General features: G+C 41.2%; 64 protein-coding genes and 2 other annotated features (2 of these 66 only partly in view). Of the genes, 6 read left to right on the top strand and 58 right to left on the bottom strand.

All coding sequences use genetic code 11. The features are described 5' to 3' along the window. The 31 genes from pheA to CSV64_RS04365 form a co-directional block, all read right to left on the bottom strand. Positions 1-821, bottom strand: the 5' portion of a protein-coding gene (pheA, locus tag CSV64_RS04515) for a prephenate dehydratase (RefSeq protein ID WP_099632994.1). Its footprint begins 64 nt before the window's first position; only the first 821 of its 885 coding nucleotides appear in the window; it begins with the start codon at positions 819-821; the stop codon falls past the left edge of the window. A gap of 31 nt (positions 822-852) precedes the next feature. Next, positions 853-1,308, bottom strand: coding sequence for an ACT domain-containing protein (locus tag CSV64_RS04510; protein ID WP_029053700.1), 456 nt, complete (start codon positions 1,306-1,308; stop codon positions 853-855). Positions 1,309-1,335: 27 nt separating this feature from the next. Continuing rightward, positions 1,336-2,631, bottom strand: coding sequence for a GTPase ObgE (gene obgE / locus CSV64_RS04505; RefSeq protein WP_099632993.1), 1,296 nt, complete (start codon positions 2,629-2,631; stop codon positions 1,336-1,338). 6 nt (positions 2,632-2,637) lie between these two features. Next, complete coding sequence (locus CSV64_RS04500) at positions 2,638-3,168, bottom strand: Spo0B domain-containing protein (protein WP_099632992.1); 531 nt, start codon at positions 3,166-3,168, stop codon at positions 2,638-2,640. Between the two features lie 329 nt (positions 3,169-3,497). Then, positions 3,498-3,791: a 50S ribosomal protein L27 gene (gene rpmA / locus CSV64_RS04495; protein ID WP_083031825.1), complete on the bottom strand. Its 294-nt coding sequence runs from the start codon at positions 3,789-3,791 to the stop codon at positions 3,498-3,500. 12 nt (positions 3,792-3,803) lie between these two features. Beyond that, positions 3,804-4,130 carry a ribosomal-processing cysteine protease Prp gene (locus CSV64_RS04490; RefSeq protein ID WP_085131021.1) on the bottom strand — a complete coding sequence of 109 codons (327 nt, stop codon included), beginning with the start codon at positions 4,128-4,130 and terminating at the stop codon, positions 3,804-3,806. Between the two features lie 6 nt (positions 4,131-4,136). After that, positions 4,137-4,445 carry a 50S ribosomal protein L21 gene (gene rplU / locus CSV64_RS04485; RefSeq protein WP_085131022.1) on the bottom strand — a complete coding sequence of 103 codons (309 nt, stop codon included), beginning with the start codon at positions 4,443-4,445 and terminating at the stop codon, positions 4,137-4,139. A gap of 13 nt (positions 4,446-4,458) precedes the next feature. Continuing rightward, positions 4,459-4,535: a sequence feature (ribosomal protein L21 leader region), on the bottom strand. 70 nt (positions 4,536-4,605) lie between these two features. Next, on the bottom strand, positions 4,606-5,223 hold the full coding sequence (locus CSV64_RS04480) for a metalloprotease (protein ID WP_099632991.1): 618 nt from the start codon (positions 5,221-5,223) through the stop codon (positions 4,606-4,608). Next, a complete protein-coding gene (locus CSV64_RS04475; RefSeq protein WP_099632990.1) occupies positions 5,220-5,762 on the bottom strand; it encodes a peptidoglycan DD-metalloendopeptidase family protein in 543 nt (180 codons plus the stop codon). Before CSV64_RS04475 ends, CSV64_RS04480 begins: the two co-directional genes overlap by 4 nt. Positions 5,763-5,862: 100 nt before the next feature. After that, complete coding sequence (gene minD / locus CSV64_RS04470) at positions 5,863-6,663, bottom strand: septum site-determining protein MinD (RefSeq protein WP_099632989.1); 801 nt, start codon at positions 6,661-6,663, stop codon at positions 5,863-5,865. A gap of 1 nt (position 6,664) precedes the next feature. Beyond that, the gene (gene minC, locus CSV64_RS04465) at positions 6,665-7,336 is read right to left on the bottom strand and encodes a septum site-determining protein MinC (RefSeq protein ID WP_099632988.1); all 672 of its coding nucleotides are present in this window, start codon (positions 7,334-7,336) and stop codon (positions 6,665-6,667) included. A 19-nt stretch (positions 7,337-7,355) separates the two neighbouring features. Then, positions 7,356-7,877 (bottom strand): rod shape-determining protein MreD, encoded by a 522-nt coding sequence (gene mreD, locus CSV64_RS04460; protein WP_099632987.1) that lies wholly within the window; start codon positions 7,875-7,877, stop codon positions 7,356-7,358. Beyond that, complete coding sequence (gene mreC, locus CSV64_RS04455) at positions 7,874-8,767, bottom strand: rod shape-determining protein MreC (protein ID WP_099632986.1); 894 nt, start codon at positions 8,765-8,767, stop codon at positions 7,874-7,876. The genes mreD and mreC overlap by 4 nt, the downstream gene beginning before the upstream one ends. A gap of 24 nt (positions 8,768-8,791) precedes the next feature. Then, positions 8,792-9,805 (bottom strand): rod shape-determining protein, encoded by a 1,014-nt coding sequence (locus CSV64_RS04450; RefSeq protein WP_099632985.1) that lies wholly within the window; start codon positions 9,803-9,805, stop codon positions 8,792-8,794. Positions 9,806-9,974: 169 nt separating this feature from the next. Beyond that, positions 9,975-10,673: a RadC family protein gene (gene radC / locus CSV64_RS04445; protein ID WP_029053688.1), complete on the bottom strand. Its 699-nt coding sequence runs from the start codon at positions 10,671-10,673 to the stop codon at positions 9,975-9,977. Further along, positions 10,673-11,272, bottom strand: coding sequence for a Maf family protein (locus tag CSV64_RS04440; protein ID WP_158232980.1), 600 nt, complete (start codon positions 11,270-11,272; stop codon positions 10,673-10,675). The genes radC and CSV64_RS04440 overlap by 1 nt, the downstream gene beginning before the upstream one ends. A gap of 84 nt (positions 11,273-11,356) precedes the next feature. Then, complete coding sequence (locus tag CSV64_RS04435) at positions 11,357-11,983, bottom strand: hypothetical protein (protein WP_099632983.1); 627 nt, start codon at positions 11,981-11,983, stop codon at positions 11,357-11,359. Positions 11,984-12,074: 91 nt separating this feature from the next. Further along, positions 12,075-12,830 (bottom strand): prepilin peptidase, encoded by a 756-nt coding sequence (locus CSV64_RS04430; protein WP_099632982.1) that lies wholly within the window; start codon positions 12,828-12,830, stop codon positions 12,075-12,077. Between the two features lie 11 nt (positions 12,831-12,841). Then, a complete protein-coding gene (locus CSV64_RS04425; protein ID WP_099632981.1) occupies positions 12,842-13,528 on the bottom strand; it encodes a pilus assembly protein PilO in 687 nt (228 codons plus the stop codon). Next, positions 13,521-14,228 (bottom strand): PilN domain-containing protein, encoded by a 708-nt coding sequence (locus CSV64_RS04420; RefSeq protein WP_099632980.1) that lies wholly within the window; start codon positions 14,226-14,228, stop codon positions 13,521-13,523. Before CSV64_RS04420 ends, CSV64_RS04425 begins: the two co-directional genes overlap by 8 nt. A gap of 7 nt (positions 14,229-14,235) precedes the next feature. Further along, positions 14,236-15,228: a type IV pilus biogenesis protein PilM gene (gene pilM, locus CSV64_RS04415; protein ID WP_099632979.1), complete on the bottom strand. Its 993-nt coding sequence runs from the start codon at positions 15,226-15,228 to the stop codon at positions 14,236-14,238. Positions 15,229-15,370: 142 nt separating this feature from the next. Then, on the bottom strand, positions 15,371-15,814 hold the full coding sequence (locus tag CSV64_RS04410; RefSeq protein ID WP_099632978.1) for a pilus assembly FimT family protein: 444 nt from the start codon (positions 15,812-15,814) through the stop codon (positions 15,371-15,373). 185 nt (positions 15,815-15,999) lie between these two features. Then, positions 16,000-16,452 carry a type II secretion system protein gene (locus tag CSV64_RS04405; protein WP_099632977.1) on the bottom strand — a complete coding sequence of 151 codons (453 nt, stop codon included), beginning with the start codon at positions 16,450-16,452 and terminating at the stop codon, positions 16,000-16,002. Between the two features lie 118 nt (positions 16,453-16,570). After that, complete coding sequence (locus CSV64_RS04400; RefSeq protein ID WP_099632976.1) at positions 16,571-17,782, bottom strand: type II secretion system F family protein; 1,212 nt, start codon at positions 17,780-17,782, stop codon at positions 16,571-16,573. A gap of 2 nt (positions 17,783-17,784) precedes the next feature. After that, complete coding sequence (locus CSV64_RS04395; protein ID WP_099632975.1) at positions 17,785-18,822, bottom strand: type IV pilus twitching motility protein PilT; 1,038 nt, start codon at positions 18,820-18,822, stop codon at positions 17,785-17,787. 11 nt (positions 18,823-18,833) lie between these two features. Beyond that, positions 18,834-20,501 carry a GspE/PulE family protein gene (locus CSV64_RS04390; protein ID WP_099632974.1) on the bottom strand — a complete coding sequence of 556 codons (1,668 nt, stop codon included), beginning with the start codon at positions 20,499-20,501 and terminating at the stop codon, positions 18,834-18,836. A 15-nt stretch (positions 20,502-20,516) separates the two neighbouring features. Beyond that, positions 20,517-22,019 (bottom strand): VanW family protein, encoded by a 1,503-nt coding sequence (locus CSV64_RS04385; RefSeq protein ID WP_099632973.1) that lies wholly within the window; start codon positions 22,017-22,019, stop codon positions 20,517-20,519. A 32-nt stretch (positions 22,020-22,051) separates the two neighbouring features. Beyond that, positions 22,052-23,614: a DUF7305 domain-containing protein gene (locus CSV64_RS04380; protein WP_099632972.1), complete on the bottom strand. Its 1,563-nt coding sequence runs from the start codon at positions 23,612-23,614 to the stop codon at positions 22,052-22,054. Further along, on the bottom strand, positions 23,611-24,069 hold the full coding sequence (locus CSV64_RS04375; RefSeq protein ID WP_158232979.1) for a prepilin-type N-terminal cleavage/methylation domain-containing protein: 459 nt from the start codon (positions 24,067-24,069) through the stop codon (positions 23,611-23,613). Before CSV64_RS04375 ends, CSV64_RS04380 begins: the two co-directional genes overlap by 4 nt. Beyond that, positions 24,069-24,545, bottom strand: coding sequence for a type IV pilus modification PilV family protein (locus CSV64_RS04370; RefSeq protein ID WP_099632970.1), 477 nt, complete (start codon positions 24,543-24,545; stop codon positions 24,069-24,071). Before CSV64_RS04370 ends, CSV64_RS04375 begins: the two co-directional genes overlap by 1 nt. 137 nt (positions 24,546-24,682) lie before the next feature. Further along, the gene (locus CSV64_RS04365) at positions 24,683-25,894 is read right to left on the bottom strand and encodes a bifunctional folylpolyglutamate synthase/dihydrofolate synthase (protein WP_099632969.1); all 1,212 of its coding nucleotides are present in this window, start codon (positions 25,892-25,894) and stop codon (positions 24,683-24,685) included. Between the two features lie 59 nt (positions 25,895-25,953). Between CSV64_RS04365 and CSV64_RS04360 the strand changes: the two genes are divergently transcribed. From CSV64_RS04360 to CSV64_RS04350, 3 genes are read left to right on the top strand one after another with little or no spacing between them, the layout of a single operon-like run. Beyond that, a complete protein-coding gene (locus tag CSV64_RS04360) occupies positions 25,954-26,820 on the top strand; it encodes an ATP-grasp domain-containing protein (RefSeq protein WP_099632968.1) in 867 nt (288 codons plus the stop codon). Then, a complete protein-coding gene (locus CSV64_RS04355) occupies positions 26,817-27,602 on the top strand; it encodes an ATP-grasp domain-containing protein (protein WP_099632967.1) in 786 nt (261 codons plus the stop codon). Before CSV64_RS04360 ends, CSV64_RS04355 begins: the two co-directional genes overlap by 4 nt. A gap of 2 nt (positions 27,603-27,604) precedes the next feature. Next, the gene (locus CSV64_RS04350; protein WP_099633024.1) at positions 27,605-28,519 is read left to right on the top strand and encodes an MBL fold metallo-hydrolase; all 915 of its coding nucleotides are present in this window, start codon (positions 27,605-27,607) and stop codon (positions 28,517-28,519) included. 79 nt (positions 28,520-28,598) lie between these two features. Here the strand turns inward: CSV64_RS04350 and CSV64_RS16605 are convergent, their stop codons facing one another. Then, complete coding sequence (locus tag CSV64_RS16605; protein WP_158232978.1) at positions 28,599-28,766, bottom strand: hypothetical protein; 168 nt, start codon at positions 28,764-28,766, stop codon at positions 28,599-28,601. 3 nt (positions 28,767-28,769) lie between these two features. Then, positions 28,770-28,976 carry a DUF6980 family protein gene (locus CSV64_RS04345; protein WP_099632966.1) on the bottom strand — a complete coding sequence of 69 codons (207 nt, stop codon included), beginning with the start codon at positions 28,974-28,976 and terminating at the stop codon, positions 28,770-28,772. A 158-nt stretch (positions 28,977-29,134) separates the two neighbouring features. Between CSV64_RS04345 and CSV64_RS04340 the strand changes: the two genes are divergently transcribed. Further along, positions 29,135-29,719 carry a helix-turn-helix domain-containing protein gene (locus tag CSV64_RS04340; protein ID WP_099632965.1) on the top strand — a complete coding sequence of 195 codons (585 nt, stop codon included), beginning with the start codon at positions 29,135-29,137 and terminating at the stop codon, positions 29,717-29,719. Positions 29,720-29,739: 20 nt separating this feature from the next. On the opposite strand, the gene CSV64_RS04335 is transcribed toward CSV64_RS04340, so the two are convergent. The 25 genes from CSV64_RS04335 to CSV64_RS04210 form a co-directional block, all read right to left on the bottom strand. Beyond that, complete coding sequence (locus tag CSV64_RS04335; RefSeq protein WP_099632964.1) at positions 29,740-30,363, bottom strand: dienelactone hydrolase family protein; 624 nt, start codon at positions 30,361-30,363, stop codon at positions 29,740-29,742. A 150-nt stretch (positions 30,364-30,513) separates the two neighbouring features. Next, a complete protein-coding gene (locus CSV64_RS04330) occupies positions 30,514-30,825 on the bottom strand; it encodes a hypothetical protein (RefSeq protein WP_099632963.1) in 312 nt (103 codons plus the stop codon). Positions 30,826-30,941: 116 nt separating this feature from the next. Then, positions 30,942-31,289: a hypothetical protein gene (locus CSV64_RS04325; protein WP_143565186.1), complete on the bottom strand. Its 348-nt coding sequence runs from the start codon at positions 31,287-31,289 to the stop codon at positions 30,942-30,944. A gap of 139 nt (positions 31,290-31,428) precedes the next feature. Further along, positions 31,429-31,947 carry a GrpB family protein gene (locus CSV64_RS04320; protein WP_099632961.1) on the bottom strand — a complete coding sequence of 173 codons (519 nt, stop codon included), beginning with the start codon at positions 31,945-31,947 and terminating at the stop codon, positions 31,429-31,431. 46 nt (positions 31,948-31,993) lie between these two features. Then, the gene (locus CSV64_RS04315) at positions 31,994-32,560 is read right to left on the bottom strand and encodes a hypothetical protein (protein WP_099632960.1); all 567 of its coding nucleotides are present in this window, start codon (positions 32,558-32,560) and stop codon (positions 31,994-31,996) included. Between the two features lie 50 nt (positions 32,561-32,610). After that, positions 32,611-33,642: a S66 family peptidase gene (locus tag CSV64_RS04310; RefSeq protein WP_099632959.1), complete on the bottom strand. Its 1,032-nt coding sequence runs from the start codon at positions 33,640-33,642 to the stop codon at positions 32,611-32,613. A 71-nt stretch (positions 33,643-33,713) separates the two neighbouring features. Next, positions 33,714-33,971 (bottom strand): hypothetical protein, encoded by a 258-nt coding sequence (locus tag CSV64_RS04305; protein ID WP_233190368.1) that lies wholly within the window; start codon positions 33,969-33,971, stop codon positions 33,714-33,716. A 120-nt stretch (positions 33,972-34,091) separates the two neighbouring features. Next, on the bottom strand, positions 34,092-34,346 hold the full coding sequence (locus CSV64_RS04300; RefSeq protein WP_099632957.1) for a hypothetical protein: 255 nt from the start codon (positions 34,344-34,346) through the stop codon (positions 34,092-34,094). A gap of 21 nt (positions 34,347-34,367) precedes the next feature. Continuing rightward, the gene (locus CSV64_RS04295; RefSeq protein ID WP_099632956.1) at positions 34,368-34,853 is read right to left on the bottom strand and encodes a GNAT family N-acetyltransferase; all 486 of its coding nucleotides are present in this window, start codon (positions 34,851-34,853) and stop codon (positions 34,368-34,370) included. Between the two features lie 238 nt (positions 34,854-35,091). Next, entirely contained in the window at positions 35,092-37,737 is a 2,646-nt protein-coding gene (locus tag CSV64_RS04290; protein WP_099632955.1) for a valine--tRNA ligase, read from the bottom strand. 53 nt (positions 37,738-37,790) lie between these two features. Further along, positions 37,791-38,009, bottom strand: a binding site (T-box leader). A gap of 227 nt (positions 38,010-38,236) precedes the next feature. Further along, the gene (locus CSV64_RS04280) at positions 38,237-38,860 is read right to left on the bottom strand and encodes a hypothetical protein (RefSeq protein WP_099632953.1); all 624 of its coding nucleotides are present in this window, start codon (positions 38,858-38,860) and stop codon (positions 38,237-38,239) included. A 168-nt stretch (positions 38,861-39,028) separates the two neighbouring features. Continuing rightward, positions 39,029-40,324: a glutamate-1-semialdehyde 2,1-aminomutase gene (gene hemL / locus CSV64_RS04275; protein ID WP_099632952.1), complete on the bottom strand. Its 1,296-nt coding sequence runs from the start codon at positions 40,322-40,324 to the stop codon at positions 39,029-39,031. A gap of 1 nt (position 40,325) precedes the next feature. After that, positions 40,326-41,306 carry a porphobilinogen synthase gene (hemB, locus tag CSV64_RS04270; RefSeq protein WP_099632951.1) on the bottom strand — a complete coding sequence of 327 codons (981 nt, stop codon included), beginning with the start codon at positions 41,304-41,306 and terminating at the stop codon, positions 40,326-40,328. Further along, positions 41,303-42,067 (bottom strand): uroporphyrinogen-III synthase, encoded by a 765-nt coding sequence (locus tag CSV64_RS04265; protein ID WP_099632950.1) that lies wholly within the window; start codon positions 42,065-42,067, stop codon positions 41,303-41,305. The genes hemB and CSV64_RS04265 overlap by 4 nt, the downstream gene beginning before the upstream one ends. Beyond that, a complete protein-coding gene (hemC, locus tag CSV64_RS04260) occupies positions 42,060-42,989 on the bottom strand; it encodes a hydroxymethylbilane synthase (protein WP_099632949.1) in 930 nt (309 codons plus the stop codon). Before hemC ends, CSV64_RS04265 begins: the two co-directional genes overlap by 8 nt. 15 nt (positions 42,990-43,004) lie before the next feature. Beyond that, positions 43,005-43,835: a cytochrome c biogenesis protein CcsA gene (gene ccsA / locus CSV64_RS04255; protein ID WP_099632948.1), complete on the bottom strand. Its 831-nt coding sequence runs from the start codon at positions 43,833-43,835 to the stop codon at positions 43,005-43,007. A 221-nt stretch (positions 43,836-44,056) separates the two neighbouring features. Further along, on the bottom strand, positions 44,057-45,433 hold the full coding sequence (gene hemA, locus CSV64_RS04250; RefSeq protein WP_099632947.1) for a glutamyl-tRNA reductase: 1,377 nt from the start codon (positions 45,431-45,433) through the stop codon (positions 44,057-44,059). A gap of 130 nt (positions 45,434-45,563) precedes the next feature. Further along, on the bottom strand, positions 45,564-46,145 hold the full coding sequence (gene yihA / locus CSV64_RS04245; RefSeq protein WP_085131065.1) for a ribosome biogenesis GTP-binding protein YihA/YsxC: 582 nt from the start codon (positions 46,143-46,145) through the stop codon (positions 45,564-45,566). Next, positions 46,142-48,463, bottom strand: coding sequence for an endopeptidase La (lon, locus tag CSV64_RS04240; protein ID WP_099632946.1), 2,322 nt, complete (start codon positions 48,461-48,463; stop codon positions 46,142-46,144). Before lon ends, yihA begins: the two co-directional genes overlap by 4 nt. A gap of 130 nt (positions 48,464-48,593) precedes the next feature. Then, a complete protein-coding gene (gene clpX / locus CSV64_RS04235; protein WP_099632945.1) occupies positions 48,594-49,862 on the bottom strand; it encodes an ATP-dependent protease ATP-binding subunit ClpX in 1,269 nt (422 codons plus the stop codon). 210 nt (positions 49,863-50,072) lie between these two features. After that, positions 50,073-51,359 (bottom strand): trigger factor, encoded by a 1,287-nt coding sequence (gene tig, locus CSV64_RS04230; RefSeq protein ID WP_099632944.1) that lies wholly within the window; start codon positions 51,357-51,359, stop codon positions 50,073-50,075. A 244-nt stretch (positions 51,360-51,603) separates the two neighbouring features. Next, on the bottom strand, positions 51,604-52,569 hold the full coding sequence (locus CSV64_RS04225) for a tetratricopeptide repeat protein (RefSeq protein ID WP_099632943.1): 966 nt from the start codon (positions 52,567-52,569) through the stop codon (positions 51,604-51,606). Positions 52,570-52,890: 321 nt separating this feature from the next. Then, positions 52,891-53,520, bottom strand: a complete 630-nt coding sequence (locus CSV64_RS04220; protein WP_099632942.1) for an SIMPL domain-containing protein — start codon at positions 53,518-53,520, stop codon at positions 52,891-52,893. A gap of 325 nt (positions 53,521-53,845) precedes the next feature. Beyond that, a complete protein-coding gene (locus CSV64_RS04215; protein ID WP_099632941.1) occupies positions 53,846-55,153 on the bottom strand; it encodes a sensor histidine kinase in 1,308 nt (435 codons plus the stop codon). Continuing rightward, positions 55,150-55,809, bottom strand: a complete 660-nt coding sequence (locus CSV64_RS04210) for a response regulator transcription factor (RefSeq protein ID WP_158232977.1) — start codon at positions 55,807-55,809, stop codon at positions 55,150-55,152. The genes CSV64_RS04215 and CSV64_RS04210 overlap by 4 nt, the downstream gene beginning before the upstream one ends. Before the next feature lie 220 nt (positions 55,810-56,029). Here CSV64_RS04210 and CSV64_RS04205 point away from each other — a divergent pair, with 220 nt between their 5' ends. Both CSV64_RS04205 and CSV64_RS04200 read left to right on the top strand, forming a co-directional pair. After that, a complete protein-coding gene (locus CSV64_RS04205; RefSeq protein ID WP_099632939.1) occupies positions 56,030-57,502 on the top strand; it encodes a YfcC family protein in 1,473 nt (490 codons plus the stop codon). 18 nt (positions 57,503-57,520) lie between these two features. Next, positions 57,521-57,671, top strand: partial view of an NAD/NADP-dependent octopine/nopaline dehydrogenase family protein gene (locus tag CSV64_RS04200; RefSeq protein ID WP_099632938.1) — the 5' portion only. Its footprint extends 950 nt past the window's final position; 151 of the gene's 1,101 nt are visible here — the first part of the coding sequence; its start codon is at positions 57,521-57,523; its stop codon lies off the right edge, out of view.

Here is a 57,671-nt window from a genome sequence, read left to right as displayed (position 1 = left end):
AGTGCGTCTAGTTCTTCCATCGCGCCCTTCATCATCGGATGTTCCTCCGACTCGTTAATATCAATAATAAAGAAATAATGACCAAGACCCGTCTTTAATGGACGTGATTCGATCTTACTCAAGTTCAACCGGCGCCACGAGAACACCGACAGAATCTGATGTAGCATCCCTGGACGGTCGTCTTCAGGCAACTTTACCATCAACGTCGTCTTCATCGAAGAAGCATGCTTCGAATGCTCTAACTTCTCCTTACGCAACGACAGCACGACGAAACGTGTGTGATTGAAGTGGAAGTCATGAATATTCTCTTCTGCTATATGTAAGCCGTACGTTTCTGCTGCCAAACGGTTGCCAATTGCCGCAACACGTAAGTCTGGCTGTTCAGAAATAGATTTCGCTGCAGCTGCCGTAGACGTCGTCTGAATCAATGGAACTCCGCGGAAACGATATTGCAAAAACTTATGACATTGTGCCAACGCATGCGGATGAGACTGAATCGAATCCAATTCATTCAAGTGATGGATCTGCGATTTATTCACTAGCATATGCTGCTCAATTGGCGTGGAAATTTCAGCTGTGATAAACAATTCTTCACTATTAAATAAATAATCAATCGTTAACGGTACGGAACCTTCAAGTGCATTTTCTAACGGAACGACTGCATAGGCAACATGGCCTTCTGTCACCGCTTCTATACAATCTGGAATCGTCGGACGTGGCGTTAAGCCTTCCATGCCGAATAAATCAGACGCTGCAATATGAGTGAATGATGCTTCAGGTCCCAAATACGCAACGGAAGGTATATACTTCTTTTCTGTCATGATTCTTTCATCTCCCCACTGATTTAAGAGGTCAGAAAACCCCTGAACTAATTAAGTCAACGGAATCAATAAATCGAGGTGCTTTAAGTCGCTGTAAAAATGCTTCTACTTTAATTTCCATTTCCGTCACATCTAGCGATAACGTAATATTAGCGCGGCCCTGGACAGGAATCGTCTGGTGGATCGTCAATACATTACATTTCGCCTCTGAGACGACTTCCAAAAGCACAGCTAAGGAACCTTTTAAATCTTCCAGTTGAATAAAAATCGTCAAGATCCGGTCCCGTGCGATCGATTCGAACGGGAACACGGCATCACGATATTTATAGAAGGCACTGCGTGACAGACCGACCCGTTTGGTTGCTTCTTGGATCGTCGTCACTTCGCCCCTTGCCATCATTCGTTTAGCTTCCAACATTTTCTGCATCGACTCAGTCAATACATCTTCACGCACTAAATAAAACTGACCTTCCCCGATTTGTTCCATTTTGCTCCCCCCAAAACGAGCCATTCCTTATTCCAAGAACTCGAATTCGTAGCTCATGATACGAACGATATCGCCGTTTTTCGCACCGCGTTCACGCAATGCTTCGTCGATTCCCATACCACGCATTTGACGTGAGAACTTGCGGACTGATTGATCGAAGTTGAAATCGGTCATTTGGAACAAACGCTCCAACGTATAACCCGACAACATAAACGCTCCATCATCGTCGCGTGAAATAACGAAATCAGGTCCAGTTGATTCGTGTTTATACAATACGGAGTTGCTCGCATCTTCTTCATCTGCATCAGTCAACATCGGGAATTCCGGTGTAGTTTCAAGCAGATCTAAAATCGCGTACAGCAATGGATCCAAACCAGTTCTCGTCAATGCTGAAATCGGGAACACTTGAATCTCTTCATCACCAAGCGCCTCTTTAAATATCTCCAGATTGTCTTGTGCATCCGGCATATCCATTTTATTCGCCACAATGATCTGTGGACGTTCAGTCAATCGCATATTGTACTGCTCAAGTTCTTTATTGATCGTCTGATAGTCGTCGAACGGCTCACGGCCTTCAAGTCCTGACATGTCGATGACGTGCACGATAACACGCGTACGTTCGATGTGACGCAGGAACTGATGTCCTAGTCCGATTCCTTCATGCGCACCTTCAATCAATCCAGGTAAATCTGCCATAACAAATGTACGGTGATCATCCGTTTCGATCATTCCAAGGTTCGGTACTAGTGTAGTAAAGTGATAATCCGCAATTTTCGGCTTCGCTGAAGAAACGACTGAAAGCAACGTTGATTTCCCAACACTCGGGAATCCAACAAGACCGACGTCTGCGAGAACTTTCAATTCAAGCACGATATCCTTACTAACACCTGGCTCTCCTTTTTCAGAAAGCTCTGGTGCCGTGTTCTGTGGCGTAACGAAACGGCTGTTACCGCGTCCTCCACGCCCACCACGCGCGATAACTGCTTGTTGGCCATGTTCAACCAAATCCGCGATAATCGTATCGGTTTCCGCATCTTTGACGACTGTGCCAGGCGGAACTTTAACGACCATATGCTTACCGCTACGACCGTGCATATTTTTACTTTGACCATGTTCTCCACGATCTGCTTTAAAATGACGCTGATAACGGAAATCCATTAACGTACGCAATCCTTCATCCACGATAAAGATGACGTCTGCGCCTTTCCCACCATCACCACCGGATGGTCCACCATTGGCTATATATTTTTCACGACGGAACGAAACCATACCATCGCCACCGTCGCCACCTTTTACAAATACTTTAACGTGATCCACAAACATAATTTATTATCCTCCTAATTGTCCACTGATGGTAAACGTCCATTGATTCGGTTCACCGAGGACTTCGACCGTAAGCTGAGATGAGTATTCTGGGATGTCTAGTTGCTTCGCGTACAGCTCAGTAAATGTCAATTGCATACTCCAAGAAGCAGTTTCTGTCGTGACTTCAATCGTCACGGGACAATCTGCATAGCGCTGGATTTTGGCTTCCACAGCCAGCACGACTTGTTCCAAGTATTCGACCAACGCTCGATCAATTTCACTTGAATTAATTTTTTCTGTAATATCACAATACAGTTGCACCTTCAGAACTGGATATCGCCACCCAAGTGTCGTAATCCATTCCTCAGTAAGAGGCATATCCAATCTCTGCAGCAATGCCTCTCGCTGCATGTCCCCCGTTTTCTCGAGAATGCAGTTACGTGCTTCTGAATATTTCCCCATATCAATATTCATGAGGATTAATTGCAGATCATTCATGTGATCGTGTCGACTAAATCTCACTGCCTGCGACACATTTAGCTCATTCTTCCCCATTTTTTCACCACCAGCTGTTTTCGTACTTCTTAGTATAGCATTTTCACGCGCAAATCACTAAAATAATCTTCATCGAGTGACAATTTACGTGAAATATATGGCCAATCAGAAATTTATATAGTCAAGCGCTCATTATTTCCCGGCAAGCGCTCAATAATTCTTGTATCCGCTCATAGAAACGTACAAGTGATCATACACACTCGCTATTCGCTCAATCAATCAACCTAAGCGCTCATACTTCCCTAATATCCGCTCATACCACGACAATCTTGACATAAGAAAAAGGACTGCAACAAGTGCAGTCCTTTTCACATCGTCACGCTATCCAATTAAGCTTCTTGCGTTGCTGCTGGGTAGACACTGACTTTCTTTTTGTCGCGGCCAAGACGTTCGAAACGAACGACGCCATCGATTTTTGCGAATAGAGTATCATCTCCACCGCGTCCAACGTTTTCACCTGGGTGAATTTTAGTTCCACGCTGGCGATAAAGGATTGATCCACCGGAAACGATTTGTCCATCTGCGCGCTTAGCACCAAGACGTTTCGAATGTGAATCACGACCGTTCTTAGTAGAACCTACACCTTTTTTCGATGCGAAAAACTGAAGATCTAAACGTAACATAGCTGCCACCTCCTACTTTTCAAAGGATAATTTTATATAATCTGCATAGTCTAATTCAATCGTTTGTAAAGAAATAATCATTGCTTGCAGGAGTAGCTGAACTTGCGCATCTTGTTCCGTTACCGGAAACGCCACACGTAAGTAACCACCGTCCGCACCTTGATCAACATCAGGCTCAATCGAAGTCAATTGCATAATAGCATTCACCGCTCCAAATGATACGGCAGAAGCACCAGCACAAACTAGATCTTGTCCGTGTTCTGCAAAGTTTGCATGACCATCCATCTCAAAAACTGAGATGCGCCCAGAAGGCTCTTTTATAATTCTGACATGTATCATGCCGGATTATAGATTGATTCCGTCAATAACGATTTTCGTGTATGGCTGACGGTGTCCTTGTTTTTTGCGATAGTTTTTCTTCGCCTTATATTTGAAAACAACAATTTTCTTTGCGCGGCCTTGCTTGACAACCTTACCTGTTACAGTTGCGCCTTCTACGAATGGAGCACCGACTTTAACGTCATCTCCGCCCACCATTAGCACCTTGTCAAAAGTCACCACTTCATCAGCTTCACCAGCAATCTTCTCAATGAAGATCTCTTGGCCTGCTTCAACTTTGATTTGTTTTCCACCAGTTTCAATAATTGCGTACATACTTGCACCTCCTCTAATTATACAGACTCGCCTTGACAGGTGATTCAACCTACGAATACTTGAACCTGTTTAGTGCGGTTGTAGCACGGGTGCTACAATCAATAACAGTAAAATATTATCACATAGAAAAGAGCAGGTCAAGCATTATTCCTATAATCTTTTAAAAGAAGGAAGTTTCTTTTTTTGTGAGCTGTTCAAATACCCGCTCGTACCTTCTAAATCGATAGGAAATAATGTTTTGCACTGCTAGAAATGATGTAATAATGACAAGAGGTAAACTGTCCGGTAAGTACACAATTAAATATGCACAAAGCGATGCTGACACGATGATAGAGTACAATAAGAAGTTCGAGCGCGTAGTGTATTTCGTTGCCTCCGTCTCCAGCAAAACAGACACCACTTGTCCACCGTCAAGTGGTAGAATCGGTAATAAATTCACACTTAATAAGATCAGTTGAATTTTTATAAACTGCGCATCACCCGGGAATGTCAAACACATGCCAAGCACTAACAAAACGGCTGTCGCGACAGGTCCACCGAGCGCCACGATCAGCCGTTGCTGTTTACTTGCCAGCTGCCGATTAACAAATTGCAATTCCCCTCCATACGGTAAGATAGTACAACTTCTAATTTTCATTCCGACGTGTCGCGCGGCCAATACGTGTCCTAGTTCATGAAAAAGTAATGAGAATAAGAGCATCGCGTACAATGACACACCACCGACAATCATGAAAAATAAAAAGATCGGTAACAATACCGGATGAATACGATACTTCATTGCTGACCGCCTGACATATACGTTGCCAGCACAGTAGGCTCCAGCGGTATCCCATTGCGTTTCACGCGGATATACACTGCTTCCTCGTCCATCATCGCAATCTCATCCCCAAGCCTTACAGCCGTATACGGAAGCGTCGAGAACGAGCCTACAAATCCATACGTTACCTCATCACCGTTATCATACTGAACAGTCACTGTCTTTCCTGACTGCCTTGTATAGCCTGTAAAGACGACTAGCCCGCTTCCTTGTGAAGTAATCGACATCGGTTGAGTATACGAGATAATAGCGCCGTCCTGATAGGGCTGGAACGATTCGTACGTCTCAAATGGATTAAATACGGAATCCCCGGACACCGTGATGACTTCATCATCTGCCATCCAGGAAGAAACCCACTTCTTCATCACCACAAAATCTTTCCCTGTCGTCACATATTGCGTAATGGGTATATTGACTAGCTGGCGTTCTTCCAGTTTGGATAAACCTACAACAGACACCATCAGCACAATTGCGATGATCCATTTTGTTTTCCACTTCATCACGTCCCCTCCCTTACCTGCAGTGTATGAAAAGACGGAGAATTAAATGACGAATGAAAAAAACTCAGTACCATAACAGGCACTGAGTTTTACGATTGTATTATTTGCCGAACATGTTCTTGATTTTGCCGAAGAATCCAGCTTTGCTTTTCTCCATCGTCATCAATGGCACAGACTCACCTAAGATTCGTCGTGCAATATTACGATAACCAATGGCAGCAGGGTTTGTCGGGTCCATCACGACAGGTTCCCCTTTATTTGAAGCAGAGATAACGTTTTGATCATCCATTACGATACCTAATAAATCAATCGACAAATGCGTCGTGATTTCATTGACATCTAATGTTTCGCCACTTTCCATCATACCGCTTCTAATGCGGTTGATGATTAATTTCGGTGGCTCTAATCCTTCTTCCGCTTCAAGCAGTCCGATAATACGGTCTGCGTCACGCACAGCGGAAATTTCTGGAGTCGTCACGACAATTGCGCGATCCGCACCAGAAATTGCGTTTTTAAATCCTTGCTCGATTCCTGCTGGGCAGTCAATCAAAACATAATCATAATCTTGTTTTAATTCTAAAACGAGTTTCTTCATCTGTTCCGGATTCACGGCACTCTTATCAGTCGTCTGTGCTGCTGGCAGCAAGAACAATCGATCCTCGAAACGCTTATCTTTCACAAGGGCCTGATGTACTTTACAACGCTCTTCCACCACATCGACCAAATCATAAATGATCCGGTTTTCCAAGCCTAGAATTACGTCCAAGTTACGCAGACCGATATCTGTATCGATTAAACACACTTTTTTCCCTTGTAACGCAAGAGCGGTGCCTAGATTGGCTGACGTTGTCGTTTTACCAACGCCACCTTTACCAGAAGTAATAACAATTGCTTCTCCCAAATTATATACCTCCCTTAAATGTAGCAAGGTCCGGACGTAAATATCGGAGCTCCTGAAGACGGTCTATCGCAATCTGCCCATTCTTTTGAAGATACGCACATTCCATTTCAGGTTGCTCAGAAAGAACCGTCAATTCGTCGGTCATGATCTCGATCTTATCCGCAATTTTCAGATGCGTCGCTTCCAACCAAGATGCAGCAATGACTGCATCTTTATTGCCTTGTGCTCCCGCATGTGCGATGCCTTTGACACGACCTAGTACATAAATACTACCGCCTGCGATGACTTGCGCACTCTGATTGACATCACCGATAATGACCAAATCGCCATCAGCCTTTACGACCTGACCCGATCGAACGATTCCTATATAGGTTTCGGACTGCTTCTCGATCAACTTTCTCTCACACTCTTTTAACGAAATGACGTCACTATGTACCTTCGAAACTCGTAAATGAGGGGAAGTATGAATGACCGATTGAATCTTGTTCATGTCTTTCTCGTCACAATAACGATGCCCCAGATGCAACTGTACTTCAGACACACCTTCAAGTACGCTGCTCTGCACTTTTTCTTTCAACTCACTTAGTAAATCGGAAAATGCGCAATGGTCATCCAATCGTAAAACTAAGCCGTCTTTTGTTCCTTTTATCGTTATCAACTGTGATTTCGTCACCTACATCACCTCACAATACTTAAAAACCTGCTTGTTTTTGAAAAAATCTTTTCTCTGTAATCTGTTTGAACATATAGCCGAACATCACGATAAATAGTGCATTCGCAATCATCGTCGGAACGAGTCGATTCGTGAAAAATTCGCCAAAATCAATAGACGTTAACGCAATCACACTAGCAAAAAAGTACGACAACAATTCCAGTAACACAATCATTACTACTGATAATACCATAACCGTCACGATATGACGCTCAATTTGTCGAATTACAAGCGCGGCAACATAACAAATCAGCGGATACATGAATGTGTATAATCCAATAATATCAATATGATACATATCATACAACAGTCCAAGGACAAATCCGTAAATAATCGCTCGCTTACTATTATAATACGTCGCAATGAAAATTAAATAGACAATGAGGAACCTAGGAACGGTAATATATAAATTATCGTTTATGTCAATCGGTGAAAACAGACTGAATATAGGTTCCAGGAAAAATAACAGGACAGCTATTAAAGGAATGATGAATCGAATCATGACTCATCGTCCCCTTTAGCATCTGCAGAGTTGCCTCCATCGGTCCCATCGACAACCGTCATCGTACGCTTCGCAATCATCACATGATCAAGTTGTGAGAAAGTAGCTGCTGGTTTTATATACGCTAGTTTCGTCAGACCGTAGTCATCCGTGGAAACTTCGGTTACCTCCCCTATTAAAATACCTTTCGGGAAGATTCCTCCTAGACCTGAAGATATGACTTGCATTCCTTTTTTCACATTGAAACTTGAATCTAGTCGCTTCATGATCAATTGACCAGAGGTTCGGTCGTATCCTTCGATCAAGCCAAACATTTCCTCTTCGCCAACTACCATCGCCGCCACACGGAAATCGCTATTTTCCGTTGAAATCAATTCGACTGTGGACGTGAATGGAGTCGACAAAATGACTTTCCCTATCAAGCCTTGCGCTGTCATGACCGCCATATTGACGTCCACTCCAGCTGTTGTTCCTTTGTCGATGATGATCTTCTCTTCCCATTGATCGGGATTACGGGAGATCACCGTGGAATGGATCGGCTCAAATGCGCGCAGATCCTCTTGCTTATCAATGATTCCCCGCAGCTTCACATTATTCGCTTTGACATCCACTAACTCCGCTTGCATGGCGGCATACGTTTCCAGACGCTCTTTTAATCGTTTGTTTTCTTCGTATGTATTAAGCATCGTATCAATATTTTCGATAAGTCCCGTCACAAAGTGGGCTGGTTTCGTAACGAGCGACTGCCCGAAACCTACGACATCCTTCACTGCTTGTTCCGGAACATTTGCATGATTTCGGTCGCGAAGTGAAAATGCAATTAATGCCACAAGGACGATTACTCCTACTAATAAAATGATTAATCGTTTATTGGAAAAAAAACGCGGCATTGCCTACATCTCCTCCAATTAATATTATGATTGAATTTTCTTAATGAGTTCTAAATTATCCAGTGCCTTACCTGTTCCGATTACTACACAGTCCAGCGTATTTTCCGCTACGAATGCAGGCATTTTCGTTTCTTCAGAAATAGCTTTATCGAGGTTACGAAGTAATGATCCGCCACCCGTTAAGACAATTCCACGCTCCATGACATCTGACGCCAATTCAGGTGGTGTCTGCTCAAGTGTCTTTCGCATACCTTCAATAATCAAATCCATCGGTTCACGCAATGCTTTCGTGATTTCTTGTGAATTAATTTCCATCGTTTTCGGCAGACCTGTTAATAAGTCGCGACCGTGGATGTCCATCTTTTCCGTTTTCTCCAAATCAAACGCCGAACCAATTTGCATTTTGATGTTTTCAGCAGTACGTTCACCGATCATCAATTTATATTCTTTACGGATATACGTTATGATTGCTGAGTCCATAGAATCTCCACCTACACGGATCGACGTACTCGTCACGATGCCGCCTAGTGAAATGATTGCCACTTCTGTCGTACCTCCACCTATATCGACGACCATACTGCCGGTTGGTTCCCATACTGGCAAATCCGCACCGATTGCAGCCGCAAAAGGTTCTTCAATCGTATACGCTTCTTTTGCACCCGCTTGACGTGCAGCATCGAGTACTGCGCGTTGCTCAACAGATGTAATACCATATGGCACACAAACCATAACAGTCGGCTTCGTCCATGAAGTTCCTGCTGATTTTAACGCTTCTTTTAAATAATGACGAATCATGGCAGTTGTTGTTTCAAAATCTGCAATAACTCCTTCTCGCATTGGGCGAATGGCCACGACTGAACTCGGTGTACGTCCAATCATCGCATGAGCTTCACTGCCTACCGCAACGATTTCACCAGTCGTCGTATTTTTCGCTACGACAGAAGGTTCTCTTAGCACAATACCTTTATCTTTAATGAAAACTAGAGTATTGGCTGTCCCCAAGTCAATTCCTACGTTTCTTGATCTGAAACCAAACAAGTCAATTCTCCCTTTCTATAAAACCTTCATCGGTGTTCTTAAAAGCATACACCACATTATAACGGAAAGGTAACTTAATTTACAGTGTCACCCGGCTAGTTTGCAAAAAACATCGAAAAAGAGACTGATTTCCCAGTCTCTCCACTTTTTCTCGACAAAATCCATGCTTTTAGATGTAGCCTTTGTCTTTTAAACTGATAAATTTCTGGTCACCGATGATGATATGATCGAGCACATCCACACCCATGATCTGACCCGCTTCCATAAGACGTTTCGTCACTTCGATATCTTCTCTTGAAGGTGTAGTATCACCACTCGGGTGATTATGCGAAATAATCATCGATGCTGCTGAACGTTTAAACGCTTCACGGAACACTTCACGTGGATGGACGATAGATGAATTCAAACTGCCAATGAAAATCGTCTGCTTATGTAACACTTCATTTTTTACATTCAAAAATAACACCACGAAATGTTCTTGGTTCAACGACGACATATCCGTCATCAAATAGTTCGCGGCATCTTCAGGTGACCGGATCTTATACCGTTCATGTGGTGCCGTCCGATACAATCGCTTGCCGAGTTCTGCTGCAGCTAATAACTGCACCGCCTTCGCTTCACCGATCCCTTTAATCTTCGTCATCTCGTCTACCGTCAGCTCTTTCAAATCTTGCAACCGGTCAATGGTCGACAAGACACGGTTAGCGAGTACGAGAACAGACTCTGAGCGGGAGCCAGTACGCAACAGGATCGCCATGAGCTCCTGATTAGATAAACTGCTTGCCCCTTCCCGTATCAAACGCTCACGGGGCCTGTCGGCGATATGCACATCGCGGATCATCATTTGCGGTGCCAGATCAAGAGGCATTATGCGCCACCGCTTTCTAAAATCAGCAACCCTTCTTGACGCATGCGGTTGACTACATCACTGATCGGTAACCCTACGATGTTTTGATAATCACCTACCATATTTTCTACAAACAACATTCCTTGCGTTTGAATGCCGTAAGCTCCTGCTTTATCTGAAGCATCTCCTGATTTTACATAGGCACGAACAAGCTCTTCGTCGAGTTGCCTAAACTTCACTTGAGACAAACCAGCAAACTGTATCGTCTTTCCGTTCGCAAGGATCGTCACACCTGTAATCACTTCATGCAACTCACCAGAGAGCTCCATCAAGAAATCAATGGCTTGCGCATCATCTTTCGGCTTCGGGAATACTCTGCCGTCTTTCACAACGATCGTATCTGCCGCAATGACGATCTCTTCTTCTGATTCAAATACCGCAAGCGCCTTTCGCTCAGATAATCGAACCGCATACTCATATGGCTCTTCCGGTGTAAATGGCATATCTTCATCTACATCACTCGGTCTCACCGTGAAATCAATTCCTGCAAGCTGTAATAGTTCTTTACGTCTCGGCGAAGAAGATGCGAGGACGATAGGTTTTAGACTGATAAATTTCATTGGAACAACCTCCTTTTTCATAGTGTACGCTATTCCACACGATTTGAAAAAAGGGCAAAATTCAATTCTTCCCCGTATATTGGATCAAAATTGAATTTTGAAGCATGGGTCTTGGTTCGAATAGTGTGCCAACAGATGCAATCTCGCGACAGAAGAATCCTTTGTAAACGCAGTGATGGCAGTCACTTTCTTCGTAAAGTCTCCGTCTTTTTTCGCAGCTTTTCCATCCTTGGACAATTCAATTTTCGATAGATCCTCTGCGAGCAATGCTTTTTTCACTTCATTGGCATCTGCAGACTTGCAAGTACCTGGTACGACTGTGATTCTCTTCTTGAACGCATCTTCACCTTCATTCAAAATAACATCGCTCTCTTTCAGCCATACGGCTCCCCAAACGTAGAACTGCCCGCCTACTGGTACGACAGCCGTACTTGCGAGACTCGGATTCTCTGCCACGAAACCAGTGGCTGCTTCCTGACTAGAAAACACGCCATGTTGCTTGACGAACATCGTATCTCCCCCTTCAACTGCCCCTCCCTTCTCCTCTGTCTTTGGCCCGGTTGTCGCCACCGTCTCTTTCGCCTTATCCTCTTTCCCTCCAGTAATCGATATCGTTAGCCCGATTACTAGCACGGCGACCAAGCCGATCGCTACTCCTTGCACTAACGCCCGAATCACAATATTCTTTGAATACGTCCTGCGGAAATTCATTCCATCACTCCACTAGTTTTCTTCCACCTTACCAAAATGAACGTAAAAAAAGACGAGACTGTTGTCGTCTCGTCCATAAACATTTACCGATTTAGTTCAACAAACCTGTATACCAACTGACAAGCTGCGCGCCGTAATAATAGGCAATGAGTGCAGCTACCGCAATCGAAGGACCAAATGGCACAGGCGTCTTACGTCCTTGCTTCGTCTTTTTCAAAAAGATCAGTCCGACAATCGCACCAATTAATGAAGCGAGAAACAGTGTCACTAACGTCTGCATCGTCCCGAGCACTAAGCCGATAACGAAGAACAACTTAATATCGCCACCGCCCATACCGCCGTTCGACACGACTGCAATCAACAGCAACAAACCGAACCCAACTGCCGCTCCAAGCAAGCTATCCCACCATGGCGTCAGCGGACTGACGAAGCGCAAGATGAAAATCGCGATACCAAACGGCACCAAAATTTTATTCGGAATCAACATAAACTTGAGATCAGATACCGTTAAAATAACCAACATCGAAGTAAACAATAACGCTACAACGAGCTCCCACTGAAATCCGAAGTGCAAGTACGCAAAAACGAACAACACACCCGTGATCAACTCCATCGCGGGATAAAGAGCACTGATTTTCTCTTTACAGCCTCGGCACTTGCCACGCAAGAACACATAAGAGAAAACTGGCACCAGATCAACCGTCGTCAAATTCCGATCACACGTCGTACAGTGAGAAGGAGGCGACACGATGGATTCCTTTAAAGGCACACGCATGCCGACGACGTTAAAGAACGAGCCGAACGTAATGCCGTAAAGGAAGAAAAATATACTGTAAAGCCATTCCATGAATTGCCTCCTTACTCCGCTTTCTCGGTACCTATCATTTTGTTAATCGTCGTTGGATCGAATTTCGACGCTGGTGGCGGCGCATCTACTTTAGGCGCCTCATTTTGCAAATTGACAAGATCCGGACGGAAGTATGCGTTAAATGAAATAACGACTCTCATTTCACCCACATCAGATTCCTCTTCCGTTTTCTCAGCAGTCGCTTCAAATTGGATTGTTTCTACATTCATGATCCGAATCATTTCTTCAATCTCGTAAATGAACGTATCCACTTGTTTATACGTATCAGCAGCGAGTGTAACTTCCATTAATACTGTTTCAAGATTTTGTACATTTTCAGGTAACAGTTCGCCATCAAATACCTCTTTAGAAAAATTGATTTCTTCTATACGACTCTCGGACTTTACTTCCGCTTTCTCTAGACGAATGAGCAATGCATCTTCTAATGGAATAACAGGCACGACTTTTTGAAGTGGCGCAGACGTTACCGTTTCATTCGGATCTTTATTCGCCAATTGTTTTTGCAATGAAAACAACACATCACGTTCTGAAGCAAACTGTGCCATTGTCTGATTCTTCGTTTCTTTCGCTGGCAAGTAAACGTTCGTCACCGTGTAGTAGACGAGTGCAATAAAGAATATGGAGGCCAATACGACCAAACCGATTTCCATCTGACGTTTAGATAGATACTTATTCAACCGTATCACCCCCTTCCGTATTCGCATCTACAGGAGGTTGCGGTTCTTCAGGTGCAAGTTGCTGTGGTTGCTCTTCAGCAGGTGGGGCTTCCTCTTGCGGCTCTTCAATCACATTTGGGTCTACATCTGCATCTGTACCTGGTAGCGCACGGTCATCCACAAACTGAATGAAATAGGTAGCGAAATATCTAGGCAAGACATTCTCGCGTTCTTCAACATCCAGTTTTTCTGTCTCAATTCCTTCGAACGTCGCATCAATAACTAGCGACGATGCTTTCATTCGAGTTAAATAGAGCGCAGGCTCCATCAAATCATCAAATTGTACTTTCAACGTTACTTCGTTTGGCGCAGTGAACATTAGCTCTTGGAAAAAACCTCGATCAGGTAATGCTTTGGAAAGATCTTCTATAAGAGGTTGTGTTTTATATTGATGCCCCTTCAGAAACTCCACCGTGGCAGCTAACTGTTCTTTTTCTTGACCAAATGCGGACAAACGCATTTGGGACGTAATCCCTTCTTGTTGTTTCTGTATTTCAAATGTAGATTGTTGTAAATTTTGAGCTTCATCATCATATTTTTGAGCGAAGAAATAAAGCACAGCCCAACTAATGAAAGCGACTAAAAGGATGGCAATCGCTATCCAAAGAAAAGTGGTCTTCTCCCGGATCTTCTCCGGCAGTAGATTTATATCGACTAACATACGCGCATTACACCTCTTCCTTCAGCGCGAGACCAATAACTCGGTGGAAATCCGCAGTAATAGCAGTTCCGTCCACACAACTAATCGGCTCTTTCACCAAGGGAAGCGCTTCGATCGCTAAACGTTCTCGTACCATCTGCAATAATTCCCCTTGTTGTGTATAGCTTCCATTCCATACTAGATGGGTAATAGCCGAATCATTCTCCGCCAAATTAAAGCGATAGAAATTCGCCAGCTTCTCGAGCTCCATGACGATCGTAAGTGGCTCAACCTGCTGTTCCAGCTCTTCGCCTGTCGACATGCTGAGTGGCAACTCAAGTTCCATCGAGCGTATGAACAATGGATAATGAGAATAGAAAATAGACACGGTCAGACTACGCCCACGCAAATCAGCAAGGAGAATATGTTCCGTCCCCTCAAAGTGATGCACATGATGTGCCAGACGATACAGAGAAAGCGGTGCAATGTCCGCCACAACCGGTTCCAACTTTACGGACTTCAGCACTTCCTCATACGTCTGCATAATACTTTCTTTCGACGCAATCAAAATCGCTTCATTCTGTGCATTATTCGCTGTATACGGAACGACATCAAATACCGGATCATCAAATGGCAAATAAATCGTCGAACCAATCTCGATAAAGAAATGGCTTTTCAGCTCTTCATCCTCCACCGTGTCTGGATATGCAACACGTCGGATAATGACATATGTATCGGGCGCCAGAAACGCCACGTCACGCTTCGCAAGATTCCAATCTTTCACAACCTCCGTCAAGACATCGCGCAGCATGTCCTCTTCAGCTATTCGGCCTTCTTGGATAACGTGTTCCGGTAGCAGCATCTCTTTTGCTGTATCTAGTACGATTGGATCCAAGGACTTTATTCGTACGTACCGAATCGCATCATCGTCTAAAGTTAACGAATAAACACGCTTCTTGCGGCTGAATGTAGGTATAGAAAGTTTGGAAAGCGGGCGTTTTAAATTAGATAAAATAGACATGAACGAACTCCTTCCAGACAAGAAACTCATGGTGTTTGGTGATTTTTTCCTAGTGAACTAGTTATGGTTAGTATAGCAAATGCGGTGGTAGAAAGGAAGATTGGTAGGGAAGGTAATGAAATATAAAATATAGAAAACGGTTCTAAGGGATCGCTGGCATATCGCCACACGCTTCCTTTCCTACTTTCGTATCCCTACCACTATTATTAATCATTTCTACTGTCGCTTTACGGAATTCCACTTGATTTTTACTTGTTTCAGCTTTGCCACAAATCCATGAAGGTTTCGCTTCGGCAATCCAGACAGTATCATTAGCCAGGTTTTCATCTTCTATAAAACCTAAACTCATCAATGTGGGAATTGATACAGATTGGATATAACCAGTTCTATCATAATGTTCTATAAAATATAAATCTGCAGCTTGAATTAATAATATGGCATTATTCTTTTCCGCTTTTATTTTTGTGTTTTCCAGAATACTACTAATAGAAGGAACTGCGATTGCTGTAATTATTCCCAAAACAACTATAACGGCGAGTAGTTCTACTAATGTAAGTCCTTTGTTTTCTGCAATATTGTTCTTCATCTAAGCACAACCTTTCTTATTACGAACACATAGTACTATGTCAATATCAAGAGCAAGTTTTAAAAAATATTTATAGTTAGTAAGTGAATTTAAAAAAGACTCTGAAGAGAAATCTCTGCAGAGTCTAATGTTTAATGAAAACTATGAATAGAAAAATATACCGACTTTATAATCCCTTACTAGTATTATTCCCCTGCATTACGGTTAACTACAACTTGATCGTTACCAACTTTAACTGGAGCATCGTTTATATTCTTATTAGTAGCAGCTTTAAATTCTACACTAACACCCTTAGCTTTAGACATTCCACTTATTGTATTTCCGTCAGCATTCTTCGTTACAACAGCTCCTGTTCCTTTCGTAAATCCACCTACATCTTCCAAAAAACCGTCAGTCTTTAAAATGTCAGTAGTTACTGTTGCAGTATCCTTACTTCCATTTTCAGTGAAGTACAACTGAGCAGCCGATAAAACATTCTGTCCATCGCCCTTTAGAGCATTCACTTTTGAATTCGTAATAATATTCCCAATAGCCGGCACTGCAATCGCAGCAATAATCCCCAAAATAACGATAACTGCTAGTAACTCGACAAGCGTCAAACCTTTTTGATTTAATTTCTTCTGCATAAACTTTTTCATATAATTTCCTCCTCTTGTTTTTTCTTACTCTATAAATCTAGTATATCAGAGGTATTAGGAAAATAACACTAGTTTTATTGAAATAAATAAAAATTATAGATAACATTTGTTATTTCTGTTACAAACTATCTATCTGTTCAAACATACTAAACATCGGCAACATGATTGCCAAAACTATAGTCCCGACTATAGCCGCGAGGAAAACAATCATTAAAGGCTCTATTAAAGCTTTTAAGCGGTCTGTTGCCGCTTCTACTTCTTTCTCATAAAAATCAGCAACCTTTCCTAACATGGAGTCTAAAGAACCAGTCTCTTCCCCTATCGCAATCATATGAGGTATTAACGGTGGAAATGCCCAGTGGTTTAACATAGGTTCTGTTAGCGATCCGCCGCGTTCCATTGATACTCTAGACTCACCAATTACTTTTGAAATAACTTCATTCCCCACGACTCTTTCTGTCATTGTTAATGCCTGTAAAATCGGCACAGAGCTAGAGAACATAGAACTTAATGTACGAGTCATCATTGCAAGTGAAGACTTTTGCGCAATGCTACCGAATATAGGTAATTTCAACAAGATGGTATCAAGAATATATTTCCCTTTTGGATTATTGCGGACTAAGATATAACCTACGGCAATCGCTGAAACAATTAGAATTAACAAGTACCAGTAGTTTTCAATCCATCCACTAGCCGCCATAACAGCGCGAGTTAGCCACGGTAATTGTCCGCCAACACTATCAAACATATCTACGAACATCGGTACGACGAACCATAAAAGAAATATGACTACTGCAATAGCTATAATACCAACGACTACTGGATATGCCATCGCGGACGTAACTTTCTGTCTCGTGCGATACGCTTTCTCAAAATGCTCGGCTAATTGATCCAACGATTCATCTACTGTTCCTGAAACTTCTCCAGCCGCTACCATATTCAAAATTAATGGTTCGAAAACTTTAGGATGTTTGCCAAAAGCTATGGATAACGGTGTTCCTGTACGTAAATCTTCTTGAACCGAAGTCAAGATCTTCCGAAACGCAGCCTGCTCAACTTGTGCGGACAAAATCCTAACCGCATCAACAATCGTAACCCCCGCCTGAAGAAGAGTAGAAAACTGTCGCAAGAACATGATCAACTGATCTCGCTTAACCGGACTACCAATTGTTATGTCTTTCGTCAAGACCGTCTCTTTCTGTTCCACAAGACTCACTACACGAATTCCTTGCCCTTTAAGTTTGATAGCTGCATCGCGTTTATTCGTCGCGGTTACAGTACCGCGACGAATTGCTTTAGCATCTCGCCCTTCATATGTAAAACGAGCCACTATTAATCATCCCCTTGCAAAAACGGCAATGCTGATTCATACGAAATGATTCTTTGTTCCATCAATGTTTTAACGGAGTGATCCATCATATGCATCCCAAGTGCACGGCTTGTTTGAATGACGTTCGGAATCTGATGAATCTTTTCGGATCGTATCAAGTTCGACACAGCAGGATTATTTATCATAATCTCCGTCGCTGCGCGTCTTCCTTGCTTATCCATCGTCTGGAATAAACGTTGGGAAACGACGGCTTTCAAAACGCCAGCCAACTGCACACGAATTTGCGCCTGCTGACCATGTGGAAATACGTCAATAATTCTATCAATCGTAGATGCGGCACTCCATGTATGTAAAGTCGCAAGGACTAAGTGGCCAGTTTCTGCAGCAGTGATCGCTGTAGAAATTGTTTCTAAGTCACGCATCTCACCTACTAATATGACATCCGGGTCTTGACGCAATGCAGCACGCAAGCCGTCCGCAAAAGACAGCGTATCAAAACCAACTTCACGCTGATCAATAATAGAAGAACCGTGCGTATGCATATACTCAATGGGATCTTCCAATGTAATAATATGCTTACGCATCGTTTCATTCATATAACGAATCATTGCCGCAAGTGTTGTGGACTTACCTGAACCTGTAGGACCTGTTACTAAGATTAATCCTTGTGCCGTGTCTGACAAACTCTTCAACGTTGCCGGCATATTCAACTCATCAATCGTCGGAATCTTTGTAGGAATCGTCCGAAATGCTAATGAAATCGCACCGCGTTGTTGGAATGCGTTGACACGAAAACGGGAAACGCCAGCGATTTCATAAGAATAGTCAATCTGTCCAGCTTCTTTAAAAGCAGGAATCATCTTTTCAGGAATTGTCTGATAGGCAATTTCTTTTGTGTCTTCTTCAGACATTACAGTTTCACCAAAACGTTTCAAGTCACCATGTACTCGAAAAACTGGCGGCACTCCTATAGTTAAGTGAATATCAGATGCTTTGATTTTAAAGGCCTCAGTTAGTAATTGATCAATTCTTTCGGTCACGGCAAACACTCCTAATCTAACAAGGCTACTCTCAATACTTCTTCAGTAGTTGTAATGCCTTGTTTCACTTTATCCAAACCATCGTCTATCAGGAATATCGTTTCACTTCTCTCAGCAATCTCTCGGAATACAGTAGGTGCTGCGCTGCTATTTATGGCATCTCGTAATTCCGCATTAATGATCAAAACTTCATGTATCGCAATACGTCCACGATATCCAGTCATGTTACATGCAGAACAACCCGTCCCGCGATGGATCGTTTCTATCGTTTTCCCACGTCTGGAAAAAATTTCTTTTTCACGTTCAGTAGCCTGCTGAGTGGTACCACAATCTCGACAAACTCGACGTATCAATCGTTGAGCCACGATCGCATTTAATGAAGCCGTCAAGAGGAATGGTTCCACACCCATGTCAAGTAATCGTGATATAGATGCTACCGAATCATTTGTATGGATAGTGCTTAAAACTAAGTGTCCAGTTAATGAAGCACGTATCGCAATTTCCACCGTCTCTTTATCACGAATTTCCCCAACCATAACCACGTCAGGATCTTGTCGCAAAATAGAACGTAACCCAGTCGCAAATGTTAATCCTACATTGGAATTCACTTGAATTTGATTAATTCCTTCCAATTGATACTCCACAGGATCTTCTATCGTAATAATATTTACTTCTTCGCTATTCAATCGATTCAAAGCTGCATATAACGTAGATGACTTACCAGAACCCGTTGGACCAGATATCAGAACGATACCATTTGGCTTCTCAATTTCTTCGAGAAAACGCTCTAGATTCGTTGGCCCAAAACCAAGCTTTGTCATGTCGTTTAACGAGCTGCTCAAGTCCAAGATACGCATAACGACTTTCTCACCAAAGACTGTCGGCAAAGTCGATAACCGCAAATCAATTGGACGGAAATCAATCATTACTTTAATACGACCATCCTGAGGCATGCGAGATTCGGTAATGTTCAAATTCCCCATAATTTTAATCCGTGCAAGTAACATGGACTGCATATGCTTTGGTAAAACTCGTTCCGTCTGCAACTTCCCGTCAATTCTAAAACGGATGATAACTTGATGTTCTTGAGGATCAATATGAATATCACTGGACTTCATAGACACCGCACTAGAAATAATTTGGTTCACTAGACGCACAACAGGAGAATCATTATCTACAATATCATCTTGTTGCTCCATCTGATTTGCAGTCATTTCTGGTTCTTCAAACAACAAGTCATCAAATAATGCATCATCATAATATCTAGTGATCGTTCGTGTAATATCATCTTTTGAGGCAATCGCAGTTTCTATATGAAACCCTGTGGAAAGTCGTAAATCTTCAATTGTATTGTAATCCATTGGGTCCGCCATCGCGACAAATAATTTATCTCCATCTTTTTTCAACGGAACAATCATTTTTTGCTGCGCTAACCCTTTAGGTACAATGTTAAACAACTTCGGATCAAAAGGATAACGGAATAAGTTAACATGAGGAATTCCAAGCTGGAACTCCAACACTTCAATTAATTGCTGCTCCGTAATATAACCGCGCTGCAACAACGCATCGCCAAGTCTCTCGTCCCTAGACTTTTCCTTCAATGTACTCATCAACTGCTCGTCCGACAGCAAACCAGACTCTATTAATAAATCACCAAGACGTTTTCTTGTAGTCGCCATCAGAATCCCCCTCTATCAATCAATCGGATTACCATTTTTATCGACCTTTATAAGATTGCCGCCTTTATCGTAATCATAGTTCACATCATCTTTTTCACCGGAACTGTTCGAGTTACTTAAACCACTTCCATTAGATGATCCGGAGCTAGATGAACCACTGCTGTTTGTTCCAGATCCTGAAGAAGATCCAGTATTGCCTGTTCCACTGCCAGTAGATGATCCTGAACCATCGCTACCCGATCCGCCATTGGATGAAGAGGAACCATTTCCGTTAGATGAATTAGCTGGAGTATCAGTCGAACCATTACCTGAATTGTTGCTATCGGTAGTGCTAGAATTACTATCCACATTACTATCAGGAACTTTCTCTACTACTTTCTCTAAACTATGACGTTCAATAATCGGTTGTGGCGCATAAAAATCAATCGACACATCTTCAATTTCTTCCAATGAACCATTCAACAAAACATTCCGTTTAACCGTAACCTCCATGCCCTTCTTACCTTTATCCATTACTTCAATCGCACCTGCATTTACAAAGGCACTATAACGAATAACTGTTTTAGGGTCATACTTAGTGATTTTTTCCACTTCAGTATCGTAACGATGTACGAATGGTAGACCTTCAATCGATAGTTCCAATTGAGAGCCTGTCCAATCCGTACGAATCGTGAAGACGGTTTGATTAGGGTTTGTGAAAAGGAAATCCAAATCTAGCTTACGATTAATCGCCGCTTCGAATCCTGGTTCAACGCCTGCTGGCAATTCAGTAGAAATGTTTCGTTCATCCATGATCCAATTCGTTTGCAAAGCTGCTTTATATAGAAGAGACGCCATAATTGTCATCTGTAAATCTGTCGCACTAGCAGACTCTTTACCTTCAAGATATTCACGGAATGAAAACGAGGAGTTCGGCTGAATCTCTAATCCATCCAAGTCGTCCATCAATAACCGGAGCCCTTTAGCCAATCCATCCACTTTATATTCAGCAGACGCAATACCTTGCTTCTGCTCATAAAGCTCTGGAATGAAATTCGCTACGTAAACTTGCTGTGGCATAATTCCGCTCCGTAGCTGAACTTCTATTTGCGCAGCAATCTTATCTACTTCGTCTTCACTAAAAGTTAGTGAATTAAAATTTTGCTTCATCACTGTGCGAAGGCCTTCTCGGGAGACACTCGCGACTAGGGAATTGTCATCTCCACTCTTAGCTTGATTTAATGTAGCGTCCGGATCAAAACTTACTACTTCTGGTGGAATATCAACTTGCAAATCTTGTACGATCAGTTGTACTGACAAGTTTTGTTCCAAGCCAGAAAAATCCACCATCAATTTCTCCTTTGCTTTCTTTTTCGAATGCCCAGATATATCAAACGGGCCTGCGTAGGTATGCTTGCTGTACTTCTTAAAATTGGAGAAGAAGCCGTCGCCTGCGTATGCTTGTTGGGCGAATACTGCGGAGATGACTAGTAGTAGAACACCTAAAGCTAGACTGATTTTGTATAATTTCGATTGCATTGAGCACCTTCCTTTATCAATAAAAAATATGGTTAAATTTCTTTGAATTTGTTTTTAGTAATATGCGGTGGTGTAATTATATTATTGTCAGGAACTACCGGATCAGGCTTATTTGTTTCGGGACCAATTGGGATTTCGCCTATATTTGGCTGCTTGAAAGTCACACTAGCTCCTCCTTCAGCGGTAAATGAATCTGCATAAATTGCACCACTTATATTTCCTCCTCCCGATATATTAACAGCAGCATTCGGTGCTAGGATTAATGTTGGATCCGCTTTAACCCCTCCACTTATCTTTACCTCTTTTCCACCAGTTAAAATATTCCCTTTAATTCCACCACCGCCTGTCAACTCGATGTTTGCATCCTTTGCATAAAATGAGCCATTAATTTGAGTTTCATTATCAAATTTCACCTTTTTAGGCTCCTTCGTAGTTTGACCTTCAAAGAATATGCCTAATTGATTAGCAGTGCCGCTATTTCCAATAGATCCTTTTACATTAATTTTATCCTTTACCATTAATGTAAGTTTGCCTGTACCTATGAGCTCTATTTTGCCTTGAAGGACATCTAGATGGTCCACAACAATGACTCTATCTTTATCTCCAACATTAATTTTAAGTGTGTTATTTCCGTCAACCTTTATAGTAGTTAAATACATGTTATCGTCAATGTTTAACGTAAAATTATTTGAGACATAATTATCTGCGTAGACGCCACCATCTTTGATAACATCTTTCCGATTATATTGATCGCCAATTGTTACATTGGACGGCTTCTTATAGGAGGGATATTCCGGAAACACTGGTAATTTCATCATTCCAGTTTCTTGCATACCAATAGGGACTGAGATGGTCATCGAATATGGTTTATCTAATGCAACTTTTTCAGAACCAATAGGTACAAAGATATTCCCCGAAATTTTCGGGCCACCACTGAGCGTAATAGATTTATTATCTGTTAGGTTCGTTCCTATACTTCCATTTATTATAGCTCCACCACTTATACTAATTTTCCCATTAACAAAAACAGCTGTGCCATCCGGAACTTTAATTGCGGGTAAACTAGTTGAGGTGCCTGTTCCTAGATTCCCATCACCGCTATTCCCACCCTGACCAGTGCCTGTGCTTGGAAGTATTTCATAATTCAAAGTTATGACTTGACTTACGGTTCTTACCTTTTTCCCAATTCTCCCTGTAGAACGAATTTCATATTTCGAAATATCACGGTCAATTCCCCTTATGATTTCAACATTTATTATCTCTGGATTTTCTCCGTATAAATTTTCAAATTGTTGACTTTTTGTTTCATCCTCAATACCTGCTAAACGTACCTTTTCACTTACCGCCTGAAAAAATTTAGTTTCATCGTCAACTTTAGTAAATTGGGAAGCAGTGATAGTAGCAATATCATTTATTCGAGCAAGTGTATAGTTCACTCCGGATTCAGCAATGTAGAAAACTGACTGGTCGTCTTGCTCTCCCTTAGTCATTTTAGAATTATTCAATGATAGTCCAATTATGGAGGTGCCTAAAACAGCCATTACAACCAGAACCATTAAAACAACAACAAGTGTATACCCTTTGTCGTTTCTCATGACTCCCCCCCTTTTCTAATCACGATGGTTGTCTCAATCTTTTTCGCATCACTATTCCTATTAAGTTTATCATTGCTAACCACTTTAATTTTTAATGCTTTGCCATCGGAAGACTCCACTTTGAAATCTTTAATGTTTTCAGAGAAAGCCTCAGAATTTTTAAATAATGTGGTACCCTTACGTCGATAAATATCCGTCCCAGTCTCTTTTTTAATTTCCAGCACATCATCATCGAATACTCTGAAATTATTCTCTTTTCTAATCTCTTTCGTAAGATATTTCATTACAAATTGAATGTTTTCCTGATGTTCTGTTTTTTCTTTTTGGATATCATACTCCTTTTTACCAGAGAAATAGACTCCAAATATCATTAACCCTATTAGTGACAAAAGCACGAGAACAGCCAATAACTCTACCAGTGTTACACCTTTTTGATCTTTGATAGAATTTTTCATTAGTTCTCCCCCCACCATAGAATTGTTTCCATCTGGGCTCTCAGCTTTTCCTCTTGGTCCAATTGAGATACTTTTACTAGTACATGTGAAGTTTGATAAGTCATGTCTTTATTAAAGATAATTGCAACTTTATGGGATAACTCTGGAATTTCTCGTTCCAATACAATTTCTTTACTAGTCGAAGGAACTGTTTTGTACCTAACTCTACCTTCATTCTTTATTACTCTTTCACTTTCCACAAGCTTGTTTACTAAGTCAGTAAGACCATCTTCCTGTCCTTTTATGCTAATAATATATTCCATTTCAGATTGAGCGATATATGTTGCATCCATAAACTCTTCAGAAGCTTTATTTTGTTTCGCAACAATAGGAAAGACTACCAAGAAGGAAATTATTATAATTGATAGCAACACTAGGGACGCTAAAACTTCTACAAGAGTCATTCCTGAATTTTTTTTCACATAATGCATGAACATATTGGTCTTCCTTCCTGAAATGTTTCTTTGATGTCTAAATATATATAAACTTTTATTATCATCACATTTTACTACACCTACTAAAACTAAATACCTTACTATAAAACTAACAGTCTATAAAACTCATTCTATTAAGCCTATTGTCTCATTAAACTACTTAATAAGTAAAGAGAGCCAACGACTACTTTTATGTGTTTTTGCGAACATTTCAAATCTACTTCTTCAAATGAAATTATTTGGCACTCTTCTATAGGACAAACCGCCCGCAAATCCCCCGCTCTAGCAGCCTGCTCATGCGGAAAATCAACAAACGTAAAACTATTCGCAAGCGGCGCCAGTATCTCTAACGTCGCTTTATAATCTTTCGTATTCAACATCCCCACAACCCAGTCCACTTTCTCCCCTGGAAACTGCTCTTCAATTGTACGCACTAACATAGTAGCTGCTGCTGGATTATGCGCGCCGTCTATATAGACATTCTTGGCAATCTTCTGGAATCTAAACGGCAGTGAAACATGCGCAATAGCATCAGCGACACTATCTTGTTTTAAAGGCACCCCCGCCAATGATAAAGCTTCCAATGCCACTGCATGATTCATTGCCTGATGGGACCCTCTCATATTTCGTACAGGAATTTCAAAAGTAGACATACCACTGAATGTCTCTGTCTCCCTTGATTTCATCGTGAACTCTTCTCCATAAGCTCGCACCAAACTTTTATTCGTTTTCGCCTCTGCCAGCACAACTTCTTTCGCTTCTACCGGCAACTCCCCTATAACGACAGGAATGTATGGCTTAATAATGCCAGCTTTATGTTCAGCAATTTTCTCTATTGTATCCCCTAGAAACCCAATATGATCTAGCGCAATCGACGTAATGACGGAAACTAAAGGCGTCACGACATTCGTGCTGTCGTATCTGCCACCCATCCCCGTCTCAAGCAACACATAATCAGGACTTGCGTTACGGAATGCTAAAAACGCCGCCACTGTCAGTAATTCAAAGTCTGTCAGCATGCCACTCAATCCTGCTGATCCCATTTCCTCAAACACATACTCCAATTCTTCTTGTGTAATCGGCTTTCCATTGATTCGAATCTGGTCATGTACATCCAGTATGGCGGGTGAAGAAAATACGCCTGTTTCAAATCCATGTGCTTGTAACACCGCTTCCATGACCGCAATCGTCGAACCTTTGCCGTTCGTACCTGCCACATGAATAATTCGTAAATCTTTCTCGGGGTTCAACACACTCGCCAATGCCTCTTCGATCGCATCTAACCCGGGTTTAATTTCATCGTCACTCATTATGTCAAATTGTTTTTTATATTCATCAAGTTTTGGAATCAAAGAAATTCCTCCTGTGCTAAAATTAAGTTATATACAGTATAGCAAAGGTGGCGTCGGGATTGAAAAGTTGTTGGGTTATTTATAATGGTAGTTTGACGAGTGATAAATTCGCTGATCAAGCGAGGCTTATACAGGAAGCGGCAGAGCGTGCTGATGTACGGACGACAATCTTAAAAAATTATGAAATTCAGATGGACGTGCAAAATGATGTGAAAGATGCACCTGATTTCGTCGTCTTCCTCGATAAAGATACGTTGCTTGCGCAGTATTTAAAAAATATGGGAATCCCGGTCTTCAATGATCCTGAAGTCATTGAGACATGTGATAATAAAGCAAAGCAGTATCTTGAACTAGCAAAACATGGAGTCGCGATGCCGAAGACGATCATCGCACCGAAAGTCTATCCTAATTTCACGATTGCAACTAGCGGATATTACGAAAATGTCCTTGAGACTCTTCACTTACCTATGATTATTAAAGAAGGTCATGGCTCATTTGGTATGAAAGTATATTTGATCGAAACAAAAGATGCGTTCTATGAGAAAGTCGATGAACTCCGCGGCGTCGATTATGTTTTTCAAGAGTTCATTGAGACGAGTAGAGGTCGCGACTTACGTGTCAATATAGTGGGCGATCAAATCATTGCGGCCATGTACCGCCACTCCGAGACAGATTTCCGAGCGAATATTACGAACGGCGGCGTAGCTGAAGTGGTGGAATTGACTAGCGCACAGAAAACACTAGCTATGGAAGCGGCGAAAGCAGTTGGAGCGGAATTCGCAGGTGTGGATTTATTATTCGGCCCGGATGAACAGCCCCTCGTTTGCGAAGTGAACGGTGCAGCGCATATCCGTAACCTCTTGAACGTCACCGGCATTAACGTAGCCGATGCTATGATTGCGTACATTTTGGAGAAGATTAAATGAAAGGCGCGGTCTACTATAATGAGGTCGAAGCGAAGAGGAATCACGCGTTTATCGACGATCTATTGTTAGAAGCGAAAAATTTAGATATTGAATTAAAGCTACTAACTGATTCACCTATTGAGCCGCTTGATTTCATTTTATTCCGCGATCGGGATCCTTCATTAGCTTTGGAATTGGAACAAGCGGGCTATCGAGTGTTCAATCGAGCGAGTGTACAGAAAATCGCTAATGATAAACTACGTACATTTGAACTTGCTACTCTACTCGGAATTCCCACCATTCCCACATTTAGAGTGGATCAACTCCCGCCCTCGCCCTTTGTAATGAAAACGCGCGGAGGTCATGGCGGCAGCGAAGTATTTCTGTGTGAATCTGCACAACAAACTAAAGATGTTCTAAGTCAGTTCGGTCATAATGAACTAATCGCGCAGCCTTTCATCAAATCTGCTGCGACGGACGTCCGCGTATTTATGCTCGGCAATGAAGTATTAGGTGCTGTAAAACGCACCGGAGCGAAAGATTCATTCAAATCCAATTACACGTTAGGTGGCACAGTGGAAAAATATACGTTGAACGACACTGAAACCAATCAAGTACAAACGATTTCCCGGGCAATTTCGAGCGACTATATTGGCATTGATTTCATACTTCCAATTGCAGGCGGCTGGTTGCTGAATGAAATCGAGGATCCCGTTGGTGCCCGTTCACTCTATCAAACACATGAGTTTTCAGTAGCGAAGAAATTATTGGAATATGTCAAAAATCAGTTAGGTGATGAATGATGATAAGAAAACGCTATACAAATTTGGATGACGTAGATACGAGTAAATCAGTACGGGATATGATTCGTTGGCAGAAAGAACGTAATGAAAATAAGAAAGATTTACGGATCGTAATCGAACAAGCACCAAATAAAGAAATAGAAAAACTCGTTGCCAATCGATCCGCAACATCCATTACTTGGATTGGGCATTCCACGTTTTTGATTCAAATTAACGGGTTTAATATACTTACAGATCCAGTTTGGGCAAAACGAATGGGATTTCAGAATCGGTTGACGGAACCAGGAATTGAACTAGACGAATTGCCAGAGATTGACGTTGTGTTTATTTCACACGGACATTATGATCATTTGGACTTCGGTACGATCAGACGTCTGAAAGGTAAACCTACATATTTTGTTCCTGTTGGCTTGCGGAGAAAGTTCCAAATAAGAGGAATTAAACATGTCATCGAAGCGGAATGGTTTGATTCATTTGTGTTTGAAGGCATGAAGTTCTCGTTCGTTCCAGCGCAACATTGGACGAAGCGGACATTGACCGATACGAATACCTCTCATTGGGGTGGCTGGATTTTGGAAAGTGCCGAGCATTCGATTTATTTCGTTGGAGATACGGGATATTTCCGTGGATTTTCAGAAATAGCAAAGAAATTCACTATTGATACGGTGCTTATGCCGATCGGAGCGTATGAGCCAGAATGGTTTATGAAGGAGAGCCATCTCACACCTGAGGATGCGGTGAAAGGGTTTTTAAATGTAGCCGGGAAAATATTCATTCCCATGCATTATGGTGCTTATCATTTAGCAGATGATACAGGACCGGAAGCACTTGAAAAGCTGAATGCTGAGTGGACCAGATTGCAGTTGGATGAACATCGATTAAAGAAGTTGCGTATTGGGGAGACGTTGTGGTTATAACCAAAAGAGACTGTCGCAGAAAGTCATTCTTCAATGATTCTCTGTGACAGTCTCTTTTAAGTGGGGTGTTGAAACCCATTTAATCTCTGGCGTTGGCTTTTGCTAGGAACGCCGTCATGAGCGATAAAAAAATCGGTACGATACTCCATAAGAGAAATTTCCAATTACTCGTGACTAGTGATAAGACCAAGAAAAACATAAGTGCTAGAATCGCAATAATAACAGCATGCCTTTGAAGTTTTTTCATTTTCTATCCCCTTTCTACTAATGCATTCCCACACCAAGGACAAAAAGAAATACCGACACTAGAAGTACCCCCATCATGAATTAACAATCCATAATCTTGATCTGTTTCATCAAATAAAATCAATTGATCCGGACAATCAAACGGTTCGTCGTGTATATCACATGTGAAATCTGCATGATACTTCATATCCTCACAACAATGCTGTTTCATTCCTTTCCACCTTTCTTTCGCTACCACAGTACCGTTCTTTTCATATTATCTAATCATTTTACCATGCTAGTACGTATGAGTGTAACAAACTCCACGGAACGTTTGTTGATGCACGTGAGATATACGCCTATGATATATAGAGAGCAGGAGGGAAAACGATGGATACAAGTAAAGTTGGAGAAGTAATCTATACATTGCGCAAAGAAAAAGGATTCACACAGAAACAATTAGCTGATCAAATGAATATCTCGGATCGCACCATTTCAAAATGGGAGCGCGGATATGGTTGTCCTGATGTCACGCTTTTATCCAGTTTATCTACGCTATTAGGTGTAAATATTGAAAATATTTTAGATGGTGAATTACTATCTAATGAATTTATAGGAGGAAATATGAAAAAATCAAAGTACTTTGTATGCCCGTCTTGCCAGAATATTGTATTAGCAACAGGAGATGTTACCATATCTTGCTGTGGAAGGAAGCTCGAAGCGCTCGAAGCGAAGAAAGCGAGCGAGGAAGAAAAACTTACGATTGAAGAAGTGGATAATGAACGTTTTATTTCAAGCGATCACCCGATGACAAAAGGACATTATATATCCTTTATCGCATTCGCTACTGGTGATCAAGTTCAAATCATTAAACAGTATCCTGAGTGGAGTTTCCAAACACGCCTGCCAAAACGAAAACATGGCACCTTGTTATGGTACGATACTCAGTTCGGCTTATATTATCAATATATCTAAAATGCAAAAAGCACTTCTCTTTATGAAGTGCTTCCCTCTACACTATTCATTCCATTACTTCTGAAGAAGTTTATCGTTTGCTTACAGGCGATATAAGCCAATTCTTCATTGTATGCATAAGTATAAGGATCGCTAAAACCGTGCTGCCCTTCATACATATATACATCTACATTCGGCTTCTCTAATTTTAATAGCATTTCATTTACATCAAATGATTTCTCGACATTCGGAAAATACAACAACGTCGGGCATGCTGGATGAATCCCTTCATAATCCCGAATTCGTGCCCCATAATATCCAACAATGCCATCCACACACTCATCCTCACTGCATAACCAAGCAATTGTCGCTCCTACGCTAAATCCAAGGATCAATACTTTTGCGTACTGATCTTTTATATCCATTAGTAGTCCTTTTACTTTATGTGCGCTGTTTTCGAAACCCACTTGTTCCTTAAAGTTTTCATAAGCTAACTCTTCTTGCGAATATTCATAAGGTATTTCCTGTGGTAACAGATTTGGACAGATCACATCGAAGTTTTTCTCAGACAACGATTCACAAACGTCTTTCATAAATTGATTGATTCCGTAGATTTCATGAAGAACTATGATACAAGTTTCAGAAGTAGATTTGATTTTAATCATTCATTTTCTCCTCACGTAACTCATCCTTATATTCGTTCATGAAGCCGATTTACTAGAAGTTACCGATTCAATTAAGAGAACGACCACTAACGCAGAAACTACTTTTTTCATCATATCGAAAGCCTCTTTTCTAGATCATGTCTCGTACACTTACATTTCTTCTTGATTACCATAACTCTCATAGGCAAAATACCCACCTAATAAACCAAATGAAGAACCTAAACTAAAGGCAAGTCCTAACGAAATAGGTGACATCATACTGATTAGCAAACCAAGTATACAACCAGCCAACATTCCAAGAGGTATCAAACTATCCAACAACGTCTGAGCGCTCTTCGATTTTTTCTTAGGCAACGTACCTTGCTTCATTTTCCGATCCAGTCTCTTAATGACAAATATTACAATAAGGCCTGCTATTATAATCGGTAAGACAATACCCAAGATTTCGATAATTGCTTGCATAACTAAACTCCTCTCTGCTCTTACTAATAATAATATTATGTAAACTAGTTTGGTGGGTTTTTAGTCTAAGCTTCACAATTCTTAAGATGACTAGCACCACTAGGAATGATTCTCTACTACTCAATTAACACATTCCCTACATATTCTACCGTTCCACTATCTGCGAGAAGATGTAAAACCATGATATATTCACCCTTCTCGTTAGGCATGTTGAAAACTTCCCCGTCTACCTTGATTTCTGTCTTTATCCCATTTTTAGTTACATAGGCGCTCAACTTCCTGATAGCAAAATCCTGGGTAACAAATACGACTCTCATTTCTTGCCCTTTATGGTAAACCAATGTTTTCTGATCTCTAGCGACTGACAAAATATCATCTGTTTTCTTAGTATACAATTTGTCTGAATCCCACTCGATATTGACCGCAGTCAATTCTTCTGTATCAGGATATTCCGTATTATTCATTAGCGTAACATCTGGAGGGGTGAAATCATAATTTTCTCCAAAACATGCGGTTAATAGAAGTGTTGAAAATCCTATAATTCCTAACTTCGTGAATAACCTCACAGAACACCTCATTACTTTCTAGATACCCTTCTACATATTACTTCTTAGCATCATACCAACTAAGCGCTTTTCGCTCCAATTCCTTCACAAACAGATCTTTTCCATCAATATAGGATTCTATGTCGTCCGGAAACCTGGCAGCCAGCTTCATTTTCAAGGAGCCATAGCGCTTACTTTCCTCAGGATGAAAGCGAAGATAATCTCTAACGGCTAAATGACGAGCAATATCGTATAAATTATCATCCTGAAATACATGGATGTGATGTGTTCGAGGCTGTTCACCTTTTCTAAAATAACGTCTTCCCTTCATTCCAAATTCTCCAAGCGCTTCATAACCAATTTCATTCATCTGAGTAATCAACGCATCAACATTTTCAATTGTCTTTACTACGGGCATTATATCGATTATTGGTTTAGCTGGTAGTCCTTCTACAGATGTACTGCCGATGTGATGAATATGTACTAATTCATCTTCAAAAACCTTGGCGATCTTTCGAGATTCTTTTTTAAACATCTCTGGCCATTGATTATTGTAGTCCACTACTTGCACTTTCATATCGTTCCTCCCTATTTATTTTATTGATCTACGTTTAAACACGTTGTTAATCTTCCCAATAAAAGATAGCATCTAAGACAAGATATTGTCGCTCATTCCGATAAACCGTCGGGATTTTTGTATTAAAGGATAGTGGTACATTCATTTCTTTTGTAGCTAATAGCTTGTAATCAAATTCCTCTAAAGCATTCTGTAATTCAAATGCTAATGTTTCCAATTCCTCACCAACAGCTAACGAAATAGGATCATCAAGTATTGAACCTTGTCCACTGCTCAATTCTTCGGTCGTCTCTATACGAATGGTTCTATGCCTCACATCTTCTCCCATTATAGCAACTGGTGCTAGGCGACTTATATCGAGTATAATACCTGTTATCTCTATTTCACGTATTCCATTCTTTTCTTCCATAACAATACAATCTTCTTTGCGATAACAAAAATACTCCACAAAGGAAGCATAGCCACTGCCGAAATGATCCCATTCCGCTTCGCAGAGCACATTGTGGATGCGATTGATTCGATAGAACAGTCGATTGATATGTGCCAAGATTTCTTTTTCATCATAGCTATTATAAGGAAAGGTTCCACTTATAACTTCACCTTTGATGAGCATTCGCAATTGCTGATCTGTAAAAATTAGAAACACCTCATTTAACTATTATTTTACTGAACGCCACTTTCGAGAATCGAAAACATCTTTTGTTCACAATCTATCTCCGCCAACGCACCATACGGTAATATAAATTTAGGTTCTGTATGGCCAAAGTTCAAGTTATATAAAATAGGCAAATGCTCCAAACCATATTCTTTCATCACGTGAAGAATTTCTTCTTTATACTCATCAAAGTATTTCTCATCTTTCGGTTTACCGAAAATAATGCCATTCACTTTCTGTAAGATTCCTTGTGCTGCATAATTTCTCAACCAGTAGCGAATCAAATTTGGATCGGGCTTCTCTTCAGATGTTTCAAAGAATACTATACTATTGTCCCAATACTTGTCTTCAGGCCAAATTACCGTACCCTTCGCAAATTCCAAGACTTCGATACATCCACCAATCAATCGTCCTTGCACAGTACCTGAGCCTTGAAGTAGTTCGTATCCAGTATTCGGATTCATCGTGCGTCGCGTATCCTTATTAGGCTCAATCCATTCCAACCGTTCGCTTGTCCAATTTTCAGCTGGTCGGATCTCACCAATGGTTTCATTAGAAAAAAGAGTTCGATTCACCATCTCAACCGTGTAGGAATCCATCTCAATATTTTCAGCAAAATCGGTTAATATAGCCGGTCCGTAGAACGACGAAATTCCCGCTTTATGACAAAACAAATGAGATACCGTAACGTCAGAATAACCCATGAAGATTTTTGGATTTTCTTGTATTACGTTAAAATCGATATATGAAAGTAAGCGAATGCTGTCTTCTCCTCCGATATTCGCAATGATCCCTTTAATATTCGGATCCTTAAATGCAGTCATCAGGTCCTCTGCACGGGCTTTCGGATTTTCATAGAGAAAGTCGGCTCCCTTTAAACTATTTGGCATCTGCACAACAGTTAAGCCGAATATATCTTCCAATCTCTTTACTCCTTGCTCATACCGCCATCTGATTTCTGGTTCGCCCGCACCTCCCCAAGATGGACTCACCGTTGCAACTTGATCGCCTCGCTGCAATTTCTTCGGTTTAATTAACATTCGATTTCCCCCTTTTAACTAGTTCGCATCCATTGCTATACCTTTTTTCGAGTACCTATTACGCTCAATTACTACTCACCCAGTTGTAGTAAATAGTGTTTCTCTACCTTCATATAGTCAACAATCAAAATATCGCTCCGTTCCTTCGATTCATAAATCTCAGCTCCAATCGGGATATGCGATGCCATCCCCCTTGAAACTTCCCCTAGTTTCGATCCCTTTGTGAATTTCCCCATATCAGACCAATCGATATTACTTTTGTATACTTTGCCTTTAAATTTCAGCCAATCCGCTTTTGGGTCCAACTTTACCACCTGTTTTTCTGTCAAATACCCACCTTTGTTTTGTCCAACACTAGTGGTACAGCCAACCAATACAAATGACAAGCAGAGAAAAAGTAATAAAGTAGAGGACTTCCGCATAGTGCCCCCCAATATGTGACTTCTGCATTACATATTCATAGCGGTAAAGTAAATATACAAGATAAACAATGCCGGGATAAACGTGATAATAAATCCTAAAACTCGAATCCTTTTGCTTAACTGAAAAGCTAAGCCAACTATCCACACTACGATTAAACCAAGTATAGCAATATTATGTGTAGAATCCTCTCCCAAACCGCTAATTCCATAGCCCACTACACTGTTGATTAGCACAAATAAACCAGTAAAAATATTTATTGCAATGAACAGTATTCTATTCAACCCCATACCCCCTTTTACTACTTACAGATTCCTAATCATTTGAATCGTTTTCAACGTATGACCGTCAAAGTTATCATCATATTCTTTAACGACCTCAAATCCTTTCGCTTCATAAAATTTCCGCCCAATCATATTGTCTTTTTCCACTTCAACTATAAGTTCTTTCAATTTCCCGAGAACTTCAATCCCCTTTTGTATAAGAGCCGAGCCGAGCCCCTTCCCTTGTCGATCAGGATAAAGATAAATAGCGCGCAGTTTGGATTTTCCATCTTCATCTACCTGTGAAAAATCAGCAAAGCCCACCACTTCATCATCAACCTCTACAACAAATAGATTAGAAGTTCGTAGACGCCTATTCATCATAGGAGTATCGTAAGCTGCATCCAAAAAGCAGTCTTGAATCGTACGAGGAATAATGCCTTCATACGTAGCATGCCAACTCTGCCTAGCAATATCTTGAACCCTCTCAATATCCTCACTTACCATCTCACGAACTAAAAAACTCATATAGCCCTCTCCTTAATAATTCATAATATTGTGATTTCAATTATACCCATCGGACTGGATGATTACTATAATGAAAATATATTTTTAAGATTTGAAGCGCCGGACGGGGCAATGCGTCCATTGCTAAGTGTAAATCCTTACCACTCTTCGCTTCAACTTTACCACCACTAAACTACAAAAAGGCCCATTCAACAGCGTTACACTGTCGAATGGGCCTTCGATTTATTTATAACTATCTTTAAATCTCCTTCAGTTCCGCAATACGACGTTCAACCGCCGCATATTTCTCCAAATAATCCTTCTCTTTCGCACGCTCTTCCTCAACAACTGACTCAGGTGCCTTCGCAGTAAAACGTTCATTTGACAACTTGCCCTGAACCCGCTTCACTTCACCTTGCCACTTACCAAGCTCTTTCGTCAAGCGAGCCAATTCTTCCTCAATATCAATCAATCCCTCAAGTGGCAAATACAGCTCTGCCCCTGTCACGACTGCGGACATCGTCTTGCCTGGTGCATTCACCTTCACACCAATCGTCAATGTTTCTGGATTACAGAAGCGCACAAGATAATTACGGTTCTCTTCTAGTACCGCCACCGTCTTCTCGTCCTTCGCCGAAATATACAAATCAACTTTACGACTCATCGGTGTATTCACTTCCGCACGAATATTACGAACCGCTTTGATAATATCCATCAACAATTTCATATCCGAAGCACGTGACTTGTCCATCATCGTTGCATCTACTTCAGGCCACTTCGCTACTGTGATCGACTCACCTTCATGTGGAAGGTTCTGCCAGATTTCTTCAGTAATGAAAGGCATTAACGGGTGCAATAAACGCATCGTCTGATCAAGAACATGCGCAAGAACCGAACGAGTCGTTTTTTTGGCTACTTCATCTTCACCGTATAGTGGCAATTTCGCCATTTCGATATACCAGTCACAGAAATCATCCCAGATGAAGTTGTATAATGCGCGACCCATTTCACCGAACTCATAACGATCAGCTAAATTGGTTACTGATTCTATCGTTTCATTTAGGCGAGTTAAGATCCATGCATCTGCAACAGATTTCTTACCTGACAAATCGATTTCTTCATACGTCATACCATCCATATTCATTAAGGCGAAACGGGAGGCATTCCAAATTTTATTGGCAAAGTTCCAAATCGCTTCTACTTTTTCTGTAGAGTAACGTAGATCTTGTCCTGGTGAAGAACCGGTTGCTAGGAAGTAACGCAATGCGTCTGCACCGTATTGTTCGATTACGTCCATTGGATCTACACCGTTACCAAGAGATTTAGACATTTTTCGCCCGTCTTCCGCGCGTACTAATCCATGGATCAAGACATCCTTGAAGGGACGCTCTTCCGTGAATTCAAGTGCTTGGAAGATCATGCGGGACACCCAAAAGAAGATAATATCATATCCTGTAACAAGGGCATCTGTCGGGTAATATTTTTTGAACGTTTCGCTGTCAACATCTGGCCAGCCCATAGTCGAGAACGGCCATAGAGCAGATGAGAACCATGTATCCAATACATCATTGTCTTGTGTCCAGTTTTCTTCATCGGCTGGTGCTTCTTGACCCACATAGATTTCGCCTGTTGTGTTGTGATACCAAGCCGGAATTCGGTGACCCCACCATAGTTGACGAGAAATACACCAGTCGTGGACGTTTTCCATCCAGCTCAAATATGTTTTCTCGAAACGTTCAGGTACAAACGTTACTTTTTCTTCTTCATTTTTCTGAAGATTGATTGCTTGTTCAGCAAGTGGTTGCATATTGACGAACCATTGTGTAGAAAGGTAAGGTTCCACTACTGCGCCGCTTCGTTCCGAGTGTCCGACAGAGTGCATATGATCTTCAATTTCAAATAGTACATTCATCTCTTGCAAGTCTTTGACGATTTGCTTACGGCATTCGAAACGATCCATGCCTTCATACTTGCCTGCTAATTTATTCATTGTACCGTCCTCATTCATCACCAACACACGTGGTAAGTTATGACGGTTACCTATTTCAAAGTCATTCGGGTCATGCGCTGGTGTAATTTTCACTGCACCGCTTCCGAAATCCATTTCGACGTAGTCATCCGCTACGATTGGGATCTCGCGTCCCACGATCGGTAATTTGACCATCTTGCCGATCAAATGCTGGTAGCGCTCGTCATCCGGGTGAACTGCAACAGCTGTATCACCAAGCATCGTTTCGGGACGTGTTGTCGCTATTTCAATCGAACCTGTGCCATCTGCCAACGGGTAGCGCATATGATAGAATGCACCTTGCACATCTTTATGGATAACCTCAATATCAGATATCGCTGTTTTCGTTGCAGGATCCCAGTTGATAATATATTCGCCACGGTAGATGAGCTTTTTCTCATACAATTTAACGAATACTTCATTTACTGCTTTTGATAATCCTTCATCTAACGTAAAACGCTCTTGTGAGTAATCGAGGGCTAGACCAAGTTTCGCCCATTGTGCGCGGATATGGCTCGCGTATTCTTCTTTCCATTTCCATGTTTCCTGTATGAATTTTTCGCGACCCAGATCATTGCGTGTTTTGCCTTCAGCACGAAGTTTTTCCTCTACTCTAGCTTGTGTCGCAATTCCAGCATGGTCCATTCCAGGCAACCACAATGCGTCATACCCTTGCATACGTTTCATGCGGATGAGCATATCTTGTAATGTTGTATCCCAAGCGTGCCCTAAGTGAAGCTTACCTGTAACGTTCGGTGGTGGTATCACAATCGTATACGGTTCTTTTTCACTCTTTACATCTGACTCAAAATACTTACCTTCCAGCCACCATTCATAACGTCCTTTTTCAACTGCTTGCGGATCGTATTTAGTCGGCATCGTCAATTCATCAGTCATTTCAGTTCCTCCTTCAAATAAAAAGGGATACAAAAAAGCCCCACTCATCCCGGTAAAAGGACGAAGGAGCTCGTGGTACCACCTTTATTTATGAACGCTAAAAAGCATTACATCTTCATGATTTGGTAACGGTCTTCACCGGATTCTGCTACTATAATTTCACAGAAACTGCTCATAGGGGACTTCCATATGTTGTTTCCAGGTACGTTCCACCAATCGCACCCTCTCTAAAGAAAACGGTTCACATGTACTTTCCTACTCTTCGCATTTATATTCATATACCCATTATTATAAGCGAAACATGTAGCGTCCGTCAACTGAATAGTAGTCTATAGAGAAAGGATGGTGAACGATGCGAAGAGGATATAATCCCTACTTGTTACCGCCATGGCTTCGAAAAACGAGATTTTATTGTAAAGGCTGTATTATTCCGTTAACCGTTTTTCAATTGATTCGGTTACTTTTAGTCCCGACCACTGGCGACTTTTTAGTATTTTGCTTACTCGCTGCTTTGTCCTTCTGCTTCTACAAAAACATTATTTGAATGGAAGATCTTTCTCGTTACATCGTCATCCATCTCGGCGATGTATAGGAGAAAGTCTTCCATTTCATTAGTTACTTGCTCTATCGCACGATCCGCATTTGCAAGAAACTCCATATGAGATGTCGATGCAGCTACGAACTCTGGCGCAGCGGGCTCTTCTTCAATAACGACCGCTTCTTGTACAGGCTTATCCTGTTTCAAATGAACAGTCCACTCGAGCTTCAATCCTCCGTCTTCCTGTGTTGCAGTTTTAATATCCTGCACTTCAAGTTGCAAGTCTCCATCGAGTTCTACTGGCAGATCAACATTCAGAGGCACAGCATACTCAAAATACCCTTTATTGTTTTCTACTTCCACGTCATTAATAACTAATGCATCATCAGTTGCCAATTCCACTTGCTTGTCTGCATCAAATACAACGTTTGCCGCGATATGATAGATCCCTTGCAAGCGGATCGCTTCCTCCGTACGCTCTTCCGTAAACCCTGGCGTCACCTTTACCTCAGCCGATTCAGCAAATGCCCCGTACTCAGCAGGGAAATAAAAAGACTCTTGCAATGTCCATTGATGCGTCGTCATTTTCGCTTCACTCCTTTTCTTAACTCAGGCTACTATATGAAGAAATGGAGGAGTTTAGAAGTAAAGTATAGTGTAGATTATAATGGAAGTAATCGTAACCCTGCCATCCCCCTAAAATAATGGACATAAAAAAGCGCCAAGCAAATAAATTTGCCTGGCGCTTCATAATTATCGTTTTAACTTCTCAAATACCGTATGGAATGCTTCCACAGTTTTCGCGATATGCTCTTCTGTGTGTGCCGCTGACAAGAACATACCTTCGAATTGGGAAGGTGGTAAGAAAATACCTTCTTCCGCCATCAGACGGTAATATTCTGCGAACAGTTCCAAATCGGATGTTTTCGCTTTGTCATAGTTATTGACGCGTTCGTCTGTAAAGAAGAAACCAATCATAGAACCTGCACGGTTAACAGTATGTGGAATATTATTAGCTTTCGCTGCTGCGCGGAAACCTTCTTCCAACTGATCGCCAAGCTTGATGAAGTGTTCGTATGTTTTCGGTGTCAACTTTCTCAACGTTTCGATACCAGCTGTCATGGCTAATGGGTTACCAGACAATGTACCCGCTTGATAAATAGTTCCCGCCGGCGCTACATGCTCCATAATCTTGCGTGAACCGCCATACGCTCCTACAGGGAGTCCGCCACCGATTACTTTACCTAGACATGTAATGTCTGGTTTGATGTTGAAATGACCTTGTGCGCATTTATAACCCACACGGAATCCAGTCATGACTTCATCAAAGATGAGTAATGAACCGTTTTCTTCGGTCAAATCACGTAAGCCTTTAAGGAAGCCGTTATCCGGTCCTACAACACCCATGTTTCCTGCAACAGGTTCTACAATAATCGCAGCAAGGTCGTCTCCGTACTCTTTAATAGCTAATTTAACACTTTCCAGGTCGTTATATGGAACCGTAAGAGTGTTTTGCGCAATCGATTCAGGCACTCCAGGGCTATCAGGTAAACCTAATGTAGCGACACCCGATCCCGCTTTAATAAGCAAAGAATCCGCATGTCCGTGATAGCAACCTTCGAATTTAAGGATTTTATTACGCTTCGTATAGCCACGTGCTAATCGAAGTGCACTCATCGTCGCTTCCGTACCTGAAGATACCATACGCACCATTTCAATGGATGGTACACGGTCGATCACAAGCTCTGCCAATTCATTTTCAAGAAGAGTAGGCGCTCCGAAACTTGTACCTGTTTCAGCTACTTTTTGAATTGCAGATACTACGTCAGGGTGTGTGTGTCCTAGGATTAGAGGACCCCAAGATAGAACATAGTCAATATATTCATTGCCATCGATATCTTTAATAATCGCACCTTTACCACTTTCCATAAAGATCGGATCCATATTGACTGATTTGAATGCACGAACTGGTGAGTTGACCCCACCCGGCATTAAATCAACGGCTTTTTTGAAAGCCTCTTTAGAGTTCGTATTTGTTTTTTGTCCCATATTACTTCTCCTCCAACCAGCGAGCAGCATCTTTTGCATGATACGTCATGATGATATCTGCGCCTGCACGCTTCATACTTGTTAACGTTTCTAATACAATTTTCTTCTCGTCTACCCAGCCATTTAACGCTGCTGCTTTAACCATTGCGTATTCCCCACTAACGTTATACGCTACGACAGGCAATAGCACATGATTCTTCACATCGCGAATGATATCTAGGTAAGACAATGCCGGCTTAACAATTAAGAAATCCGCGCCTTCAAGAATATCGGATTCTGCTTCACGCATTGCTTCCATACGATTTGCTGGATCCATTTGATACGTTTTACGATCACCAAATTGTGGTGTAGATTGCGCTGCTTCACGGAATGGACCGTAATAAGCAGATGCATATTTAACCGCATACGACATGATCGGAATGTTTTGGAATCCTGCATCATCTAACGCTTGACGAATAACTGCCACAAAGCCGTCCATCATATTTGATGGTGCAATAATATCCGCTCCAGCTTTCGCTTGGCTGACTGCTGTCTTCGCAAGCAATACGAGACTTGCATCATTATCTACATCATTGTCATGAATAACGCCACAGTGACCGTGGTCTGTGTACTCACATAGGCAAGTATCTGCTACTACGACTAATTCTGGATGACGTTCCTTCACTGCGCGTGTTGCACGCTGAATGATTCCTTCATCGTCATACGCTTCAGAACCAGTTGCATCCTTTTCGGAAGGTATACCAAATAAAATAATAGAAGAAATACCTAACTCAACTACTTCATCTGTTTCTTTCAATAATAAATCAATTGAAAACTGATCTACTCCTGGCATAGAAGCAATTGGATTACGTACGTTCTCGCCTTCTGTAACAAAGATAGGATAAATGAAATCCGCTGCTTTAATTTCTGTCTCTCTTACCATCGCTCGAACGGTAGGATGTGTACGAAGTCTACGATGACGCTTAAATTCTATTGGATTCACTTGAATTCTCCCTTTCGTTTGGCCAGCTCATGAACTAGCTCGACTAATGTATACGTTTCAGGTTTGACGTGAACGGGCGCGCCTACTTTTAATAACGCACGTTCCGTAACATGTCCAATTGCGCAAACCGTAAAGCCGAACCACGTTGTTTTCGGCGCAATACGTGAAGAGAATACTTCAACCGCCGATGGGCTTGCGAACAAAACAGACACCTGATTTTTATGGAGTATAAAACGACTCAATTTATCTATTTCACTCGTTGCACTCTTGGTCTCATAGACTGTCCATTCCGATACATGAAACGGCAACTCTTCACGAATCAAACTACCAGCGAGAGTGCCTTTCAAAAAGACTACATGTAATCGTTCTGACTTTTTTGGATTAAACTGTTTGACGAAAACATCTGCACTAAAAACGCTCGGAATGAAAGACACGGCAAAGCCAAGTTTATCTAACGCAGCCGCTGTTCGAGTTCCGACCGCGGCAACTTTTCCGTTGAACGTATCAGCCGTTACATTGAACCGCAACATCTTAGCGCGGAACGCAGCAACTGCCGATTGGCTCGTAAAAATGAGCCAATCAGCCTTCATTGCTTGTTGCAATTTTTGCTGATCAGCCTTCTTCTGTATTTCTCCGACTTCAATAAGCGGAATCGAAACCGGAATGCCACCGTAACTTTTCACAAGTTCGGCAGCTTCCGCAGATTTTGGTGTTCCGGTGAAAATAACCGTTTCTCCTGCTAACGGTAATGCGTTACGCATCCATATCCGCCTTCACTTTCTCGATTACTTCAGCAGCACCTTGGTCGCGTAAAATTCTACTGACTTCTTTACCGACTGCAACAGGATCTGTTCCTTTCACAGTTTCACGGAACACTTGAACTGCATCCGGAGAAGCGATGAAGCCAGTCATTTCCACTTCATTACCATCAAACGTTGCAAATCCACCGATTGGCACTTGGCAAGAACCATCCATTTCATTAAGGAATGTACGCTCAGCCTGTAGTTCAATCCAAGTATTCTTATCTGTTAATTTCGCTAGTTCATTTAGTAATTCTGTATCGTCTTCACGACATTCAATCGCTAATGCACCTTGTCCTACTGCTGGAATACAATCTTCAAGCGATAGGTGTTCTGTGACGATATTGTCATCCCAGCCCATACGCTTAAGTCCTGCTGCCGCTAAAAGAATTGCATCATATTCACCATCTTGAAGCTTACGTAGGCGTGTATCAATATTGCCGCGAATCCACTTAATTTCAATATCCGGACGTAACAGCAATAACTGTGAACTGCGACGAAGACTGGATGTACCGACAACCGCTCCGATCGGTAAGTCCATGAAACGCACATGGTCGTTTGCGATGTACGCATCACGTGGATCTACACGTTTAGGAATACAGCCGACTGTCAAACCGTCAGGAATTACCGCTGGCATATCTTTCATGCTATGTACGGCAAAATCAATTTCTTTATCAAATAAAGCTTGTTGAATTTCTTTTACAAATAACCCTTTTCCGCCAACTTTTGACAACATGACGTCCAAGATTTGATCGCCTTTCGTCACAATCTCTTTTACTTCAAACTCAAAAGGTGCACCCGCCTGCTTCATTTGTTCGATGAACCACTTCGTTTGAGTTAATGCTAGTTTACTTCTGCGTGAACCTACAATAATTTTTCTCACAAAACTCTCCCTTTCTTATATCCATAAATGAAATTGTGACAGCGTACTGCCTAAAAAGAAATTAATGACCGTTAAGAGAAATGCAAATATCGTCATCCAGGCAAACTCCACTGATTGAAGCTTTCCCTTATAATTGAAATAAATAACCGAAGAATAGATGAGTAATACTGCAAATGATCCCATAATTTTCACATCAAACGGAGACCAATCTTCAAGCGCTACATACGCCCACTGAACACCAAATAACAGACTGACGAATAAAATCGGAATACCGGTATAGATCGACATTTTCATTCCCGTCATCGTCTGATGTAAATTGGGTAGACTGGAAAAGCGCTTTCCAAACTTCTTACTTTTTAATACGTTATAGACAATCAAATATAATACCGCAAAAACAAATGCTAATGCGAACACTGCATACGAGAGGATTGCTGACGTAATGTGAACAAATAGTACTTCTGAAATGAGCGAATCACCTACTGTGGACGCTGTGTATTTCAAATTGGAAAAGACATGAATCATTAAAAATGCAAAACCAATGATATTTGTGAAAAACACCATAAAGTTCACTTTATAAATCAACTGGAACACAATAGATAATGTAACCAGCAACCATACATAAAAATAAATTCCTTCAACTAGCGATAATACTGGAAAGCGTTTCATCTGAATAATATAAAGTGATAAAATCGCGGTTTGTGTAACCCATACGGTAACGATGAGCCAAAAAGCAATACGTTGGACAGCTTTTGACTTCTTCAAGTAATCAATAAAGTAGAAAACAAGACCGAGGGCATAAAGGACAATCATGAATTCCTGAAGTCTTGCGACGGTTAAATCAACCATATGCTATTCTCTGCCTTTCAAGCGAAAACCTCTCTTTTGCTAGTAAGGAGTGTTCGTCTACATTGTCTCAAATGAGAGGGTGTTACTGCAAATAATTGCATCCATAGTAAGCATCTTTCTACTATTGATATGAACAGTTATACATTTACTGCTTATTTAACCGCAATAAAAAAGTGGCCCTGTATCGTTCTTGTGAAAGACAGATACAGAACCACCTGGGATTAGTGTTGATAATTTAAGTTCGTCACATCAACTACGTCTGATTTTTGATCAGCCCGTTTTTGAAGACGCTCTTTTGCCTGTAATGCCAGCTGTTCCTTTTCTGTTACAACATCTTCTGAGATCCCAAAGATTTGTTCAAAAAGTGCGAGTTTCTCTGCTGCTTTTTTATCAGTAGATAATTCTTTAGCCTGTAAAATAGGTTCTTTTAATAATTGATTAATAATCGACTTTGTATGCTTGTTCAGAACTTTCTTTTCACGTTCTGTTAAATCAGGCATCTTATTTTCGATGCTAGCCATCGTTTCACTCTGAATACGACTTGCCTTTTTACGCAAAGCAGAAATCATCGGCACGACACCTAGTGTTGTTAACCATTCTTTAAATGCAACAACTTCTTGTTCGATCATCAAACCGATCTCATCAGCTGCACGCTTACGCTCAGCTAAGTTTGCTTCAACAATGCCTTGCAAATCATCAATATCATATAAGAATACACTACTCAGTTCACCAATTTTTGGATCGAGGTCACGTGGCACAGCAATATCCACCATAAATAGTGGCTTGCCTTTACGAAGTCTCTCTACAAAATCCATCAATTCATAATCGATGACATATTCAGTAGCTCCTGTTGAACTGATCAATATATCTGCTTCGAGTAACAAACACTGCAACTCTTGCATAGATTTCGCTTCACCATTAAATTTCGCCGCTAGAATTTCTGCCTTAGAGAATGTCCGGTTGATCACAGTAATCTTCCCAACACCGCTTCCTTGCAAGTTCTTGACTGCTAATTCACCCATCGTACCGGCTCCAAGAATGGCAATATGCTTATCCTTGAGAGAACCGAAAATCTTTCTCCCAAGTTCTACTGCTGCATAGGAAACTGACACGGCATTTTCTCCAATTGCAGTGTCCGTATGCGCTCTTTTTGCTGTCGTAATCGCTTGTTTAAACAATTCATTGAATACGGTACCTGTTGTACCAATATTTTGTGCAGCAAAAAAACTACTGCGAACTTGTCCTAAAATTTGCGTTTCACCAAGTACCATGGAATCAATGCCTGCAGTTACACGTAATAAATGTTCCACTGCACCATCTTCTTCATGAATAATCAAATGACTGGAGAATTCCTCCATAGGAATAGAAAACCAATCAGCAAGGAATTTTTTTATATAATATCGTCCAGTATGAATCTGATCCACCACCGCGTAAATCTCGGTGCGGTTACAAGTAGAAATAATGATGTTTTCCAAGATGCTCTTTTGCTGTTGCAATGTTTGCATCGCTTGTGGTAAATCAGCCTCGACGAATGACAGCTTCTCTCTAATTTCGACAGGGGCGGTTCGGTGGTTAACACCGACAACGACTGTATACATTAGGTGCTCACACCTTTCGGAATCTTTTTCTTACATTCATTATAACATACATAGCGCTTTAGTCGGAATGCAAATTGTGAACATCGTTTGAAGTCATAATGTAGCAATTCCATCAAAAATCACACGTTATTTACATGCGGCTTTCAATTTCACGCCATGCTTCATCCATACCCATTCCCTTTTCAGATGAAAACAGTATGAGCGGCTCATGTATTTCCATGTTAAATGTTGTGCGAACGACTTTCTTATGCTTTTCCCATTTACCTTTAGGTATTTTATCCGCTTTTGTCGCAACGACAATTGTCGGGATATTATAATGAGAAAGGAAATCGTGCATCATGCAGTCGTCTTTTGTCGGTGGATGACGTAAATCGACAATCTGCACTACCGCACGCAATTCTTCGCGTGATGTAATGTATTGTTCGATCATACCGCCCCATTTTTCTTTTTCTGTTTTCGACACTTTCGCATAGCCATACCCTGGTACGTCTACGAAAAATAATTTTTCCTCAATTTTATAGAAATTGAGCGTTTGGGTCTTCCCTGGTTTTGAAGATGTACGAGCCAAGCTTTTGCGTCCAATCATTTTATTAATGAAGGAAGATTTCCCTACATTCGAACGACCGGCTAACGCAAATTCAGGATAACCTTCTGTTGGATATTGTTCAGGTCTAACCGCACTCATAATCATTTCAACGTTATGGACTTTCATTTCTTTTCCTCCAAAGCGATATCGAGTACTTCATGAGCATCCGACACGAGTTTAAATGTTAATTCTTTTCTTACACTATCTGGAATATCATCCAAATCACGTTCGTTATCTGACGGGATGATGATCGTGCGCAATCCTGCACGGTGAGCACTAAGCGTTTTTTGTTTCAGTCCACCAATTGGCAACACACGCCCACGTAAGGTCACTTCTCCTGTCATACCAACTTCACGGCGTATCGGACGTTCCGTCAATGCGGATACTAGTGCCGTTACGATCGTTATACCGGCGGAAGGTCCGTCTTTAGGTGTAGCGCCTTCCGGAACGTGAATATGAATATCCCACTTTTCATGAAAATCAGGATCTATATTAAATGTCATGGCTTTAGAACGCACATAGGATAATGCCGTTTGTGCTGATTCCTTCATGACATCCCCAAGTTTACCTGTTAGCAATAACTTACCTTTACCTGGAGATAATGAAACCTCAATTTGCAATGTATCTCCACCGACTGACGTATAAGCAAGTCCAGTGGCCATCCCTACTTGATTAACCGTTTCTGCCTGTCCAAACCGGAAACGCTTTTTACCAAGTAAGGCTTCTAAAGACTTCGGACTGACTGTCAGGCTTTTCTTATCGCCCGCCAAAATTTGACGCGCAGCTTTACGACAAATGCTGGCGATTTCTCGCTCAAGTGAGCGCACTCCAGCTTCACGTGTATAGTATCGTACGACTTCCAGTACTGCTTCATCCTGGAAACGTAGTTGTGATTTCTTCAGGCCATGTTCCTTCATCTGTTTCGGAATCAAATGATTAATAGCAATCGATTGTTTTTCCTGTTCTGTATAACCAGGAATCGAAATAATTTCCATACGATCACGCAACGGCCCAGGAATAGACCCTAAATCATTCGAAGTTGCAATGAATAATACACTCGAAAGATCATACGGCTCTTCTATATAATGATCACTGAAATTGCTGTTTTGTTCAGGATCCAGTACTTCCAGCATAGCAGACGACGGATCTCCTCGGAAATCATTCGACATTTTATCAATTTCATCAAGTAGGAAGACCGGATTGATAGTGCCTGCCTTTTTCATACTTTGAATAATACGCCCAGGCATCGCGCCTACATACGTCCGACGATGACCACGGATTTCAGATTCATCACGAACACCACCTAGTGACAGACGAACAAATTCACGTCCTAAAGACTCAGCGATAGAACGAGCTAACGAAGTTTTTCCGACTCCTGGAGGACCATCTAGGCATAGAATTGGTCCACGCAGAGAATTTGTCATCTGACGCACAGCGAGATACTCTAAAATTCGTTCTTTAACGTTTTCTAAACCTTCATGGTCACGGTTCAATATCTCTTCTGAACGAGACAAATCTAACTGGTCTTCTGTCGCATGCGTCCATGGCAGCATAATGAGCCACTCGATGTAATTGCGAATGATACCACTTTCAGCTGAAACGGAAGGAATTTTTTCATACCGTTCCAATTCACGCTCAGCAGTCTCTCTAACTGATTGTGGCATATTAGCTTCCTCAATTTTTTTCTTCAGCTCAGACACTTCGAGACCTTTACCATCTTTATCGCCTAGTTCGGTTTGAATTGCTTTTAACTGTTCACGTAAGTAAAACTCTTTTTGCGTGCGTTCCATTGCTTCTTTTACACGTTCATTAATTTTTTGTTCAAGCTCCATGATTTCCTGTTCATTGTACATTCTACTGATTAGCCATTCCAAACGCTCAGGTACATCCAGAATTTCAAGCACTTCTTGTTTAGCTGTTAATTTTAATGGTAAGTTCGATGCGATCATGTCAGCTAATCTACCCGGTTCTTGAATGCTTTCAACTGTCTCCAGTGTTTCGTCGGAAATACGTTTGCTATTCTTCGCATATCGTTTGAACTGAGCTACAAGTGAACGCATCAATGCTTCTGCTTCCGCGTCTTTTTCATCGCTCTCTTCGTAACATGTAACATTGACAACTGGATATAGATCAGCTTCCTGATAACTGCTCCACTTTGCTCTATGTATGCCCTCGATTAATACGCGATACGTACCATTCGGTAATTGAGTCATGGATTTGATGTTCGCCAGAGTACCTATTTCATGTAAATCATCTTTTTCCGGGTTTTCTAAACTTAAATCTTTTTGGGTCGCAAGGAAAACCTGATGATCACCTGCCAATGAATGTTCAATCGCGAAAATTGAGCGTTCTCGGCCAACATCAATATGTAAAAGCATCGTCGGATAAACAATCACTCCGCGAAGTGGCAATAATGGGATGTTCTGTTTTTGAATCGTCGGCATGATAAGCCACCTCCAAATAAATTATGTCTATGTATGTGTAGTGCTCAAATGAAATCTTATGTAACAAAAAGCCGACTGCCGAACGTATAGGATACGCATCGGTGGAGCCGGCCTTTTTGCCTTTTCGGCGTTATGCGGTATTTTTTTCGTTATCTGATTCGTATACAGATCCGTCTTCTCTATACAAGATCGGAGTAGACTTACCAAGAACAGAGTCCTTCGTAATGATACACTTTTTCACTTCTTCAAGTGAAGGAAGATCGTACATTACATCTAACATAATGTTCTCGATAATCGAACGAAGTCCACGTGCACCCGTCTTACGAGCAATCGCTTCTTTCGCGATTTCAATTAATGCATCATCTTCAAATTGAAGTTCTACATCATCCAGTTCAACCATCTTCTGGTATTGTTTGACGATCGCATTTTTCGGCTCAGTTAGAATTTGATACAATGTATCTGCATCTAATGTATCGAGTGTTGCGATAACCGGCAAACGACCGATGAATTCTGGAATTAAACCGTATGACTGAAGATCCTCAGGAATCAACTTAGACAATAAGCTCTCTTCTTCATTGATTTCTTGCTTGGATTCAGAACCGAAACCGATGACTTTACGTCCGATACGGCGTTTAACGATATCTTCGATGCCGTCAAATGCTCCACCTACAACGAATAAGATATTCGTTGTATCGATTTGCAGGAATTCTTGATGAGGATGCTTACGACCGCCTTGTGGTGGTACGCTCGCAACCGTTCCTTCAAGAATTTTCAGCAAGGCTTGTTGCACACCTTCACCGGATACATCACGAGTAATCGACGCGTTCTCAGATTTACGAGCCACTTTGTCGATTTCATCAATGTAAATGATTCCCTTTTCAGCTTTATCGATATCGAAGTCCGCTGCTTGAATCAATTTCAAGAGAATATTCTCTACGTCTTCCCCAACGTAGCCCGCTTCAGTTAATGAAGTCGCATCTGCAATCGCGAATGGTACATCCAAAATACGAGCCAACGTTTGCGCGAGTAATGTTTTACCGCTACCAGTTGGGCCGATTAAGACGATATTGGATTTAGCCAGCTCGACTTCATCAATTTTACTGCCTGAATTTACCCGTTTGTAATGATTGTATACCGCTACTGCGAGTGATTTCTTTGCGCGATCTTGCCCGATGATATAATCATCGAGGATACCTTGGATTTCTCTTGGTTTTGGAACGTCTTTTAGCTCGAAGCCTTCTTCAAGACCGACTTCCTCTTCCACGATTTCCGCACAAAGTTCAACGCATTCATCACAAATATAAACACCTTGACCTGCTACTAGTTTGCGGACTTGCTCTTGAGATTTCCCGCAAAAAGAACAGCTCAGGTTATCGTTTTCATCATTAAATTTGAACATTATGCTCACCCCTATTCAAGTGAATATACTACAAGATTACCATGACTTAATCAACTATTTAGAACTTAATGACCGATAACAACCAGCCGGATATGTATCGTTATTTATGATCTAGCTTATGGAGTTTCCGAAAGTCTATACATGAAGTTCTATTATTTAAGAAAAACAAGGTACGGACAAACCGTACCTTGTTACGTTCATATAAAAAGATTAGTCGATGATTTTTGCACTGTCAACAAGTAGTTGTACTGTTTTATTGAAACGAAGATCGTTTTCAAGTACAGATGTGCCACCAAGAGTAGTCTTGATTTGCTCAACGTCCATACCGAATTGCTCTGACATTTTTTCAAGTTCAGCATTTACTTCTTCTTCAGGAACTTCTACTTCTTCAGCAGCACCAATTGCTTCAAGTGTTAATGAAACACGTACGCGGCTTAGTGCATCGTCTTTCATTTGGTCGCGAAGTGTTTGCTCGTCTTGACCAGAGAACTGGAAGTAAAGATCCAAGTTCATGCCTTGCATTTGTAGACGTTGTTCGAAGTCCTGCATCATACGATCCGTTTCTGAATCGATCATCGCTTGTGGAATTTCCATTTCAGCGTTGCTTGCAGCTTGTTCTACTAAATCGTCACGAAGAGCCGTTTCAGAATCATTCTTTTTCACTTCTTCAGCTTCTTCTTTCAACTTCGTGCGTAGCTCTTCTACTGAAGATACACTCTCGTCGATTTCTTTTGCTAACTCATCATCAAGTTCAGGAACTTCTTTAGACTTGATTTCGTTAACTTTCACTTTGAATGTAGCAGGCTTTCCAGCTAATTCAGCAGCGTGATATTCTTCAGGGAAAGTGATTTCAACTTCTTTTTCTTCTCCTGTTTTCATGCCCACTACTTGCTCTTCAAATCCTGGAATAAATGAACCAGAACCTACTTCAAGTTCATAGTTATCTGACTGTCCACCTTCGAATGCTTCGCCATCAGCGAATCCTTCGAAATCGATTGTAGCTGTATCGCCATTTTCAACAACGCCGTCTTCTTTGACTACCATTTCTGCTAGTGCTTCAGCACGTTGTTCAAGTTGTGCGTCTACCTCTTCGTCTGTTACTTCAACTGCTTGACGAGTTACTTCAAGACCTTTGTATTCTCCAAGCTTTACTTCAGGCTTAAGCGCTACGATTGCAGTGAAGACAACTGGTTCGCCTTTTTCTAGCTTTTCGATGTCGATTTCAGGAGCTGCGATTGGATCTACGTCCGCTTCATCTACTGCAGCAGAGTATGCTCCAGGTAGTACGATATCGATAGCATCGTTGTAAAGTGATTCTTCACCGTACATTTTATTGAACATTTTGCGTGGCATTTTCCCTTTACGGAAACCTGGTGCCTGTACTTTCTTTACTACTTTTTTGAACGCTTCATCCAACGCTTCGTTGAAACGATCTACAGAAACTTCAAACGTAAGTTTCCCTTCGCTACCTTCTAATTTTTCCCATTTAACTGTCATATGTATGACCTCCAAATCATTTGCAATACTTTTATTTTTATTTTAATCAATTATACCTTCGCATGATTGTATCTGAATTTTTTCTGTACATCCTAAAAAATCTTCGACACTCTTTGAAGGCTTTACCTGAATCAGCTCATTTTGTTTCGCCTGTAAGAAGCGACAACGTTGCTGATGACAGATAAGCAGTTGACAACCATTTTAGTATAACATAGTCTATTCATCTTTCAAGAATTAATCACTGTCAGCTTTCCATTTCTTCATCCACCGAACGTATGAACGACAGCAATGACGTTTCCTCTGTCTCCTTGCCATACAATAACTGCTTTGTATATGCGACGTAAGCGCCCGCCACCTCTTCCGCTGTATAAGGTCCCCAGTGGAACGGAAACAGCAAGACACTGTACTTAAGAATCAGATTAACAACCAGTTCACTAGCTGTTGGATCTTTCTCGAATTGTGCTTTCGCAAGAAACTGTACTTCCCCGATAAATTGATCTTCTTCAGGTGACACGAGTCTCGATGGATTGGCTTCAGTCTCAAAGTGATATTTTCGAACAGCTAAAGATTCTTGATATCCCGTTTGTTGCAATAACATTAATGCATACGTCTTGACTACTGGTAACATATCCTCTGTTTCAATTACATCTACCAGCAACGGAATATACGGCTGTAATTTCTGATGTTGTAACGATAATAAGAATTCCTGTTGCTCCATCGATCCCATCTGTTGAAATTGCTCGCTTGTAATAGAAGGCTCCTCTATAGAAGGTTCTTCATAACGATCGGATAATCGACTATTCAATTCCCGCAAGTATTGAAACTTCTGCAAGCTATGTTCCGGAATGATCTCTTTCTCTAACAAACCTTGTATCGTCAGCTCTACCTCATCGTATTGTTGTAATTGGATTGAAATTGAAAGATAAAGCTCCAGTAATTCTATGTAATCGCCCGCTTGGTTTTGCATAGCTAAAAGGGCGAATTCTTTCGCTCGTCCATACTCTTTCATTTCATATAAAGAAATGGCAAGACCATCGAAAACTGTGTAGTCTTCGGGGTCAATTTCCAATACAGATTCGAAATTCTGGACCGCTTCTTCATGAAGATCACGCTCCATTGCCTGTCTACCTTCTCGATGAAGACGTTCAAGTGTTCCAGGAAAGATGACTACATTCCCTTTTCTAATGACTTGTCTACGCTTCTTTTGCACTGTACTCACCTGCCTGCTTTGTTACTTTCACTATAGCACAGCACTCTAAACCGATTCCACCTTGACGCTAAGAATGACATTAAGCAATTACACTAACGATTTATTCACTACATACCACTTCGGTTGATCCACTTCGAAAATGTTTGGCCGCACAGTAGTTTCTCTAAGTTTTCCCATCAGTATGACTACCTGCTACTCGATCCGTTTCAATGATGAATTGGGTATGTTTATACATCGAACCCTTTATATTTTCGTATAACTCGCACTGAAAGCCTTCTCATCATAGTAGCCGACTACCAATTGATATACTAAACTATACAATTAAATGATTTGATACTTCACTTGCAAACTTGCGCTGATTGTAATCGTTCCAGACTCAATTGGTGTTCTGCTGGTATCTGCTAAGGCCATTGCGCGGAACGCTACCGGTTGAGATGTATGCTGTTCTTCAATCTTCAAAGGAATAGGTCGATTCTGTAGTTTCAACGAAGTCCCAATCGTAATCATTTTCGTTTCTGCATCTTGCAAGGCTAGTATCAAGGCTTGCTGATATTGTTCATCTTGATCGGGCATCGTGAATTCAATTGAGCCGATTTGATTCGCACCGTTTTTGACCGCAAGATCGACGAGTTCACCTGTTCGTGAAAGTTCGTTACTTGTAATGCGGATAGAATTAATCACTTCATAACCTTGAAAGCGCTGTTCCCCATTAACATATTCATAGACTGGACGAATTTGAAAATCAATCGTTTGAATAGACGATTCCGAAATTCCCGCTTTTTGAAGCGACTGTACCACTTGATTCATACGTCTAGCATTTTCTTGCTGGATCTCCTCGAGTTCCGCTCCTCTTGATGTAACAGATAATACAATATGAACCGTAGTAGGCGAGACCTTCACTGCGCCTTCACCAAATACAGTAATCGTTCGTGTTTCTTGTTCGTTGTACATATAGAACACTCTCCTTTTTACAGTATTATCATTTCTATGCAAAACTCCAACCTAGTTAGACCTCTTTTTTGTTTGTTTACACACTAGAACGAGAATAAAGACTTCATTATAACTCCATTAAATGACTTAGAAGGGGTTCCTATGCGTGAGAGTGAAAAACAAATCGCGAAATTAGCATTGCTCGGTGAATCTATTGCCTTGTTCGGTCAAGCGATTACGACGCTGGCGGCTTATCTAACATTAGTAGATGAGTAGATTGAAAGAGATAAATTTAGTAAAATGCAGAAAAGAGCTGTACATAAACCATCAGCTCTTTTCTACAACTTCATATGCAATTTCTTATAATAATTTTAAATGTGACTCCACTTGACTTCTTCAACAACTCGATCGATCCTTGATGCTTCTCTGCAATCTCTTTAACAATTGAGAGACCTAGACCATGCGCTCCGGTCTTGCCTTTTGTAAACGGAGTAAATAGTTCATCTTTAAGCGAAGAGTCAATAGCTTGTCCATCGTTATGAAAATAAAGCACAGCTTTACCATCTTCCTTTACACAACGGATCATCAGTAGAGATTTTGCATATTTCATTTGGTTGTTCAGCATATTTTCGATTAGAATTTCTATTTCATGCTGATAACCAATCACTGTCAACTGCTTAGCAAGTTGCAAGTCGACCGTTAAACCGGATGCATATACGTTTAGATCTTGGGCGACCTGTTCAATCAGTTCATCCAATTGAACAAGCTGGATATCTTGACCATTCTGAAGGTCCTCAGCATTTGACTTCGCAATGAATAATAAATCCTCTACTCTATTTTCAATCCTAGCCGTTTGCTTGGTAATGGTTTCTAGTGTTTCGTCTATAGTTCCCTTCGGATAAATTCCGTCTCTTGCAGACTCGGCATAACTGGATATAATCATAATCGGTGTCTTTAGTTCATGGGAAATATACCTCAACATGGACTGCTGTGCCAAATCCTTCTGTTTTAGATTGTATTTCATAGAGGAAAATGATGAAGCCAATTCTTGAATATCGGCATCTTCTGTTTCCAATACCAGTTCCGTGTCCCAGCTTTGCGTGTCAGTCTGCATAATATACCGCTTCAATTCATGAATATTATAATAGAGCTTGTTCGTGATCATTCGTGTGAGTAGTACAGACAGAATAAAGATGAATGCGGTAATAGCCAAAAACCACAATAACATTTTAGGTAGAATTTCACGGTAAATATCTTTAACAACAGAATACTTATATACCTTTTCTCCATTTTCATAATCCAAATCGATTTTGTATAACAAGTATTTACCTTCAACTTTTTCACGGTACACTTCGCTTTCCTCCATCTGCTCAACCGCATGATCCATGATATACTCCGCTGTAGGCTGACCATGAATAGCTTCGACTATATCGATACTGTGCGCTGTTACACCTAAAATCCACTCATTATAGACGCCTCGTTCGTCGTTCTTTTCATACGTATATTCATCAATAATACGATCTTCAAATATCTTCCCGAAATAATAGTACGACCAAAAGTAAACGATTGCGACACTTGCAATACTCATAAGCGTAATGAAAACAGCCATTAAAATAGTGATTTTCGACGCAAGCCATGTCTGACGTTTTTTCATACATTGCACCTATATCCAAAACCATAGATAGTTTCTATATGAAATAGCGGCATTTTCTGACGGATTCTTTTGATGTAATTATCGACAACACGTTCACTACCAAAATAATCCTCCCCCCAAATTTGTTGCAACAATAATTCCCTAGGGATTGCGGCTCGATTATGTTTTATAAAGAATTGTATAATATCAAATTCCCGACTCGTCACATCTAACTCCTGATCTCCCATTAAAATTAACCTTCGATTCTTGTCTATTTTATAAGGACCTACTACTTTAAAATCAGTATGATTTTGCATAGCTGTAACTTGTAGAATTTTCTTTACGCGAAGAACTAATTCCGCCGGCAAAAAAGGTTTCGTAATGTAGTCATCACACCCAATTTCAAAACCAATAACTCGATCTATACTTTCACCTCTTGCGGAAATCAAAATGACTGGGGTATTAACCTCGAGCTTTTTGATCTCTTTCAACAATTCAAATCCACTACCATCCGGGAGCATGATATCTACTACCCAACAATCTATCTGGACATGTAATTGACCAAAAGCTTCGTGTAGATCACCGCATTTCACCACATTCCAGCCATTTTTCTCTAAATAAATTGAAAGTACCTGAAGTAGATCCTGTTCATCTTCAACAAGACAAATCGTTTTCATCTCGCTCACTTCCCTCATTATATGTAGTACTTAAAGTATACAATCCTTCTATACGAATGTAGAGCCGTTCTAATCCGTGACACAATCAAACACATTTCAAACATAAACGAATACATTTATATGAAAATGTAGACACATTCCCTCTCTATCATAAGAAATAGCTAACTTGATGCATTTTAAAAGTAAGCGCATACAAAAATAAGATACATGGAGGTTTCCTATGGAAAAGAAGAAGTTCAAATTGCCAACCGCCTTTACTACATTGCTTATTATTACAGTAGGGATTGCATTCCTGACGTTTATCATACCCGCTGGAGAATATTCTTACAATGAAGATGGGACACCCATTGTCGGTACATATGAACAAGTCGAATCGAATCCCCAAGGTTTGTGGGACGTATTCTCCGCTCCGATTAACGGATTCTTTGATGCAATTGATATTATTATTTTCGTTCTCGTTCTGGGTGGATGTTTAGGTATTGTATTTGAAACGAAAGCAATCGATGCAGGTCTATCTAAAGTAGTGTTTTCATTAAAAGGTCGCGAAAAATTAATGATTCCTATTTTAATGACTATCTGTGCCATCGGTGGTGCTACGTATGGGATGGCGGAAGAAACGATTGCGTTCTATCCCATTGTAGTCCCGATTCTTCTATTAGCCGGTTACGATGTCGTTACAGCCGTCATGGTAATTTTCTTAGGTGCCGGGATTGGTGTGGCGGGTGGAATTACAAATCCGTTTTCTGTTGGAATCGCATCTAACCTGGCAGGTATTTCTATAGGGGACGGAATATTTCACCGTTTATTACTTTTTTCATTGTTCCTTGCATTCGGCATTACCTTTGTGATGCGGTACGCAGCAAAAGTGAAGATGTATCCCGAAAAATCAATTGTCTTTGATATCAAAAGTAAAGTAGAACAGCCTTTTAAAAAAATCGATCCGAATGATGTGGCCGATCTTACGGGAAGAAGAAAAGCGGTACTCGCAGTATTCAGTAGCTTCTTCCTCATTATGGTTGTTGCTCTAATCCCCTGGCAGGATAAGTTCGGGATTTCATTATTCAATACTTTGCATGACAACATCCAACAAACACCTATACTCGGTGTGGTATTAGGACATATTAGTCCGCTCGGGGAATGGGGTTTTGGGGAATTAACAGTTTTATTCTTCCTAGGTTCCATTATTATCGGAAAGATGTATTCATATAAAGAAGATGAAATAGTTAGATTGTTCCTTAATGGAGCAAAAGATTTAATCAGTGTTGCACTCATTCTTGCAGTGGCAAAAGGTATTTCTGTCATTATGACAAACGGAATGATCATTGGGACGATCCTGAATTTCGGGGAACATCTATTGGCAAATGTCAGCAGCTCTATTATTGCACCGCTTGCCTATCTCTTGTATATACCGTTAGCGTTCCTAATCCCATCTTCATCCGGACTAGCCACAGCGACGATTCCTATACTGGCCCCTCTCGCAGACTTCGCAGGAGTTGACCGGGCCTATATTGTAACCGCCATGCAAGCTGGTGCAGAAACAATGAATTTGTTCTCTCCGACACAAGCCGTTTTAGTTGGCGCTTTGACATTGGCGAACATTCCGTACGAACGCTGGCTTAAACACATTATTCCATTCGTGCTCGGGATTATATTAATTACCACTGTTGTATTAGTCACTTTGTCTATTATATAAATTATAGGAGGTTTTTATATGAATAAAATTTCAATTATTGGTGCAGGTAACGGCGGCTTAACCGCAGCTTATCATTTATCAAAACTCGGACACAGTATTTGTCTATACGATTCCCCTCAATTCGATACACAGATCAATGCGGTAAATAAACAAGGCGGGATCAAAGCAC

Source organism: Sporosarcina sp. P32b, from assembly GCF_002743335.1.
Lineage (GTDB): Bacteria > Bacillota > Bacilli > Bacillales_A > Planococcaceae > Sporosarcina.
This window is presented reverse-complemented; position numbering and strand designations above follow the sequence as displayed.

Excerpts from the sequence above, each read along its gene's own strand:
- CSV64_RS04390 (WP_099632974.1), bottom strand. The coding sequence starts at position 20,501 with ATGGCGACTACAAGAAAACGTCTTGGTGATTTATTAATAGAGTCTGGT.
- clpX (WP_099632945.1), bottom strand. The coding sequence starts at position 49,862 with ATGTTCAAATTTAATGATGAAAACGATAACCTGAGCTGTTCTTTTTGC.
- CSV64_RS04410 (WP_099632978.1), bottom strand. The coding sequence starts at position 15,814 with ATGAAGAACAATATTGCAGAAAACAAAGGACTTACATTAGTAGAACTA.
- CSV64_RS04380 (WP_099632972.1), bottom strand. The coding sequence starts at position 23,614 with ATGAGAAACGACAAAGGGTATACACTTGTTGTTGTTTTAATGGTTCTG.
- CSV64_RS04340 (WP_099632965.1), top strand. The coding sequence starts at position 29,135 with ATGGATACAAGTAAAGTTGGAGAAGTAATCTATACATTGCGCAAAGAA.
- tig (WP_099632944.1), bottom strand. The coding sequence starts at position 51,359 with ATGACAGTTAAATGGGAAAAATTAGAAGGTAGCGAAGGGAAACTTACG.
- CSV64_RS04480 (WP_099632991.1), bottom strand. The coding sequence starts at position 5,223 with ATGAAGTATCGTATTCATCCGGTATTGTTACCGATCTTTTTATTTTTC.
- CSV64_RS04440 (WP_158232980.1), bottom strand. The coding sequence starts at position 11,272 with ATGAAATTTATCAGTCTAAAACCTATCGTCCTCGCATCTTCTTCGCCG.
- CSV64_RS04405 (WP_099632977.1), bottom strand. The coding sequence starts at position 16,452 with ATGAAAAAGTTTATGCAGAAGAAATTAAATCAAAAAGGTTTGACGCTT.
- CSV64_RS04330 (WP_099632963.1), bottom strand. The coding sequence starts at position 30,825 with ATGCAAGCAATTATCGAAATCTTGGGTATTGTCTTACCGATTATAATA.
- CSV64_RS04215 (WP_099632941.1), bottom strand. The coding sequence starts at position 55,153 with ATGAAAAAACGTCAGACATGGCTTGCGTCGAAAATCACTATTTTAATG.
- CSV64_RS04345 (WP_099632966.1), bottom strand. The coding sequence starts at position 28,976 with ATGAAACAGCATTGTTGTGAGGATATGAAGTATCATGCAGATTTCACA.
- CSV64_RS04490 (WP_085131021.1), bottom strand. The coding sequence starts at position 4,130 with ATGATACATGTCAGAATTATAAAAGAGCCTTCTGGGCGCATCTCAGTT.
- CSV64_RS04510 (WP_029053700.1), bottom strand. The coding sequence starts at position 1,308 with ATGGAACAAATCGGGGAAGGTCAGTTTTATTTAGTGCGTGAAGATGTA.
- yihA (WP_085131065.1), bottom strand. The coding sequence starts at position 46,145 with ATGAAAGTCCATAACGTTGAAATGATTATGAGTGCGGTTAGACCTGAA.
- CSV64_RS04375 (WP_158232979.1), bottom strand. The coding sequence starts at position 24,069 with ATGAAAAATTCTATCAAAGATCAAAAAGGTGTAACACTGGTAGAGTTA.
- mreC (WP_099632986.1), bottom strand. The coding sequence starts at position 8,767 with ATGCCGCGTTTTTTTTCCAATAAACGATTAATCATTTTATTAGTAGGA.
- pilM (WP_099632979.1), bottom strand. The coding sequence starts at position 15,228 with ATGTCTATTTTATCTAATTTAAAACGCCCGCTTTCCAAACTTTCTATA.
- CSV64_RS04355 (WP_099632967.1), top strand. The coding sequence starts at position 26,817 with ATGAAAGGCGCGGTCTACTATAATGAGGTCGAAGCGAAGAGGAATCAC.
- CSV64_RS04325 (WP_143565186.1), bottom strand. The coding sequence starts at position 31,289 with ATGAATAATACGGAATATCCTGATACAGAAGAATTGACTGCGGTCAAT.
- CSV64_RS04475 (WP_099632990.1), bottom strand. The coding sequence starts at position 5,762 with ATGAAGTGGAAAACAAAATGGATCATCGCAATTGTGCTGATGGTGTCT.
- CSV64_RS04280 (WP_099632953.1), bottom strand. The coding sequence starts at position 38,860 with ATGACGACGCATCAATGGACATTGCAAGAGTCTTTTTATTTCCCTGCT.
- CSV64_RS04430 (WP_099632982.1), bottom strand. The coding sequence starts at position 12,830 with ATGGAATGGCTTTACAGTATATTTTTCTTCCTTTACGGCATTACGTTC.
- CSV64_RS04420 (WP_099632980.1), bottom strand. The coding sequence starts at position 14,228 with ATGTTAGTCGATATAAATCTACTGCCGGAGAAGATCCGGGAGAAGACC.
- ccsA (WP_099632948.1), bottom strand. The coding sequence starts at position 43,835 with ATGGTTGATTTAACCGTCGCAAGACTTCAGGAATTCATGATTGTCCTT.
- obgE (WP_099632993.1), bottom strand. The coding sequence starts at position 2,631 with ATGTTTGTGGATCACGTTAAAGTATTTGTAAAAGGTGGCGACGGTGGC.
- CSV64_RS16605 (WP_158232978.1), bottom strand. The coding sequence starts at position 28,766 with ATGAAAAAACTTCAAAGGCATGCTGTTATTATTGCGATTCTAGCACTT.
- CSV64_RS04315 (WP_099632960.1), bottom strand. The coding sequence starts at position 32,560 with ATGCTCATCAAAGGTGAAGTTATAAGTGGAACCTTTCCTTATAATAGC.
- rpmA (WP_083031825.1), bottom strand. The coding sequence starts at position 3,791 with ATGTTACGTTTAGATCTTCAGTTTTTCGCATCGAAAAAAGGTGTAGGT.
- CSV64_RS04500 (WP_099632992.1), bottom strand. The coding sequence starts at position 3,168 with ATGGGGAAGAATGAGCTAAATGTGTCGCAGGCAGTGAGATTTAGTCGA.
- CSV64_RS04385 (WP_099632973.1), bottom strand. The coding sequence starts at position 22,019 with ATGCAATCGAAATTATACAAAATCAGTCTAGCTTTAGGTGTTCTACTA.
- CSV64_RS04210 (WP_158232977.1), bottom strand. The coding sequence starts at position 55,809 with ATGAAAACGATTTGTCTTGTTGAAGATGAACAGGATCTACTTCAGGTA.
- CSV64_RS04435 (WP_099632983.1), bottom strand. The coding sequence starts at position 11,983 with ATGAATTTCCGCAGGACGTATTCAAAGAATATTGTGATTCGGGCGTTA.
- hemA (WP_099632947.1), bottom strand. The coding sequence starts at position 45,433 with ATGTATACAGTCGTTGTCGGTGTTAACCACCGAACCGCCCCTGTCGAA.
- hemL (WP_099632952.1), bottom strand. The coding sequence starts at position 40,324 with ATGGGACAAAAAACAAATACGAACTCTAAAGAGGCTTTCAAAAAAGCC.
- CSV64_RS04205 (WP_099632939.1), top strand. The coding sequence starts at position 56,030 with ATGGAAAAGAAGAAGTTCAAATTGCCAACCGCCTTTACTACATTGCTT.
- CSV64_RS04320 (WP_099632961.1), bottom strand. The coding sequence starts at position 31,947 with ATGAAAGTGCAAGTAGTGGACTACAATAATCAATGGCCAGAGATGTTT.
- rplU (WP_085131022.1), bottom strand. The coding sequence starts at position 4,445 with ATGTACGCAATTATTGAAACTGGTGGAAAACAAATCAAAGTTGAAGCA.
- radC (WP_029053688.1), bottom strand. The coding sequence starts at position 10,673 with ATGCCTCTTGATCTGGCACCGCAAATGATGATCCGCGATGTGCATATC.
- lon (WP_099632946.1), bottom strand. The coding sequence starts at position 48,463 with ATGCCGACGATTCAAAAACAGAACATCCCATTATTGCCACTTCGCGGA.
- CSV64_RS04335 (WP_099632964.1), bottom strand. The coding sequence starts at position 30,363 with ATGATTAAAATCAAATCTACTTCTGAAACTTGTATCATAGTTCTTCAT.
- CSV64_RS04310 (WP_099632959.1), bottom strand. The coding sequence starts at position 33,642 with ATGTTAATTAAACCGAAGAAATTGCAGCGAGGCGATCAAGTTGCAACG.
- CSV64_RS04265 (WP_099632950.1), bottom strand. The coding sequence starts at position 42,067 with ATGCGTAACGCATTACCGTTAGCAGGAGAAACGGTTATTTTCACCGGA.
- CSV64_RS04370 (WP_099632970.1), bottom strand. The coding sequence starts at position 24,545 with ATGTTCATGCATTATGTGAAAAAAAATTCAGGAATGACTCTTGTAGAA.
- CSV64_RS04295 (WP_099632956.1), bottom strand. The coding sequence starts at position 34,853 with ATGAGTTTTTTAGTTCGTGAGATGGTAAGTGAGGATATTGAGAGGGTT.
- CSV64_RS04290 (WP_099632955.1), bottom strand. The coding sequence starts at position 37,737 with ATGACTGATGAATTGACGATGCCGACTAAATACGATCCGCAAGCAGTT.
- CSV64_RS04220 (WP_099632942.1), bottom strand. The coding sequence starts at position 53,520 with ATGTACAACGAACAAGAAACACGAACGATTACTGTATTTGGTGAAGGC.
- mreD (WP_099632987.1), bottom strand. The coding sequence starts at position 7,877 with ATGATTCGATTCATCATTCCTTTAATAGCTGTCCTGTTATTTTTCCTG.